Genomic DNA, 55,822 nt, shown 5'->3' on the forward strand with positions numbered 1-55,822 from the left:
AGCACCGCTGCCACCGCCACCACCGCCGGGATCCGCACGTCCATGGCCTCTCGCCACCGGCGCGCCCTTTCGGCTGCCCCGCTCACGCCACCGTCCACACCACCGCTCCCGTCGACTCGACTTCCGTACGCGACTGTTGGCGGCCCCTGCCGGCCGGGACCGCCTCCGACGTCGTACGAACCAATGGGCGACTCCGAAGCACTAGAGGTGGGGCGGCGGTTCAGCCTTGGGCCTGGTTCCTCCGGGTCAGCCACAGCACGCCCGCCGCACCCGCCAACAGCACGGTGCCGCCGAGCGTGCCGAGCGCGATCGCGGAGTCCTCGGGGCCCGTCTGCGGCAGTTCTTCGCCGCCCGCCGGGGCGTCCTGCGAGGAGGAGCCCGTGGTGCCGCCGCCGGCCGCCTTGACGTCCAGGGTCAGCGAGGGCTTCGGACTGTTGGAGGGCGTGCACGTGGTGGTCGTCCCGAGCGCCTTGATGGTCAGTACGCCCGCGGTGAAGGTGACCTTGCCGGTCCCCTTCGGGGTGTAGGTCCCGGTCAGGTCGGTGATCTTGATAGGCGTGTTGGCGGGGATCGCCTCCGGGTTGGCGGAACCCTTGACCGACACGGTGCCGCTGTCGGCGCCACCGAGCTTGATGACCGCACTCGGATTCATCGCGCCCTTGCCCAGTTCGACGGGGCTGGACGAGACACCCTTCTCGAAGGTCATCGTGAGCCGGTAGCCGCTGCCGCTCTCGACGCCCTTGATGTCGATGGGCGAGACGGCGGACTTGTCACCGATCGGGGTCTTGCACTGGTAGTTGACGTCCACCACGTCGGCCCTGGCTACGGGGGCGGCCATCAGCACCGCCGAGCCGGCCAGGGCCGCGGCGGACGCGAGCACGGCGGTTCGTTTCTGGTACGTCCGGTATGTCACGGTCCCCTCATTCCCGAAGGCGTTCCTGCTACCGTTCCTGACGGAACATCAGATCGGCCGTCAAGGTACGCCCGGGGCCTTGTCGAGGGAAGACAAAGTGCGCGCCGGATCCGTGGGGATCCAGCACGCATCGAGTGAGGAACAAGAAAGGGCCCGAACCGCGGGTAACCCCCAGAGGGGCCAAGAGGCGAGCCCTACGCGGGATCTCCGAGCACGCCCTTGAAGGGGCACGAGGAACCGCGCAGCCTTCCAGGGGCGCGGGGAACTGCGCGACCAGCCCCCACCGGACCCGCAGACAACCACGCGGCAGACAGTCACGCGACAGACGGCCACCCGGCAGCAGACAACCCACCGCGCAGACGACGCCGAACCACAACCGAACTACAGCGGAGCGTTCACGCGGGCACCCCGAGCTCCGCCCAGACCGTCTTTCCCGCGACCCCGGTCCTGCGGATCACGCCCCAGTCCAGGCACAGCCGCTGCACGATGAACATCCCGTGACCGCCGGGGCGGCCGGCCCGGTGCGGGGTCCGCGGGGCCGGCTGGCCCGCACCCCGGTCGGAGACCTCCAGCCGGAGCACCTTCTTGTCGCAGGCGATCCAGAGCTCGTCCGGGCCCTCGGCATGCAGACAGGCATTGGTGACGAGCTCGGAGACGACCAGCAGAACGTCCTCCGCCGCGGCGCGCTGGTCGGCCGTGGCCGCGGGCAGCCAGCCCCACTCGTACAGCGCCTGTCGGGCGAAGTCGCGGGCGAGGGGGACGACTCCGCTCGCGCCGTCGAAGTTCAGTCGGCGGGCCCGACGCCCGGTGGACGTACCGCTCGGAGACGTCCCGGAAGCGCCGCCGTCGCCCGGTACCAGGCCACCGTCGCCCGGTTCCGGGCCGCGGTCGCCCGGCGAGTAAGGCCGGGTGGTGCTCATCAGCGCTTCACCTCACCGATTCACCAGTTCACAGTTCAAGACTCAGTTCCCAGCGCATCCAGCACGCCGGGAAGCTCAGGACACTCGGGATCAGGAGAGTCGTCCGGGACTGCCGCGCGCTTGCCGTTCGGTCTGTTGACATATTCAGGATGTCTCCTGCCCGACCGAACCGTCAGAACACCCACTTTTTCGCTTCGAATGGCGTGACTCTGATAACGCGTTGATCACATAGAGGCAACCTAGGCATAACTCTGCCGCAGGACAGCATCTCGGGGCGACTATTCACCCCGATCGACTGCGGGCCGATCAGCCCCCGACGCGCCGTCCTCAGGCTCCACGGCTCCGGTCTCGCCCACCTCGGAGTCTCCTGCCCCGTCACTGCCGCTCAATGCCGCTTCGAGCGTGTCGTGCACGGTGAAAACGGCCTCAGCCCCGGTGATCTCGAAGACCCGGGCCACCACCGGCAGCATTCCCGCCAGATGGACCCCGCCACCCGCCGCCTCGGCCCTCAGCCGGGCACCGAGCAGAACGTTCAGCCCGGTGGAGTCACAGAATTCCAGCCGTGAGCAGTCCACGACCAGACGCGCGAACCCGCGGTCGAGGCATTCCTCGACCGGTTCGCGCAGAAGATCCGCCGTATGGTGATCCAACTCACCCGCCGGGGTGACGACGGCACTAGTGCCCTCTTCTCGCACCTCGACCAGAAGCCGGCCCGACTGTGCACTGCCGACCGTCCCGCGGTCCATGCCGTCTCTCTCTTCCGCCCGTTGTGGTTGCTGACTGACGCCCCCGAACCCTACGCCTTCCCTGCACACTCTGACACCCGAACAACCGCCAAGAATTGGACATTTCACCGCAAAACTCACTTGCGAGAGAGTCACGAAAGCGGGTAGGGCTAGTAGAGACAGTTTTCGACACCGCCGGCTTTGGAGGCGCCGCACACCGCAGTACACGTATTGGCATCGGCAGCCATATGCCGAGAACGATGGAGGACATCATGTCACCCCGGCTCGACGAATCGCAGCCCCAGAGGGCGACGTCGACACACCCTCTGGAACAACTGGAAGACGAGACCGCCGACAAAAACGCAGGCCTCGCCGGGCTTCCGGAGATACCCCCCTTCGCCGAGGTGGGGCCGGTGGACGCACGGGCCCTGTCCAAGACCCTCTTCGAGCGGCTGGAGTCGCTGGAGGAAGGGACCTCCGAATACTCGTACGTCCGCAACACCCTGGTCGAACTCAACCTCGCCCTGGTGAAGTTCGCCGCCTCCCGGTTCCGCTCCCGCAGCGAGCCGATGGAGGACATCATCCAGGTCGGCACCATCGGCCTGATCAAGGCGATCGACCGCTTCGAACTCAGCCGTGGCGTCGAGTTCCCGACCTTCGCGATGCCGACCATCGTCGGCGAGGTCAAGCGCTTCTTCCGTGACACGTCATGGTCCGTACGCGTGCCGCGCAGGCTGCAGGAACTCCGCCTCGACCTGGCCAAGGCGGGCGACGAACTCGCACAGCAACTGGACCGCGCTCCGACGGTGGGAGAGCTGGCGGAGCGTCTGGGGCTGTCGAACGACGAGGTCGTCGAGGGCATGGCGGCGTCCAACGCCTACACGGCCAGTTCACTGGACGCCCAGCCCGAGGAGGACGACTCGGAGGGCGCGCTGGCGGACCGTATCGGCTACGAGGACCACGGTCTCGAAGGCATCGAGTACATCGAGTCGCTGAAGCCGCTGATCGCCCAGCTTCCGCAGCGCGACCGGCAGATCCTGTCCCTGCGCTTCGTCGCCAACCTGACCCAGTCGGAGATCGGCGAAGAGCTGGGCATCTCGCAGATGCACGTGTCACGGCTGCTGTCGCGGACGCTGGTGCGGCTGCGGAGGGGACTGACCGTCGAGGAGTGACACCTTCGTCGCACGACGTGCGCGCTGTGTGCGCCGTATGCACTGTGTGCGCCGTGTGCGCACTGCGCGCGTGTATGCGCAGCAGGTGAGTACGGATGAACGTGTGGGGCCGAACCGGATTGTCCGGTTCGGCCCCACACGCGTACGTGCACCGGTCCGCCACCCGTCGGCCGCTCGACCCGCCCGACCTCGCGGCCCCTGATCCACTCACCTGACCCACTCACCCGACACCTCTCGGGCGCCTTGGGAGTCCCCCGAGTTACTCGCGGAAACCCCTTTCCCCACTGGGCGCCTTCCCTCACTATGGGCACCCGACAAACTGTCTGGTACGTCAGGAGTCCGGCGAGTGACGGCCCACAGGCCGCAGTGGAGGCGGAGGCATGGCTCGGGGCGAAGGCGGCGAGGGCGGCTGGGACGGCGATGAGGACGCGCCCGGGGACGGTGTACACGCGGGGGCGTCCGACGCGCGGCTCACGGAACTGCTGCGCGCCGACGCCTCGACCGGGGAGGCCGCGCTGCGCGAACTGCGCGCCCGCCACCGGCCTGCGGTCCTCGCGTACGCCCGGCTGTGCACCAGCGGCGAGACCGCGGCCCGGGAGCTGACGGCCCACGCGTTCACCCTCGCCGCCCAGGAGACCGGGCGCGGTGTCGACCCCCGCGGGCCCTGGCGGCATCAACTCCTGCTGCTGGCCTGGCGGGTGGCCGTCATGTGGGCCGCGGACCAGCGGTCCCGCCGGGTCGACCCCGGACTGCTCGCGCGGCTGCACGAGGCCGGACCCGACGGCCCGCACCCGCCGATGCTGGACGCGTTCCGCTCGCTCCCCGCCCGGGTCCAGGGCCTCGTCTGGTACGGGGTCGTCGAGCAGGAGCCCGAAGACGAGACGGCCGGCTTGCTCGGAGTCACCCGCGAGGACGTGACCTACGGGACCGAGTCGGCGGTCCAGGCGTTGCGCGCGGCCTTCCTGAAGTCCCACCTCACCACCTCCGGGAACCCGCGCTGCCAGGATTTCCGCCGACTGATCGAGGAGTCGGTACGCCCCGAGAACCCCCGCCACAGCACGGACCTGCGCACCCACATGGCCGAGTGCGGGCACTGCGCCAGCGCTTACGAGGAGCTCTCCGCGCTGCGGGACGACCCGCGTACGGCACTGGCCGAGGGCCTGCTGCCGTGGGGCGGCACGGCGTACGGCGCGGGCGGCGCACACCTCGCGGGCGGTACGGCCAGGTCGCACGACCGCACGCGTACCGAGCCGGGCTCTTGGGCGGCGCTGGGAACCTGGCCGCCCTCCCGCCGCTTCGTGCTGGGCTCAGCGGCCCTGGGGCTGGCTCTGGCACCTCTGCTCCTCTTCCTCATCTCCTCGGGCGACTCACACCCCCAGAAGGCGGGCGGCGCGGCGGCTCCGGTACGCCCGCCGGTCACGGTGACGGCCACCGCCCCGACGACGCCGTCCCCCTCCGCCCCGGGCACGACCGGACCCCCGACGCCGACGCCGACGAAGAGCCCGAGCCCTGACCCGTCGCGGTCGGCACCCCCGAGCCCGTCCCACAGGAAGCCCGCCCCACCCCCGCCGCCTCCCGGTGACAGCTACGCCCAGGTGGTCAATCTCGCCTCGGGCCGCTGCCTGGACATCGCCGACGGCGACCTGGAGAAGGGCACCGACGTCGTCACGGCCTCCTGCACCTCGTCCCGCACCCAGCGCTGGCGCGTCGACACCGAGCAGGGCGCACTGCGGTCCTACGCCGACCCGGACTTCTGCCTGGACAGCCGTGGGGCGACCGACGACGGCGTGGGCATCTGGGAGTGCGAGTCGCTGGACGGCCGCAACGGCCCGAACCTGCGGTTCGCGGTGACCTCCACCGGCGTACTGCGCCCGGCCATCGCACCGGACCACGCGTTGACGCCGTCCGGCGCCGACAAACTGGACCTGGCCCCGGACACGGGCGGGCGGGGCCAGCGGTGGCGGGCGGGGGCGAACTGAACCGCCCTAAGCACCCTCACCGGGTATAGCCGTACGGCTCAAGACCCCTCGGCGAACAGCTCCCCAGCGTCACTGACCCGGTAGGAGCGATCGAGCCAGGAGCCGAGTTCGTCCATGTCGGAGGAGGAGAGAACGCGCTCGCGGACGACATCCGATACGTCGATGCCACGCCACTGCAGATTACGCAGAACACTCTCCGCCCTCTCCTGGGCCCGGCCTTCCTCGCGGCCTGCTTCGCGGCCTGCTTCCCGGCCTTCCTCGCGCACCTGCTCGGCAAGCGGGTGCCGCCAGAAGTACTGGATCGCCGTCATCAGGTCCCTCCACATCTGCTGGGCCGCCCCGTCCGACTCGTTCAACGGGCTACACGGCGGCCAGGTCACACCACACGTACTTGCCCCGGTTGCCGAACCGGAACAGCGGTTGCCAGCCCCAGGCGTCGGAGCACGCACGGACCAGGGCGAGACCTCTGCCGCCCTCGGCATCCGTCAGGCTCTCCAGCTCTCCCGGAGGCTCGGGCGGTTCGGGATCCGCGTCCCACGCGCCGATCTGCAGGACCCCCATCGACCAGCGGACACGGAGGGTGGCGGGGCCCTTGGTGTGGAGGACGGCGTTGGCGACCAACTCCGCCGCGAGGAGTTCGGCGGTGTCGGCAAGGCGGATCAGACCGTGGATGGTGAGGATCAGTCGGAGAGTGCGGCGACAGACGGTGACGGCACGGGGGTCGTTGGGGATGGAGATGGAGTACTCCCATGATTCGGGCTCGGTTTCGGGCATGCGTCAGCTCCAGGGGTGAGGTACGGGATGGGTCGCACGGGCGGTGGCAGGGCCGCAGCCGTCCTGGCAGGGCGGAGCGGTGCGCTTCCGTAACGTGTGCGTTGCGTCACCGACGGTAGGGCATTAATTAATGCCGATGCAACTGGTTGCGTAACCTGACACCCGAACGTGGCGCGACAGCAGCGCTGTTGGATATGGGAGGGCGCATGCCACCTAGGAGTCATCCCACGGCGCGCCAGGTGCGTCTGGGAACCGAACTGCGCAGGCTGCGCGAGGCCTCCGGCATGAAGGCACGCGATGTCGCGGCGTTCCTCAACTCCACCTCGACCCAGATGAGCCAGATGGAGGCGGGCATCGCAGGCGTCAGCGCGGAGCGCATCCGGCGCCTCGCGGCCCATTACTCCTGCACGGATGAACCACTGATCGAGGCGCTCGCGGCCATGGCCGGCGACCGCACACGCGGGTGGTGGGACGAGTACCGGGGCGTTCTGCCTCAGGTGAACCTTGACGTGGCCGAGGCAGAGCACCATGCGACGTTCCTGCGCGAGGTCGTCATTACGCATGTTCCCGGGCTGCTCCAGACACCGGACTACGCACGGGCGATCTTTGGGTACATGCGTCCGGAACTGCCCGAGAGTGAGCTGGCACCTCGGGTGGAGCACCGGATGAAACGGCGTGCCGTCATCAAAGGCGACAACCCGCCCCCGTACGAGACGATCATTCATGAGTTCGCGCTACGGATCCGAGTGGCCGACCGCAAAGCGTCTGTCGCTCAACTCCGCCGCATCATGGCCGAGATCGAGCAGGGGCACGCCACCGTACGCGTCATCCCGACCGACCAGGACCACTTCGCTGGCGCCGGAGCCTCGATGATGTACATGGGTGGTCCGCTGACCCAACTGGATACCGGCCTCAGGGACACCCCTGGCGGGACCATGTTCATCGACGCCGAAGCACAGTTGGAGCGGCTGCGAACACTCTTCCGTAAGGTGGAGAACGCTTCAATGGAACCCACGGCGTCACGGAACTTCATCCACCAACTGACGAAGGAACTGTGAGCGAGCCATGAGCCAAGCCCTGCACTGGCAGAAGTCCACCTTCTCCGACGGCGGTGAGGGCAATACCTGCATCGAACTCGCAGCCTCCCCCGGGACCCTTCACCTCCGCGAAAGCGACACCCCAGACACCGAACTCACCACCAACACCGCCCCGTTGGCTCACCTCATACGAGGCATGAAGTCGGGCCTGTTCCACACGACCGGCTGATCACAACCCGCCGTCGGCCCCTCGGGATACGCGGACGCCCTTCCGCCACACCTCGCGCACCAGCGGCACCCCCGGCCGGTAGGCCAGGTGGACGTGGCTCGGGGCGTCGAGGAACGCGAGGTCGGCGTACGCGCCCGGGGTGAGGCGGCCGATGTCCGTGCGGCGCAGGGCCGCCGCCCCGCCCGCCGTGGCCGACCACACCGCCTCGTCCGGGCTCATCCCCATGTCCCGTACGGCCAACGCGATGCAGAACGGGACGGACGACGTGAAGGACGAGCCCGGATTGCAGTCCGTCGAGAGGGCGACCGTGGCGCCCGCGTCGAGGAGGCGGCGGGCGTCGGGCCACTCCGCCCGGGTGGAGAACTCGGCGCCGGGAAGCAGCGTCGCCACCGTGCCGCCGCTCGCGAGGGCGTCCACGTCGGCGTCGGTCAGGTGGGTGCAGTGGTCGGCGCTGGCCGCGTCCAGCTCCACCGCGAGCTGCACTCCAGGGCCGTAGGAGAGCTGGTTGGCGTGGATGCGAGGGTGCAGACCCTTCGCCTTGCCGGCCGTGAGGATCGCGCGGGCCTGATCCCCGTCGAAGGCACCCTTCTCGCAGAAGACGTCGATCCAACGGGCGTACGGGGCACAGGCGTCGAGCATCTCGCCGGTGACGAGCGCGACGTACGCGGCGGGGTCGTCCGCGTGGTCCGGGGAGACGATGTGCGCGCCGAGGTAGGTGACCTCGTCGGTGTGCGCCGCGGCGATACGCAGGGCCCGTGCCTCGTGCTCGACCGTCAGCCCGTAGCCGGACTTCGTCTCGAACGTGGTCGTGCCCTGGCGCAGGGCCTCGTCGAGGTAGCGGGTGAGGTTGCGCTCCAGCTCCTCGTCGCTCGCCGCCCGGGTCGCCGCGACGGTCGTGCGGATGCCGCCGGCGCTGTAGGCCCGGCCGGACATACGGGCGTTGAACTCCTGAGTGCGGTCGCCCCCGAAGACGAGGTGCGAGTGGGAGTCGACGAAGCCGGGGATCACCGCGCGGCCACCGGCGTCGACCCGATTGTCAGTGGCGGGTGCTTCTCTTGAGTCACCGGTCCACGCGATGCGGTCGCCGTCGATGACGACGGCCGCGTCCTGGATCAGACCGAGGGGGGACCTGTCACCGAGGGAGGGGTCATTGGTGACCAGACTGGCGATGTTGGTGATGAGAGTCGTGCTGCTGTTCGTGCCAGTGCTCGTGCTGCCGTTCGTGCTGGTCATGGCGTCCTTGTGGGCGATCGGGGCGACGGGGGCGGGTCCGGGGGCGGGTTCAGAGCCGGAGTTCAGGCGCGCAGGGCTTCGACGGCGTCCGCGAGGGCTTGCGGCGCGTTCGGGACGAGGGCGTGCGCCCCGTCGCGTACGACGTGACGGCCGCCCACGACCGTGTGGCGCACATCCGCCGCTGTCGCGGCGAATACGGCCGTCTCGGCGCCGAGCCGCGGCAGCGTCCCCGCTGTTCTGACCGAGTCGAGCGCGATCGTCGTGAAGTCGGCGAGCGCGCCCGCTTCGAGTGTGCCCGCGTCGGCCCAGCCGAGGGCCGCGTGGCCGTCCGCGGAGGCGGCGCGAAGGAGCGCCGCCGCCGTCCAGTGGCCCCGGGTGCGGGTGCGCAGGCGCTCGTTCAGCTCCATCGCGCGCGCCTCTTCGAGCAGGTCGACGACGGCGTGGCTGTCCGAGCCGAGGGACAGCGTGGAGCCCGCTCTCTGGAGCGCGACGGCCGGTCCGATGCCGTCGGCGAGGTCGCGCTCGGTGGTCGGGCACATGCAGGTGCCGGTCCCGGAGTGGCCGAGCAGCGCGATGTCCTCGTCCGTGAGGTGCGTGTTGTGCACGCCCGTGGTGCGGGGGCCGAGCACCCCGTGGTCGGCGAGCAGCCGGGTGGGAGTGCAGCCGTGGGCCGCCAGGCAGGCGTCGTTCTCCGCCGTCTGCTCGGACAGGTGCACATGGAGCGGGGCCCCCCGCTCCTCGGCCCACCGCGCCACCGTCGCCAGCTGCCCGGCGGGCACGGCCCGTACGGAGTGGATGGCGGCCCCGATCCGCGCGTGATCCCGGTCCTTGAGAACTGAACAGCGTGTTGCCCAGGCCACCGCGGTGCCGTCCGAGAAGCGGAGCTGGTGCCGGTTCGGAGGCTGCCCCCCGCGCGCGTCGAGCAGGCCGGCGGCGAGGTAGGCCGTGTCGAGGAGCGTGATGCGGATGCCCGCCTCCGCGGCGGCCTCGACGAGCGCCTCGCCCATGGCGTTCGGGTCGGCGTACGGGGTGCCGCCGGGTGCGTGGTGCACGTAGTGGAACTCGCCGACGGCCGTGACACCGGCGAGGGCCATCTCGGCGTACACCGCGCGGGCGAGCGCGTGGTAGGTGTCCGGGGTCAGCCGGTCCGCGACGGAGTACATGATCTCGCGCCAGGTCCAGAAGGTGCCGGAGCCGACCTGGACGGTGCCGCGCAGGGCCCGGTGGAAGGCGTGGCTGTGGGCGTTGGCGAGGCCCGGGAGGGTCAGGCCGCGCAGGATCTCCGCTCCGGGCGGTGGGCTGTCGACGCCCGTGCGGACGGCGGCGATCCGTCCGTCGGCGCCCATGTCGAGGGCCACGCCCGGCTCCACGTGGGAGTCGAGCCAGGCGTGCTCCAGCCAGTACGTCGTGCCTCGCGCGCTCACTTGCGGGTCGCTCACTTGCAGGCCAGCCCTTCCAGTACGTCGGCGAGTGCGGTCACCCCGGCCACGCAGTCGTCCTCGGCGGCGTACTCGGCCGGCGAGTGCGAGACGCCCGTGGGGTTGCGTACGAACAGCATGGCGGTCGGGATGGAGCCGGAGAGGATTCCCGCGTCGTGTCCCGCACCGGTCCCGAGGACGGGAACCCTCAGGTCCGCCGAGCCCTCGTCCTTCGCCTTGCCCTGCTCGCCCCGCTTGCGCTGCTTGCCCTCGCCGCCGTCCTTGCCCAGGACGCGGGCGATCTCGTCCCGCAGGGCGTGCTCGAACTCGACGACCGGGGTGAACGACTCCCGGACGACATCGAGGTGGATGCCGTGGGCGTCGGCGTACTCGCGGGCGGCCTTCTCGATGCCGTGGACGACCGTGTCGAGGGTCGCCTGGTCCGCGGCGCGGGAGTCGAGCCAGCCGCGTACGAGGGAGGGGATGGCGTTGACGCCGTTCGGCTCGACCGAGATCTTGCCGAAGGTGGCCACGGCGCCCGCGAGCTGCGCCTCGCGCCGGGCCGCGAGCACGGTCTCCGCGTACGACAGCATGGGGTCGCGGCGGTCCACGAGGCGGGTGGTGCCCGCGTGGTTGGCCTCGCCCCTGAAGTCGAACCGCCACCGCCCGTGCGGCCAGATGGCACTGGCGACGCCGACCTGGTCGCCCGTCAGGTCGAGGGCACGCCCCTGCTCGACGTGCAGCTCGACGAACGCGCCGATACGGGCCAGGCGCTCGGGGTCCGGTCCGATGGTGTCCGGGTCGTGGCCCGCGGCCTCCATGGCCTGCGGGAGGGTGATCCCGTCGGCGTCGGTGAGCCGGTGTGCCTGCTCGACGGTGAGTTCTCCGGCGGCGAGCCGCGAGCCCACACAGGCCAGTCCGAACCGGGCGCCCTCTTCGTCGCCGAAGTTCACGATGGCGAATGGTTTGGTGAACCGCGCGTCCCTGCCGCGCAGTTCGTCCAGCGCCGCGAAGGAGGACACCACGCCGAGAGGTCCGTCGAAGGCGCCTCCGTCGGGCACCGAGTCGAGGTGCGACCCGGTGACGACGGCGTCCCCGGCCGAGGGGTCGCCCAGCCACGCCCACTGGTTCCCGTTACGGTCCAGCTCGTGGACGAGTCCGCGCGCCTCGGCCTGCGCCTGGAACCAGGCCCGGCAGTCGGTGTCGGCCCCCGTCCAGGCGAACCGGCGGTAGCCGCCGGAGTCGGGGTGCCGGCCGATGGGCCGCAGGTCCCGCCACATCTCGTGGAAGGAGACGGCTGCGGTGGCGGTGCCGTCGTGGGTCACGCGGACTCGCCTTCCCGCATCGGGACGCGCACGCCGCGCTCGTCGGCGACGGACTCGGCGATGTCGTATCCGGCGTCCACATGGCGGATGACGCCCATCCCGGGGTCGTTCGTCAGTACACGGCGGATCTTCTCGCCGGCCAGCTTCGTGCCGTCGGCCACCGACACCTGGCCCGCGTGGATGGAGCGGCCCATGCCCACACCGCCGCCGTGGTGGATGGACACCCAGGACGCGCCGGAGGCCACGTTCACCATCGCGTTCAGCAAAGGCCAGTCGGCGATCGCGTCCGAGCCGTCCAGCATGGCCTCCGTCTCGCGGTACGGGGAGGCGACGGAACCGCAGTCGAGGTGGTCGCGGCCGATGGCCAGGGGAGCGGCCAGTTCGCCGGAGGCGACCATGTCGTTGAAGCGCTCGCCCGCCTTGTCGCGCTCGCCGTAGCCGAGCCAGCAGATCCGGGCGGGCAGTCCCTGGAAGTGGACGCGCTCGCCGGCCAGCTTGATCCAGCGGTGCAGGGACTCGTTCTCCGGGAAGAGGTCGAGGATCGCCTTGTCGGTCTTGTGGATGTCGGACGCCTCGCCGGACAGGGCGGCCCAACGGAAGGGGCCCTTGCCCTCGGAGAACAGCGGCCGGATGTAGGCGGGCACGAAGCCGGGGAAGGCGAACGACCGCTCGTATCCGGCGAGTTGGGCCTCGCCCCGGATGGAGTTGCCGTAGTCGAAGACCTCGGCGCCTGCGTCCATGAAGCCCACCATGGCCTCCACGTGCCGTGCCATGGACTCACGGGCCCTGGTGGTGAAGCCGGCCGGGTCCTTGGCGGCGTACGCGGCCATGTCGTCGAGGTCGACACCCACGGGCAGGTAGGCCAGCGGGTCGTGGGCCGAGGTCTGGTCGGTCACGATGTCGATCGGGGCGCTCTCGGCGAGCATCCGCGGCAGCAGTTCGGCGGCGTTGCCGAGCAGGCCGATGGAGAGCGGGCGGCGGGCGTCACGGGCCTCGACGGCGAGCTGGAGGGCGTGCTCCAGGGAGTCGGCCCGCACGTCCAGGTACCGGTGCTCGATGCGGCGCTCGATGGCACGCGGGTCGACGTCGATACAGATCGCGACGCCGTCGTTCATCGTCACGGCGAGCGGCTGGGCCCCGCCCATGCCGCCGAGACCGGCCGTCAGGGTGATGGTCCCGGCGAGCGTCCCGCCGAACTTCTTCGCGGCGACGGCGGAGAAGGTCTCGTAGGTGCCCTGGAGGATGCCCTGGGTGCCGATGTAGATCCACGACCCTGCGGTCATCTGCCCGTACATGGTGAGGCCGAGGGCTTCGAGGCGCCGGAACTCCTCCCAGTTCGCCCAGTCCCCCACCAGGTTGGAGTTGGCGATGAGGACACGCGGCGCCCACTCGTGCGTCTGCATGACACCGACCGGCCGGCCGGACTGGACGAGCATCGTCTCGTCCTGCTTCAGCGTCCGCAGCGTACGGACCATGGCGTCGAAGGAACGCCAGTCACGGGCGGCCTTGCCCGTGCCGCCGTAGACGACGAGCTTGTCGGGGTGCTCGGCGACCTCGGGGTCGAGGTTGTTCTGCAGCATCCGAAGAGCGGCTTCCTGCTGCCATCCCAGGGCACTCAGTTCCGTACCGCGCGGTGCTCGGACGGGGCGGGGTCCTGACATGGTCTGCCTCCTGGCGACTGGTACGTGCTCCGGGTGCTGTCATTCATCCAGCGGTACAGCGGATATTCACATCCTGGGGTCCTGAATAGAACTAGTCAATACCCTCGTGGGCCAGCACGGGCGCGCCGCGAATGTTTGGCTGGATGTATGGCTGCATACACAGGCGCAGGGGACACGGGCACGACGGGCGAACAGCCGGACGGGAAGCCGGACGAGAACTGGGATGGGAATCCGGGTGGGAATCCGGACGCGACCCCGAGCGGAGATCCGGGCGGGGAACCGGGTGGGGATCCGGGCCCGGAGGGGGCCGCGCGGCGCGACGAGGCTGTCCGCGCGGCCGTGGAGCAGGGGCTCGTGGGTCCCGCCACTCCCCTCGTCGGGCTCCTCGACATCACCGGCATCCAGGCCTCCGCGGCGGCCCTGCGGGCGGCCTTCGACGCGGTGACGGCACCGGGTACGCCCGTGCTGCACGCGTTCGCGGTGAAGGCGACCCCGCTCGTGCCGGTGCTGCGGCTGCTGCACCGGGAGGGCATCGGCATGGAGGTTGCGAGCCCGGGCGAGCTGGCCCTCGCCCGCGCGGCCGGGGTGCCGCCGGCCCGTACGGTCCTCGACTCCCCGGCGAAGACCCCCTCCGAGCTGCGGGAGGCACTCGCGCTGGGTATCGCCGTCAACGCGGACAACCCCCAGGAACTGGAGCGCCTCGACGCGCTGGTCCGGTCGGCGTCGCCCCGCTCACCCGTGGGGCTGCGGGTGAACCCGCAGGTCGGCGGAGGTTCGATCGGAGCACTGTCCACGGCGACGGCGACCTCGAAGTTCGGGGTCGCACTGCGGGACGAGGGCGCGCGCGAGTGGGTCGTGCGGGCGTATCTGGACCGGCCGTGGCTGACCCGGCTGCACACGCATTCCGGTTCGCAGGGGATGCCGCTGGAGCTGATGGCACGCGGGGTGGCCGCGGCGTACGAGCTCGCGGAGGACATCAACGAGCGTGCCGGGCAGCGGCAGATCGACACGCTCGACATCGGCGGCGGACTGCCGGTGAACTTCGGCTCGGATGCCCACACCCCCACGTACGCGGAGTACGCGCGGCTGCTGGCGTCGACCGTGCCGGGGCTCTTCGACGGGCGGTACGGGCTGGTCACGGAGTTCGGACGGTCGCTGCTGGCCAAGCACGGGATCGTGCTGGCGCGGGTCGAGTACGCCAAGTCGGCGGGCGGGCGGGCGATCGCGGTGACACACGCGGGAGTGCAGGTGGCGGCCCGCACGGTGTACGCGCCGGAGTCCTGGCCGCTGCGAGTCGCCGCGTACGACACCAAGGGGCGGCCGAAGGCGGGGCCCGACGTGGTGCAGGACGTGGCGGGACCCGCCTGCTTCGCTGGTGACCTGCTGGCGGAAGGCCGGTCGATGCCCCTGCTCGAACAGGGCGACTACGCGGCCGCACTGGACACGGGGGCGTACTACTTCGCGCACCACTACGGGTACAACTCGCTCGCGCGGCCCGGCATCCACGGCTTCGGTCCGGACGGAGCGGGCGGGGTGCGGTTCGCGGTGGTCCGTACGGCGCAGACGCTGGACGAGATCGTGGCGGAGTCGGGAGGGGCGCACACGAAGGCGCTGACCGACACGTTCTGAGGAAGGTCCGACTGATCGGCAGGCTCATCGGTAGGCCTACCGGTAGGACAATCGACCCACACTAGCCAGCCGCTGGCATGTTCCTCAGGAAAATGCCAGATCCCTCACCCGTCGCGCACACGTTGCGTAGCGTCGGCGTCACTCAGCTGAACCAACGGGCGGGAGGGGAGCACCGTGCCCGGAATCGACGAGTGCCTGCTGGAGGCCATGAGACTGCCCGGAGCCCGGGGAGCCTCGGTGGTCGACTGGACCAGCGGGCTGGCTCTGGGCACGGTCGGAGACTCACCCAACGGGGACCACGAGGCCACCGCGGCCGAGGCGGCGGAACTCGCCCGGCTCGCCGCGGAACACAAGGCCTTCGCCCCCGAGGACGGAGCCGACTGGTCCGGCGGGCAGCCGCCGGTGGAGGACCTCATCGTCAGCAACAGGGACAGCTACCACATCCTGCGTTTCGTCCGGACGACCTTCGACAGCAGTGTGTTCCTGCATCTGTGGCTGGGGCGTTCGGACGGCAATCTCGCACTGGCCCGTATCCGCCTGGGCGAGATGGCGGAACGGCTGGTGGTGGGGTGACCACGATGGAGGCACGCCCTCTGCCGGAGCTGGGCAGATCCGACGGCGACCCGACGGTCGGCGCGGGCAGCGCAGTCCGCGAGGACCGCGAGGACCTGCGGGCCGGGGCCCCGCCCGTGCTCAGTCCCATGCTCAGCCGTCTCGCGGAGGAGCGCGCCACCGGCGTCCTGACGCGGGAGCGCGGGGTGCTGTATCTGGTCGAGGGCCAGGTGGTGCACGCCGAGAGCCCCGCGACACCCGGGCTCGACGTACTGCTCACCAGCCGGGGGGCACTGGGTTCCGAGGGCTGGTGGGAGGCGGTCTCGGAGGCGGGGGCCGAGCGTCGCGTCGGGCGGTTCCTGGTGGACAGCGGGCGGCTGGCCGCGGGCGCCCTGGAGCTGTGTCATCTGGGCGCGCTGTACGACGCGGCGTTCTTCACCCTCGCCACGAGCAGCGGCCCGGCACGGTTCAGGTACGGGGTCGCGCACTGGATAGGCCCCGTACGGCCGGTGACCGTGGACGCGGTGGAGCGCGAGACGCTGCGGCGCCGCGCGCTGTTGCACCGCATCTGGCCGGACGCGGGCACGGACACCGCGAAACTCGTCCGGACCGGCCGTGCCGTCGACGCCGTCCTTCCCCCGCGTCAGCGCACGGTTCTCGACCAGGTGGACGGGGCCCGGACGGCCTCGGACATCTCGCTGGTCCTCGGCCGTCCGGGATTCCACACCCTGGTCGACGTCCGCCGGCTGGCGGCCGCCGGGATCGTGAGTCCGCTCGCGCGGACGGTCGAGTTCCTGGCACCGGAAGCCGCCGTGCCCGCTCCGTCCCCCGTACCCACTCCGTCCTCCGTCTCCACTGTGACCGCGCAGGCGGCGCAGGCCGCGCAGGCGTCGGCGGATCCCGACGTGGCCCTGCTGCGCCGGCTGAGAGACGCATTGGAGGACCTGTGATCCGCGCGCTCCGACAGCGTGCCGAGAGGAGACAACTGATGGCGGCCGAGGCCGAAGTCCGCGACGAACTGCACCGGTTACGGGCCCGGGTGCCCCAGCTGACGGGTGCACTCGCGGCCAGCGTCGACGGTCTGGTGCTGGCCCAGGACACTCCGGGCGTGGAACCGGAGGGGCTGGCCGCGCTCACCGCCGCCGCACTGGGGGTCGCCCTGCGCATGGCGGACGCGACCGGGCGGGGGGACTTCCGCGAATTGCTGGTGCGCGGCGAGCACGGCTACGTCGCGACCTACGCGGCCGGACCCTCCGCCGTACTGACGCTGCTGGCCGGCGACCGGGCGAACGTCGGCCGGCTGCACCTCGAAGGGCGCCGCGCGGGCACCCGGATCGGCGAACTCGTCGAGGCCGCCGCCGAAGCCCAGCCGACCCCGACCCCGGCGGCGCGGCCGACCCCGAAGCCCACCGCGCCCCGCACCAGAACCGCGCGCACCGCGCGCACCATCACCGGGCCGACCGGCGAAAGCCGTTGAGCACGGATTCACCGAACCGAAAGGACAGCACGACCATGGCCAACACCGAAACCGCGCTGAAAGAGGCCCTGGCCTCCATCGAAGGTGCGACCGGAGCCGCTCTCGTCGACTACACCAGCGGTATGGCGCTGGGCACGATCGGCGGCAGCAAGAGCTTCGACCTCACGGTCGCGGCGGCCGGCAACACCGACGTCGTCCGCGCGAAGATCCGCACCATGGAGCACCTGGGCCTGAAGGGCGAGATCGAGGACATCCTGATCACGCTGTCCGACCAGTACCACCTGATCCGGCTGATCAAGGGCCGCGGCGGCAACGGGCTCTTCCTCTACCTGGTGCTCGACGCCAAGCGCTCCAACCTGGCGATGGCACGCCACCAGTTGAAGAGGATCGAGAACGACCTGGACGTCTGAATCAGACCAGGACCCCGCTCCGACGCCGCGCCCCACCGGGCGCGGCGTCGCCCGCGCCGATACCGGTGGCGCGGTAGCCCTTGACGCGCTTGCCCGCCGGAACGCCCGCACCACGCCCGAGCCAGTCGACACGGACCCACAGGAGCGACTCGGCCGCCCGTTCGAGCCGGCCGATCCAGGCCGCCTTCAGACGAAGCCCCGCCCCGGCACCGGCGAGCAGCATCCCGCCGGCGGCCGGCATGGCGAAGGCGGAGCCCAGCGCCACGGCGAAGGCGAGCAGCATCCACCACCGGTGTCCCCGGCGCCAGTTCCGTACGGAAACGGCCCGGTCCTGCAGCACGTCGTGCTTGCTCGCGCGGGCGGCGCCCCGGGCGAGCGCCATGTACCGTTCGCGCCGCGTCAGCAGGACGACCGCCGCCGCGATCAGGAAGAGCGCGGCTCCCGCCGGCACTCCGATCCGCCGCCCCGTGACTCCGGGCACCAGTACACCCACACCCGCCGCGACGACCCCGAGCCATCCCAGCGGTGCCGCTCCGGCCCGTACGACGACGGCCACCCGAGCCAGTCCCTGTCCTCCGCGCGCCACGATCCGTCTCCTCACCAGACGCCTGTAATGGCGGGCAGGTTAGCGGCCGAAGGTGAGACGCAGCTGAGAGAGCCCGCCGTCAGTGCCCGTCGTTGTCGGACTGCTGATCGTTGCCGGACTGCTGCTCGCGCAGGACCGTGCTCAGGGCGATGGGTTCGCGGCCGAGCAGGGTGGCCAGTGCCGGGTCGACGGCGGCGAATTCGCCGGCGCGGCCGGCCGCGAAGAGGCCGAGCAACTGGTCCGCCGCCTCGGCGGGCACGCCGCGGCCCACCAGCTGCTGCCGGAACTGGTCGTCGGGCACGGTGGTCCTCGTGATGGCGCGGCCGGTGACGTCGGTGGCGATGCCGGCGATGTCGTCGAAGGTCAACGCCCGCGCGGCGGTGAGCGGGGGCGTGGGGCCGTCGATGCGGCCCTCGTCGGCCAGGATGGCGGCGGCCGCGTCGGCGAGGTCCGCGTGGGCGGTCCAGCTGACCGGTCCGTCCGCGGGGAGCACCACCTCGCCGGACTGCGTGGCGTGACCGAGAAACCGCATCGCGCTGGCGGCGTAGAAGCCGTTGCGCAGCGAGGTGAACGGCACGCCGGAGGCGCGCAGGGCTTCCTCGGTGGCGGCGTGGTCGCGGCAGGGCTGGAAACGCGACAAGGCGCCGGCGCCCATGTGGCTGGTGTAGAGGATGCGGCGGGCGCCCGCCGCGACGGCCCCGTCGATCGCGGCCCGGTGCTGCCGCACGGCCTCCTCACCGAACTTGTCGACGGAAACGATCAGCACCTGGGAGGCGCCCTCGAAGGCGTGGGCGAGGCTGTCGGCGTCGGTGAAGCTGCCTTGCCGGACCCGGGCCCCCTGGTCGGCGAACGCCTGGGCCTTCTGCGGGTCGCGGACGCTGACGCCGACCTGGTCCGCCGGCACGCGAGTGAGCAGGCATTCGACGACCTGGCGTCCGAGCTGCCCGGTGGCTCCGGTCACGATGATCATGTTGCGCTCCAGAGTTCGATTTCCAACGGAAACACAATCACCGTATCACTGATAATAACGACGGAAACGAATGTGATGTATCGTTGATACATGCCATCACGTCCACGCGTCAGGGGCGGCGCTCCCGCCCTCGGCCCCGACACAGAGGTCGCCGACTCCGCCACAGCGGTCGCCGACTCCGACACGGCGGTCATGGACCGTGAGCGGACCCGACAACGCGTCATCGAGGCCGCCGCCGACCTGCTGGCGCGCGAGGGCCGCGACGCCGTCACCACCCGCGCGGTCGCGGTCGCGGCAGGCATGCAGGCACCAGCCATCTACCGGCTGTTCGGCGACAAGGACGGGCTGCTCGAAGCGGTGGCCGAGCATGGCTACGCCACGTTTTTCGCGGCCAAGCACGTCGACCCCGATCCTCAGGACCCCATCGAGGACCTGAGGGCGGGCTGGGATCTGGCAGTCGAGTTCGGTCTGACCCATCCCGCCCTGTACGTCTTGATGTACAGCGAGCCCAAGAGGGCCACCTCGGCCGCGTTCAGGGCCGGCATGGAGATCCTGCTGGGCCGTGTCCGCCGCCTCGCCGCCGGCGGCTGGCTCCGCGTCGACGAGGAGCTCGCGGTCACGCTCATCCATGCCACGGCACGGGGCGCGGTACTCACCTGGCTGTCCCTGCCCGAGGACCGGCGCAACCCGGCCCTGCTGACCGCTCTGCGGGAGTCCATGGTCGCCGCCGTCACCAACGAGGAGCCGGCCGTGCGGGACGCGGGCCCGGCCGGCGCCGCCCGGGCCCTGCGTGCCTCACTGCCCGAACAGACAACCCTCAGCGGCGCGGAGCAGCACCTGCTGAGGGAGTGGCTGGACCGCCTCGCCTCCGACGGCTGAGGCGCCACGGCTCACCCGCACCGTCGCGTTCAGGGACAAGGCGCCGCTGCTTCACCACCCCTGCTCCACGATCGCTACTCCACGACCGCTGGTCCACAGCCGCTACTCCACGAACAGCCCCCGTGCGGCGGCCCCTGCGTCGAACTCCTCAAGACGCGCCTGGGCATCCGGCAAGCCGTCGCACATCGCCTCCAGGAGCACCCGGCCCAGCAGCATCGGCGCACAGACCGTGTCGAAGGCGAGCCCCGTTCCGACGGCGGCGGGCAGCAGCAGGTCGGACACCTTGGCGACCGGCGCGAACGCGGAGTCCGCGACCGTGACGACGGTCAGCCCCGCCTCCTTCGCGTACGCCAGGGTGTCCACGACCTCCCGCGGATGGCGGGGCAGCGCGAAGCACAACAGCGTGCTCGCCCCGGCCCGTACCGCCGCGTCGATCCGGTCGTGCACCATCGTCCCGCCCTCGTGCAGGAGCCGTACGTCCGGATGGACCTTGGCCGCGAAGTACGCGAAGCCGTAGGCCTGGGACGCGGCCGCCCGCAGTCCGAGCACCGGCAGGGGGCGTGAAGCGGCGAGGAGCCGGCCCGCCCGTTCGACGGGACGCGGGTCCGCCAGCACGGAGGCGAGATGGCGGAGGTTCTCGATCTCGGCCTCGACGGCCTGCTGGTACTCGTTGTACGAGCCGCTGTCCGCCGCGGGTTCGGCGGGTGCGACCTCGCGCAGGTGCTTGCGCAGCGCCGGGTAGCCGTCGAAGCCGAGGGCGACGGCGAACCGGGTGACGGAGGGCTGGCTGACCCCGGCGAGTTCGGCGAGCTCCACGCTCGAAAGGAACGGCACGTCGGCGGCCCGGCGCACCATGCTGTGGGCGATGCGCCGCTGGGTGGGCGTCAGCCGGTGCCCCTCGAAGAGCGACTGCAGACGCCCGGCGGGACCGTCGGTCACACCCGCACTCCTGGCCGCGCCCCTGCTCCCGCCGTCCCCGCCCGCGCTCCCGCCGTCCCCGCCCGCCTTGCCGTCCGGGTCCACATCCGCGTCCACGTCCATGCCCCTGTCCATGCCCATATTCACGCTCGTGTTCCCGTCCACGCTCATGCCGTGCTCCCACTCCAGATGTCCGTGAACCGGTCGAGCAGAGCGGCCGCCGCCGTCACGTCGTCCGTGAGCGGCCGGTCGGTCGGATCCGCGTCGAGCACCGACTCGGCGATCTCCAGCGCCCTGGCCACCGGAAGCTCCGGGTCGGGACGCAGGCCGCGCTGACGCAACGCCCGTACGGCGGCGACGAGTTCGCAGCCGACCACGAGACGGTACGCGTCGCACGCACGCAGGGCCTGGCGAGCGGCGAGCGAGGCGAAACTCGCCTGCTCCTCGACGCCCCGGGAGAGTACAGCGTGGCCGAGCGATGCGGGCGCGGAGAAGGCCCGCAGATCACCGAGGGCGGCCCCGGCGGCGTACTCCAGGATCATCACGCCGGAGGAGGCGGCCTCGTGATCGGCGAGGAAGGGGCGCAACCGGGTGTAGGCGGGTTCGTTGAGGGTCGAAAGGCGCGAGGTCGAAAGGCGGGCCACCTGGGTGAGGGAGAGCCTGAAGTGGTCGAGTGCGAGGGCGAGTTGGGCCTGGTAGAAGCCGCCGTGGTGGTAGGCGGCCATGTCCTCGGCGCAGATCAGCGGGTTCTCGGCGGCCGCGTTGATCTCGACGGCGAGGACCTCCTCCAGGGCGTCGGCCGCGTCGTGGGCGGGGCCGTGGATCTGGGGCAGACACCGGAAGCCGTACGGGTCCTGGAGCCGTCCGAGCGGCGGCGTCGGGCGGTCGGGCGCGCCGATCAGCTCCCGCATCCGCCGGGCCACTTCGGTCGATCCGCGGTGCGGCCGGGCGGCATGGACGGGCGCCGCGTACGCCTCGTACGAGCCGTCCACCGCGACCAGCGACAGCGCGCCGACGACCTGGGTGGCCCCGATGAGCCCCCGCAGCTCGTGGAGCGCGAGCGCCGACTGGCCGAGGGTGAGGGCGTTGCTGCTGATGAGCGCGAGGGCGTCGTTGTTGTCGAGCGGCTGGGGCTCGGGCGCCAGGAACCCTGTCGCGCCCTCGCCGCGCCAGGGATGCTCCCCCGCCAGGGCGAGCCCGACCTGTGCCAGTGCCGCGATGTCGCCGGTTCCCACCGAGCCGAACTCGTTCACGACGGGGTACGCCCCCGTCTCCAGCGCCTCGCACAGCGCCGTGACGACGGTGGGGCGCAGGCCCGCGCCACCCGCGAGGAGCTGGTTCGCCCGCACGGCGAGCATCGCCCGGACCTCCCGTGCGGGCAGTTCCGCCCCGATGGCTCCGGCATGGCTGCGCAGCAGGCGCAGACCGTGCTCGGCGGCTGCCTCGGTGGGCACGTCCTCGTTCCGGTTGGCGCCGACGCCGGTGGAGCGGCCGTACACACGACCGGTCGCGGCGATGCGTCGGGCGGCGTCCCAGGATTCCTCGACACGCTTCATGGCGTCGGTGCCGGGGACGGGCCGCACGGACCCGTCAGCGAGGCGTACGACGTCGGTGACACTCGTGCTGTATCCGTCCAGCACCACGAGGCCGGTCGGCACCCCACTCGGCGTGTCCACATCCCGAGACGACATAGAGTGCAAACTCCCCTCAATTCGGGCATCTGATCTTGACTGACGGCCATAAGTAACCAGCGATTAACGCCGCACCGTTGACAAGCTATTCAAGTACAGAGAACTCTGCATGACTATATGCAGCCGGGCAAGGGACACCTCATGATCCAGTTCGACGCGGTGCACAAGCGTTTCCCGAATGGCACCACCGCGGTCCACGACCTCTCCCTGGAGATGCCGGAAGGGGGCGTGACCGTCCTCGTGGGATCTTCCGGTTGCGGCAAGACGACCACCCTGCGGATGATCAACCGGATGGTGGACCCCACCTCGGGCACCATCCGGGTCGGCGGCCGCGACGTGCTGGAACAGGACGCCGCCGACCTGCGCCGCTCCATCGGATACGTCATCCAGCAGTCGGGCCTCTTCCCGCACCGTACGGTCCTCGACAACATCGCGACCGTGCCGCTGCTCCTTGGCTGGGGCCGCCGCAAGGCGCGGAGCCGGGCCTCGGAGCTGCTGGAGACGGTCGGCCTGACCGCCGAGGCAGGGAAGCGCTATCCGCACCAGCTCTCCGGCGGCCAGCAACAGCGCGTCGGCGTGGCCCGCGCGCTCGCCGCCGACCCGCCGGTGCTCCTGATGGACGAGCCCTTCGGCGCCGTCGACCCGGTCGTCCGCACCCAGCTCCAGGACGAACTGCTCAGACTGCAGAAGGAGCTGAACAAGACGATCGTCTTCGTCACGCACGACATCGACGAGGCGGTACGGCTCGGCGACCGGATCGCCGTCTTCCGCACCGGCGGCCACCTCGTCCAGTGCGCCACCCCGGCGGAGCTGCTGGCGCGCCCGGCGGACGACTTCGTCGCGGACTTCCTGGGCGCGGAGCGCGGCCTGAAGCTCCTGTCCCTGACGTCGCTCAAGGGCATACCGCAGGCCCCGGCCCCCGAGGGCGGCACCTGGGAACTGGTCCTGGACAGCGCCCGCAAACCCCTGCACTGGCGCACCAAGGACGCGGGGGACACCGAACTCCCCGTACGCCCGCTGCGCGACACCGACTCCCTGCTGGCCGCCCTCAACGAGTCCATCGCCTCCCCGGCCGGACTCGTGGCCCGGGTCGACGCCGACGGCGCCCTCACCGGCGTGACCTCGCGCGACGAGATCCACCAGCACGCCGGCGAGGCCCACGCGGAAGCCCGGGTGGCCTGATGACCATCGACTGGTCGTGGATAGGCGACCACACCGACGACCTCACCGACCTCACCCTGTCGCACCTGCAGGCGGCCCTGTCCGCCGTCCTCTTCGGCCTGCTGATCTCCCTCCCGCTGGCCGTGGTGGCACACCGGGTCCGGGCCCTGCGCGGCATCCTCCTGGGCCTGTCGAACGTCCTCTTCACGATTCCGTCGATCGCGGTCTTCGTACTGCTCCTCCCGGTCTCGGGCCTGACCCGCACCACCACGGTCGTCGGGCTGACGATCTACACCCTCGTCGTCCTCCTCCGGAACACCGTCGAGGGTCTCGACTCGGTGCCCGCGAAGACGAAGGAGGCCGCGAAGGCCATGGGCACGCGCCCCCTGCGCGCCCTTCTCACCGTCGAGCTCCCCCTCGCGCTCCCGGTGATCATGGCGGGTGTCCGGATCGCCACGGTCATGTCGATCTCACTGGTCTCCGTGGCCACGTACATCGGCGACGGCGGTCTCGGCCAGCTCTTCACGGACGGCTTCCAGCGCAACTTCCCGACCCCGGTCATCGTCGGCGTCGTCCTGACGCTCCTGCTGGCCCTGGTCGCGGACGCCCTGCTGGTCGCCGTCCAGTACGTACTCACCCCGTGGAAGAGGCGGCGAGCCTGACATGTACGAACTCTTCAAGAACCTCGGCGACTGGCTGGTCGCCGGCGAGCAGTGGACCGGCCCCGACGGCATCGGCCACCGCCTCGCCGAGCACCTCCAGTACTCGCTGCTCGCCACCCTCGTGGCAACCGCGATCGCCCTTCCGCTGGGCCTGCTGATCGGCCACACCGGCCGCGGCGCGTTCGTCGCCATCAACCTCTCGTCCTTCGGCCGCGCCCTGCCGACCGTCGGCCTGGTCGTGCTCGTCTTCCTCGCCAGCGGCCTGTCCATGTGGCCGGTGTACGTGGCGCTGGTCGCCCTCGCGGTCCCGTCGATCGTGACGAACACGTACGCGGGGATGACCGCGGTCGACCCGGACGTGAAGGACGCGGCGCGGGGCCAGGGCATGCGCTGGCACCAGGTTCTCCTCCAGGTCGAGCTGCCGCTCGCGCTGCCCCTGATCATGACGGGCCTGCGGCTGGCGCTGATCCAGGTGGTGGCGACGGCCACGATCGCGGCGTACGTCTCTTTCGGCGGGCTGGGCCGGTACGTGTTCGACGGGCTCGCCCAACGGGACCTTGTGCAGGTGCTGGGGGGTGCGGTTCTTGTCGCTCTGGTGGCCGTGGTGCTCGACCTGGCGTTGAGCGGGCTGCAGCGGGTGCTGTTCCGTCACCGGCCGGCGTAGGCGTGCCCTTGGCCGCCCCCGGGCCGTCCTGAATCCGCGGGCCGTGTGCGGCCGGTCGCGCCCACGCGGCGGAGCCGTACGTGTCACAGTCCCGCGCCTCTGACGGGGCGCCCCCGATCTTCGTAACTTCCTCTCAGGAGCTTCCCGTATGACCCCCATGAACCGACGCACCCTCCTCGGCGGGCTCTTCGCCGCCGCCTCCGTGCCCGCCCTCGCCGCGTGCGGCGGTGGGATCACCTCGCTCAACGGTGACGGTGGTGGCGGCGGGGGCGGCGGGTCCAGCAAGGACGGCGTCACCATCGGCACCGCCAACTTCACCGAGAACCAGGTCCTCGGCTTCCTCTACGCGGCCGTGTTGGAGGCCGCGGGGGTGGAGACGAAGGTCCGCCCGAACCTCGGCACCCGCGAGATCCTCATCCCCGCGCTCAAGGGCGGCGACATCGACCTGCTTCCCGAGTACCAGGGCGCCCTCCTGCACTACCTCTCCCCCAAGGCGAGGGCGACGGAGGAGGGCGAGATGCAGAACGCCCTCGCGATGGCGCTGCCCGCCGGGCTCCAGGTGCTGCCGTACGGCATGGCCGAGGACTCCGACGCGTTCGTCGTCACCCGGGAGACGGCCGACAGGTACGGTCTGGCCTCCCTCGCCGACCTGAAGAAGCAGAACGGCAAACTCGTCATCGGCGCCGCGCCCGAGGTGAAGAAGCGCGAGGTCGGCGTGGTGGGCCTGAAGTCCCGTTACGGGGTCGAGTTCAAGGAGTTCAAGTCCCTCGACTCCTCGGGGCCGCTGGTGAAGGGCGCCCTGAAGAAGGGCGACGTGGACGTGGCGAACCTCTTCACCACCGACACCGACATCGCGGACAACGACTGGGTCGTCCTGACCGACCCCAAGAACCTCGTACCCGGCCAGCACGTCGTCCCCCTCGTCGCGGACCGCAGGGCCGACTCGACGGTCCGCAAGGCCCTCGCCCGGCTCGGCAACGTCCTCACCACGGCGGATCTGACCGAGCTGAACCGCCAGGTCGACAAGGACAAGAAGGACCCGGAGGACGTGGCGAACACGTACGCGAAGGAGAAGGGTCTGACCAAGTAGAGCCGAGCAGGGATCGCGGCCCGGCCCGGCCCGGTGGGGAACGGCCCAGCGCGGACAGGGGGGCTAACCCCCGTGCCTCGCGGGCTCCGGCTCCCTACCGTGGACTCCATGACCGGTATGGAAGCGCCCGACGCCGAACTCAAGAAGGAACTCAACGCCACCTTGCACATACGCAAGGAACTGGGCGAAGAGTACGAGCCCGCGCTGGTCGAATCGTTCCTGGAAAAGGTCGAACAGCGCCTGGACGGCGCCGTCGACCGCCGGGTGCGCCGCCAGCTCGCGGAGCAGCAGATGGTGGTGGCCCGCGACGCGCGCTCCCCGCAGGGATCCTCGGACTCCTGGGGCGAACGCTTCGGATTCGGGATCGTCTCCCTCGTCCTCGCGATCCCCCTGTCCGCCATCGGCGGCAGTGTCGCCGACCTGCCCGGCCTCCTGGTCGCCTGGGCGGGCATCGTGGGGGTCAACGTGGTCCAGGCCGCGCGCCTCTCGCCGAGCTTCTTCAGCCGGCGCACGGGCAAGTCGGCCTCGGACTCGAACTCGGACTGGGAAGGCTGACGGGGGCACGAACAACGGGGAGCACGGCGCACGGGGGAACACCGAAGGGCCCGGTATCTGACAGCTGTCAGGTACCGGGCCCTTCGTCAGCTTGCGCGGGGACCGCCGCACCCCCGTTGCCGGGGGGCGGGACGACGGCGGTCCCCGCGAGGGACGCGGGCCGGGTCAGGGCCTGGCTTACGCGTCCGTGGCGCCCATGGAGGTCCGGGAGCCGCTCCGGAGGTCCTTGGCGCCGTTCTGGTGCCGGCCGGGGCGGGGAGCCTCCCCCCGTGCTGAACGCCTGGGAGGTGCCCGTCGCCCTTGCCGACATCCACCAATGTGCCGGACGTGTGTTAAGCGTGTGCTGCGCGGACGTGACGCGCTCGTACCACTTCCACGAAGTTCCGCCGTGACCGCTCGCGCCACAAGTCCCCCGCCGGCACCCGCGGTTCACCGGACGTCCTACTGCCGTCCACCCTTGGCCAGGAAGGACAGCAGGTCCTGCCGGCTGACGACTCCGGTGGGCTTGCCCTCGACGAGGACGATCGCCGCGTCGGCGGCGCCGAGCACGGTCATCAGGTCGCCCACCGGCTCACCGGAGCCGACCTGGGGCAGCGGCGCCGACATGTGCTTCTCCAACGGGTCGGTGAGCGAGGCCCGCTGGGTGAACAGCGCGTCGAGCAGTTCCCGCTCGACCACCGAGCCCACCACCTCGGCGGCCATCACGTCCGGGTGCCCGGCCCCCGGCTTCACGATGGGCATCTGCGAGACGCCGTACTCGCGCAGTACCTCGATGGCCTCGCCGACCGTCTCGTCCGGGTGCATGTGGACGAGCGACGGCATGGCCCCGTGCACCTTGTCGCTCAGGACGTCGGCGACGCGGGCGCTGGGGCCGTCGTCCTCCAGGAAGCCGTAGTCGGCCATCCACTCGTCGTTGAAGATCTTGCTCAGGTAGCCGCGACCGCTGTCCGGCAGCAGCACGACCACCACGTCGTCCGGGCCGAGCCGCTCGGCGACCCGCAGAGCGGCCACGACAGCCATGCCGCAGGAGCCGCCGACGAGCAGGCCCTCCTCCTTGGCGAGGCGCCGGGTCATCTGGAAGGAGTCCTTGTCGGAGACCGCGACGATCTCGTCCGCGACCGTCCGGTCGTACGCGGTCGGCCAGAAGTCCTCGCCGACCCCCTCGACGAGATACGGGCGCCCGGAGCCGCCGGAGTAGACGGACCCCTCGGGGTCGGCGCCCACGACCTGGACCCTGCCGTCACTGGCGTCCTTCAGGTACCGGCCGGTCCCGGAGATGGTGCCGCCGGTCCCCACCCCCGTGACGAAGTGGGTGATCCGCCCGTCCGTCTGCGCCCACAGCTCAGGGCCGGTGGAGTGATAGTGCGAGGCGGGATTGTCGGGGTTGGAGTACTGGTCGGGCTTCCAGGCTCCGGGCGTCTCCCGCACCAGCCGGTCGGAGACGTTGTAGTACGAGTCGGGGTGGTCGGGGTCGACCGCGGTCGGGCAGACGACGACCTCGGCCCCGTACGCGCGCAGCACGTTGATCTTGTCGGTGCTCACCTTGTCTGGGCACACGAAGATGCACTTGTAGCCCTTCGTCTGGGCCACGATGGCAAGGCCCACGCCCGTGTTGCCGCTGGTCGGCTCGACGATCGTGCCGCCCGGCTGGAGCGCGCCGCTCTTCTCGGCGGCCTCGATCATGCGCAGGGCGATGCGGTCCTTCACGGAGCCGCCGGGGTTGAAGTACTCGACCTTCGCGAGGACGGTCGCCTGGATGTGGGCGGTCACGCTGTTGAGCCTCACCAGCGGGGTGTTGCCGACGAGGCTGATCATCGAGTCGTGGAATTGCACCGTTGTCTCCGGAGCTGAAAAAGAAGTGGTCGGGGTGGTTCCGTCAGCCTAAGCCCCTCCTGGGCGTTCACACCGCGTTGAGATTGACCGACGGTCTGTACGGGGCAAGGAGTGGGTGTACGGCTAGAAGGAGGTGGCGGCTTCGCATGTCGAGCTTGTCGAGGGCGAGGGTGGCACGGCGGATCGCCGCGGGCGCGGCGTACGGCGGTGGCGGGATCGGGCTGCTGGGCGCGGCGACGGTCGGAGTGGTACTGGCCGAGGTGCGTCTGGCGAAGCGGCAGGTGGGTCATGGGCACAGTCCCCGTCCGCCGAGCGCGGACGGGCTGTACGGGTACGCGTACGCCGGTCCGGAGGAACCGTTGCGCCTGACGATGCTCGGTGACTCGACAGCGGCTGGGCAGGGAGTGCACCGGGCCCGGCAGACACCGGGGGCGCTGCTCGCGTCCGGACTCGCGGCGGTGGCGGAGCGGCCGGTGCGGTTGCGGAACGTGGCACTGCCCGGCGCCCAGTCGGACGACCTGGACCGCCAGGTCGTGCTGGCGCTGGGGGACCCGGACGGGTTGCCCGAGGTGTGCGTGATCATGGTCGGCGCGAACGACGTGACGCATCGGATGCCGGCGACAAGGTCGGTCCGGCATCTCTCGGCCGCGGTACGCCGGCTGCGTACGGCGGGCGCCGAGGTGGTCGTCGGCACCTGTCCCGACCTGGGCACCATCGAGCCGGTCCAGCAGCCGTTGCGGTGGATCGCGAAGCGGACCTCCCGTCAGCTCGCGGCCGCGCAGACGATCGGTACGGTCGAGCAGGGCGGGCGGACGGTGTCGCTGGGCGACCTGCTGGGGCCCGAGTTCGCGGCGAACCCGCGGGAGCTGTTCGGCCCCGACAACTACCACCCCTCGGCGGAGGGATACGCGACGGCGGCGATGGCCGTGCTGCCCACGGTCTGTGCCGCGCTGGGGCTGTGGCCGACGGAGGAGGAGCGGCCGGACGTCTCCCGCCGGGAGGGGTTCCTTCCCGTGGCGCGGGCGGCGGCGGAGGCCGCGGCGGAGCCCGGTACGGAGGTCGCGGCCGCCATGCCGACGGGGCCGCGGGGTCCATGGGCCCTCATCAAGCGCCGCCGGCGCCGGCGGGTCCCGGCCACGGACCCGGCCCCTACGACCGCCTGACCGGACTGTCTTCGCCCCCGCCCCCGCCGCCCCTGCCCGTCCCGTACCTGGGGGCTGGAATTCCAGCCCGTCCGGCGTTTGAGGACGAGCGCGTTCAGCGCGATTGCGGGGGTCTGGGGGCGCAGCCCCCAGGTACGGGAACGGGTAGGGGCGGCGGGGGCGGAGAAAAGCAAGCGCTTGGAAAGTGCGGCCCGAGTCACACACCCATACCCGTGACCTCGCCCATACCTACGGGTAGCTTCCCAACCAGGTCCGCCCACCCCTCGTATGCCAATGGAGCCGTACATGCCCGAAGCAGTGATCGTCTCGACCGCCCGCTCCCCCATCGGCCGCGCGTTCAAGGGCTCCCTCAAGGACCTGCGCCCGGACGACCTCACCGCCACCATCATCCAGGCGGCCCTCGCCAAGGTCCCGGAGCTGGACCCCAGGGACATCGAAGACCTGATGCTCGGCTGCGGCCTCCCCGGCGGCGAGCAGGGCAACAACCTCGGCCGTATCGTCGCCGTGCAGATGGGGATGGACCACCTCCCCGGCTGCACGATCACCCGCTACTGTTCCTCCTCGCTCCAGACGACCCGCATGGCCCTGCACGCCATCAAGGCCGGCGAGGGCGACGTCTTCATCTCGGCGGGCGTCGAGCTGGTCTCCCGTTTCACCAAGGGCAACTCCGACAGCCTCCCGGACACGCACAACCCGTTCTTCGCGGACGCCGAGGCCCGCACCGTCGAGGTCGCCGCGAGCGAGGGCGCCTCCTGGCACGACCCGCGCGAGGACGGCCTCGTCCCGGACGCGTACATCTCGATGGGCCAGACCGCGGAGAACCTCGCCCGGATCAAGGGCGTCACCCGCCAGGACATGGACGAGTTCGGCGTCCGCTCGCAGAACCTCGCCGAGGAAGCCATCAAGAACGGCTTCTGGGAGCGCGAGATCACCCCGGTGACCACCCCGGACGGCACCGTCGTCAGCAAGGACGACGGCCCGCGCGCCGGCGTCACCCTGGACGGCGTCCAGGGGCTCAAGCCCGTCTTCCGCCCCGACGGCATGGTCACGGCGGGCAACTGCTGCCCGCTCAACGACGGCGCCGCCGCCCTGGTGATCATGTCCGACATGAAGGCCCGCGAGCTGGGCCTGACCCCGCTGGCCCGGATCGTCTCGACCGGTGTCACCGGCCTCTCCCCCGAGATCATGGGCCTCGGCCCGGTGGAGGCGTCGAAGCAGGCTCTCTCCCGCGCCGGTCTGGGCGTCTCCGACATCGACCTGTTCGAGATCAACGAGGCGTTCGCCGCCCAGGTGATCCCCTCCTACCGCGACCTGGACATCCCGCTGGAGAAGCTGAACGTGAACGGCGGCGCCATCGCGGTCGGCCACCCCTTCGGCATGACCGGCGCCCGCATCACCGGCACGCTCATCAATTCCCTCCAGTTCCACGACAAGCAGTTCGGCCTGGAGACGATGTGCGTGGGCGGCGGCCAGGGCATGGCGATGGTCATCGAGCGACTGAGCTAGAGCGGGCACTCGACGAGAAGGCGCCCGAGGCGCCCGACCCGAAGCACAGTTCCCGTAACCGCGGTTGAACGCAGCGTGAACGAAACGACCCCGAGCCCCCTGCCCACCGGGGCTCTGGGTCGTTTTGTGATCGAATCTCCCCCAGGATGTGACCTAAGTCCCTCCGGGAAGGGATTTGCCCAGGTCAGAGCAACCGTGCAGGTAAACGCCAGGGCCAAAGTCCTGTCCCTTTCGTGACGTTACGCACTGACAGCTGGTTAGTCCGCCCTTCAAGCTGATGTAGGAAGTCGGGGGTCGACTTTGAACCGGGAGTACGTCAGTGAGCACCACGTTTCTCGCTCTGCTGCTCGCCACAGCCACCACCACGGCCGTGGGCGTCGCCGTTCTGCGCGCCTTGCTGGCACTGCGCCGACAGGTGGCGGCCCTGCACGCCGAGCTGACCGAAAGCCGCGCCACGGCCGTACGCGGCCTCGTACCGGCCGCCCGCAGATCCGCGGACACCGACGAGATACGCACCGCCGTGGCCGAGGCCCTCGCGGAGGAGCGGGAGCGCGAACTCGCCGAGGCCCGCGCGTTCTGGGCCGCCCAGGAGGCGCGTGACGCCGGTGACGGGCCGACGCTGCTCGGGCTGCCCGACAGCGAGCTGTTCCTGCCCCGCCAGTCGGACTTCGCGGGCCTCGAACACCTGCCGGTGACCGAGCCGCCCGCCGACGCCGACGAGTTCGCCGCCGACTCCCCCGAACTGGCCGCGGCCCGCCGGCGCCACCCCTCGCACCCCGACTTCGTCCCGGTCCAGTCGCCGATGGTGAACGACCACGAACGTACGGTGGCCTGCCTGGAGGAACTGGCCGACTCCCGCACGGAGTTGACGGACGTCCGCCCCGGGCCCCTCGGCACCCTCGACGTCTACGTCTTCGCCGACGGCACCACACTCTGCATGACCCCGGGTCACCGCGAGACCGCCGAACGCCTCTCCGAGTCCCTGCGCACCGGCCACCCACCGGTCCTGCTCGGCGGCTCGGGAGTCTCGGGCGCCTACGCCCTCACCTTCGAGTGCGGCCAGGAGAGCGTCTACGTTCTGGCGGACAGGGTCATAGCGTCACTGTAGACACCGGTTCGCGTCTGTCCGCGCACGGTCAGACGCCCGCCCTCTTCTGCGCCTCCTCCACAAGCACCAGCGCCTCCGCCAGTTCACCCTCGGTCCTCAGTACGAGTGCCAGGTCGTGCACGGCCACCGTGATCTGGTCCGCCGACGCGAACATGCCCGCGTCCGGCATCTCCCGGGGGGCCCGCTCGGGGTCCTCCAACCGCTGGGCACGCAGTGCCAACTCCCTGGCCAGACCCAATGCCTCGGCGGCGGCCCCCCGCTGCAGCCGGCTCTGCGGCGCGGCCCGCAGCCGGTCGGCGAAGTGGTCCACGGCTCGGGTCAGCGGCGTCGTATCAAGCACGCCGCGAGACTACGCGTCGCACCTGGACTGTTGCCAACGCCCGAACGCTCAGGCACGGTGGCCTGAAGGACCGGCTTACATCCCCTTTGCGTCCGGAGGCGCCGATGTCCCAAGTCTTCTCCGCGGAGACCCATCGCAATCTGCTCGCCCGCATCCCCCACTGCACCGGTCGTGAGATCTCCGACTGGCTGCGCACCGTCGACGAAGGCCCCGCTCTCCACCGCTTCGAGGAGAAGGTCAGCTGGCTCCGTGCCGAGCATGACCTCGCCTACGGCCACGCCAAAGCGATCATCCACGAGTACGACCTGAGGAGGGCAGCGCGCAACCTGCGCTGAACGCGCCTGCGCTCCGCTCCGGCACCGGAAGGACGAAGGGCCCGCGAACCGTGGTTCGCGGGCCCTTCGTCTCGAACTGTTGATCCCGAACGGTCGATGCCGAACGGTTGTCCTGCGCTAGTCGTTGCCGCTGAAGATGGCAACCAGACGCAGCATCTCCAGGTAGATCCACACGAGGCTCATGGTCAGGCCGAACGCGGCCAGCCAGGCTTCCTCGCGTGGCGCGCCATAGGCGATACCGTCCTCGATCTGCTTGAAGTCGAGCGTCAGGAAGAACGCGCCCAGGACGATCGCCAGGATGCCGACGATCGCGCCGAGCGGGCCCATGCTGCGCAGCCCGCCGTCGTCGGCGACACCGAAGACGACCAGCAGCAGGTTGACCGCCATGACGAGCACGAAGGCGATCGCGATGGCCATACCGATGCGCGCGTACCGGGCGGTGACGCGGATCCAGCCCGCCTTGTAGATCAGCAGGGTGGCGCCGGAGACGGCCATCGTGCCGAGTACGGCCTGGAAGGGCGCGCCGGACCACCTGCTGTTGTACATCTCACTGATCACGCCGAGGAAAACGCCCTCGAAGGCGGCGTACGCCAGGATCAGTGCCGGCGAGGCCTTGCGCTTGAAGGCCTGGATCAGCGCGAAGACCATCGCGATGAGCGCCGAGCCGATGGCCAGGCCGAAGCTGGTCGACGAGACCGGCAGCAGGACCCAGGCGAGAACGGCACCGACGGTGACGGTGCCGAGAGTCATGGCCGTTCGCGCGACGACGTCGTCCATCGTCATGCGGCCGGCGGCGGGCGGGGCCTGCGGCGGTGCGCCGTGCTGCAGGTCCTGCTGGGCGTACGGGTTCTGCGCGTACGGGTTGCCGCTGTGCGGGGCGCCCGGGGTGCCCTGCGCGTACGGGTTCCCCTGCGTTCCGACAGCGGGGCCCCCGGCCTGAGGCGCCGCGTTGAAGCCCGCGTAGCCGTTGTCGCGGCTGAACCCCCGTCGCGAGAAGACCGGGTTGCTGCTCCTCATTTCACTCCTCCATGGCCACCCTGCGCGGCCTTGGCTCAAGAGTAATGGGTAGGCAAAAGAATGCATCTAGTGCCTGGGGAGGATCTTTCCCCTCTTGTGACCGGGAACACCAGGTCTCACCCCGGCATTCCCGCACCGTTACAACGCCGGTGCCTACCCGTCCGGTTCCCCCGCCCGTGGTCCGTTACTCCAGGGAGAAGCCCGTGTACGCCTCGGCGAGGTCCTGCTCGGCGGCGCGCGAGGAGACGAGCCGTTCAAGACCGGCCAGCTGGATCCGGTCCTCGAAGGGCGTCGCGTCGGGCGAGCGGTGCAGCATCGTCGTCATCTCGTACGAGAACCGCTCGGCCTGCCACACCCGCCGCAGGCAGGTCTCGGAGTAGGAGTCGAGCAGGTCGCCGGACCCGGTCCTCTTCCGGTGCGCCAGCGCCCGCGCGAAGGTCACGACGTCCCCCACCGCGAGGTTCAGCCCCTTGGCGCCCGTCGGCGGCACGATATGGGCGGCGTCCCCGGCCAGGAAGAGCCGCCCGTGCCGCATCGGCTCGTGCACGTGGCTGCGCATGGGTGTGACGGACTTCGAGGTGATGGGCCCCCTCTCCAGACGCCAGCCGTCGGCCGTCTCGAAGCGGCGCTCCAGTTCGTCCCAGATCTCCACGTCGCTCCACGTCCCGGCGTCCGTGCCCTCCGGCACCTGGAGGTAGAGCCGCGAGACGACCGGCGACCGCATGGACAGCAGGGCGAAGCCGCGGTCGTGACGGGCGTAGACCAGCTCGTCGTGCGAGGGCGGCACGTCGGCGAGGATCCCCAGCCAGCCGAAGGGGTACGTCCGCTCGAAGACCCGCGTGAGCTCCTCGGGGATCGCCCGACGGGCCACCCCCCAGGAGCCGTCGCACCCGACGACGTACTCACACTCCAGGACGTCCTCCTCGCCCCCCGCGCGCCCCTCACGGCGGAACCGCACCCGGGGGCTGTCCGTGCCGGCCCCCTCGACGGCCAGGGCCTCGGCCCCGAAGAGCAGCGGCCCGCCCTCCTTGAGCTGCAGAGCGATGAGGTCCTTGCACACCTCGGTCTGGGCGTAGACCATCACGGACCGCCCGCCGGTGAGGGCGGGGAAGTCGACCCGGTGGCGCCTGCGCGCGAACCGCAGCTCGATACCGTCGTGGCGCAGCCCCTCACGGTCCATGCGCTCACCGGCGCCGGCGGCCCGCAGCACGTCCACGGTCCCCTGCTCCAGGACTCCGGCGCGCTGCCGCTGCTCCACGTACGCCCGGTCCCGGCTCTCCAGCACGACGGAGTCGATCCCCGCCCTGTGCAGCAGCCTCGCCAGCAACAGGCCGGCCGGTCCGGCCCCGATGATCCCGACGGTGGTACGCATCGACACGCCCCTTCGCGCTCCGACGACTCCCGCGAGCGCCGCCGGACGCTGTTCGGGCGCCGCCGGACACTGTTCGAGCGTTGTTCGCTGAGTGAAGTTTTATTCACCAAAATGGTCATGCGAGTCTCCGCCGGACGGAACCCGCTGTCAACGGTCATGTGGTGAAGTCTTCAATGAAGGATGCACCCTTCATCGGGATATGCCGGGAAGAGTGCAAGTGTCGGAGGTGCCCGGAACCGGACTTGAACCGGTACGCCCTGTGAGGGGCAGCGAGGTTTAAGCTCGCCGTGTCTGCATTCCACCATCCGGGCAGGCCATGGACTCCGCTTCGAGTGCCCCGAGCCTATCGGGGCAGATCCCCCGAACAGCGGTGGGGGCGCCCGATGTTGTCTTATTTTATTGGCGTCTGAGGGTGCATCAGTCCACTGAATGCGCCATCAGCACATGCCAACTGCCCTTCGGCGGACGCTGGACGGCACATGGGGAATGACGTGATTTCACCGCCCGAACGATCGGAACCTGACGAACCGTCGCCGATTTTCTCTCTCAGGGGCGGGGTCATCCCCAGGTATGACACAAAGTCGCGTGGTCCGACTCGAGTCCCCCCTCGGAACCAGAACAGGGGTTGACTACACGGCGCGGATCGGCGCCGACGATGGAACCAGTCGTCCACTCGTCGTCGTACCGACAAGGAGCACCCTTCCGTGACCACCACTCCCCTCGCCGAACGGACCACCGCGGTGGCCGCCCGCGCCACGGAACTGTCGAAGGTCTACGGACAGGGGGAGACCCAGGTGGTCGCTCTGGACCAGGTCTCCGTCGACTTCCGCCAGGCCGAGTTCACCGCCATCATGGGCCCCTCCGGCTCCGGCAAGTCCACGCTGATGCACTGCGTCGCGGGACTGGACAGCTTCTCCTCCGGTTCGGTCCGCATCGGTGACACCGAGCTGGGCTCCCTCAAGGACAAGCAGCTCACCAAGTTGCGCCGGGACAAGATCGGCTTCATCTTCCAGGCGTTCAACCTGCTGCCGACCCTCAACGCCCTGGAGAACATCACGCTCCCGATGGACATCGCGGGCCGCAAGCCGGACAAGCAGTGGCTGGACACGGTGATCCAGATGGTGGGTCTGTCCGACCGGCTCTCGCACCGCCCCTCCGAGCTCTCCGGCGGCCAGCAGCAGCGCGTCGCCGTGGCGCGTGCGCTGGCGTCCCGCCCGGACATCATGTTCGGCGACGAGCCCACCGGAAACCTGGACTCACGTGCGGGTGCCGAGGTGCTGGGCTTCCTCCGCAACTCCGTACGGGAGCTGGGGCAGACCGTCGTCATGGTCACCCACGACCCGGTGGCCGCGGCGTACGCGGACCGCGTGATCTTCCTGGCCGACGGCCGCGTGGTGGATGAGGTGCACTCCCCCACCGCCGATGCGGTCCTGGACCGCATGAAGCAGTTCGACTCCAAGGGCCGCACGAGCTAGTCGCGCGTACCCCCGCCCCTCCCGTGCCTCCGTGCCTCCGTGCAAGGGGCCGCACGAGCCGGCGGGGCGCGCCCCGTGAAGTGCCCTGCTTGAGCGCCGTACGTGACCTTCGGGCCGTCCCTGGCTGATCGCGCAGTTCCCCGCGCCCCTGAAAGGCCGCGCACAAGCCCCCTCCGGCCGGCAGCCGGCGTCACACCCGCACCCACCACCTGGACTGAGAAGACAATGCTCCGTACCGCCCTGCGCAACGTGCTAGCGCACAAGGCCAGGCTGCTGATGACCGTGCTCGCCGTGATGCTGGGCGTGGCGTTCGTTTCCGGCACCCTGGTCTTCACCAACACCATCTCGGACGCGTACCAGAAGAGCTCGTCGAAGGGCTTCGACCAGGTCGACGTGGCCGTCGAGCCGACGTTCTCGGACAACGAGGACAACGAGGACAACGAGCTCGGCAAGGACCCCCAGCTGACGCAGGCGCTGCTGGAGAAGGCCGCGAAGGCCCCCGGCGCAGAGTCCGCCATCGGCGTGGTCAGCGGCTTCACCGCGATAGCCGACCAGGACGGCAAGCTGGTCGGCGGTGGCTTCCAGTCGCAGGGCGGGAACTACTGGGGAGACAAGGACCCCCGGTACCCGCTGAAGAGCGGCAAGGCCCCGGCCGGCAAGAACGAGGTCGCCATCGACGCCGAGACGGCCAAGCGCGCCGGCTACAAGGTCGGCGACACCGTGCGGCTCTCGATCGACGGCCCGGTCCTCAGTCCGACCATCTCCGCGATCTTCAACACGGACGACGGCAACGTCGCCGCCGGCGGCAGCCTGGCCCTCTTCGACACGGCCACCGCACAGCAGCTCTTCCACCGGACCGGCACGTACGACGAGGTCGACGTGAAGGCGGCCCCCGGCACCAGCCAGACCGCCCTCCAGGCGAACCTCGAAAAAGTCCTCCCGGAGGACACCACCTTCACCACGACCGGCCAGAAGCTCGCCGACGACCAGGCCACCATGATCGAGGCGGAGATGACCGGCCTCAAGACCGGCCTGCTGGTCTTCGCCGGTATCGCCCTGTTCGTCGGCACGTTCATCATCGCCAACACCTTCACCATGCTGGTCGCCCAGCGCACCAAGGAACTGGCGCTGATGCGCGCGGTGGGCGCCTCCCGCAAGCAGATCACCCGCTCGGTGCTCCTCGAAGCCTTCCTGGTCGGCACGGTCGCCGCCGTCACGGGCCTGCTCGCCGGTATCGGCATCGGCGCGGGCCTGCGCTCCCTCATGGGCATGCTGGACGCCGTGGTCCCGGCCGGACCGCTGGTCATCACGCCGGGCACGGTCGGCACGGCCTTCGCCGTCGGCATCCTGATCACAATGCTGGCCGCCTGGCTCCCGGGCCGCCGCGCCGCGAGGATCCCCCCGGTCGCGGCGATGAGCAGTGTGCACGCCCCGGCCACCACCAAGTCGCTGGTGCTGCGCAACACCCTCGGTGCCCTGTTCTCGGGGGCGGGCGTCGCCACCGTCCTCTACGCCACGACGATGAACGGCACGGACGGCCAGGCCCCGATGGGCTTCGGCGCGGCCCTGCTGATCGTCGGCGTCTTCATCCTGACGCCCCTCCTCTCCCGCCCGCTGATCGCGAGCGCCGCCCCGGTCCTGCGCGTCTTCGGTGTCTCGGGCAAGCTCGCCCGCCTGAACTCCGTACGCAACCCGCGCCGCACCGCCGCCACGGCCTCCGCCCTGATGATCGGTCTGTCCCTCATCACCGGTATGACGGTGATGGCGGGCAGCTTCCAGAAGGGCATCGACAAGATGGCCACGTCCGCGCTGAAGGCGGACTACGTGGTCTCCATGGCGAACTTCAACTCGCTCTCGCCGGACGTCGAGAAGAAGCTCGCCAAGACCGACGGCGTCACCGCCATCAGCGCCATGCGCAACGCATCCGGGCGCATCGACGGCGAGACCGACTACGTGACCGGCGTGAAGGGCTCCGCGATCGGCGAGCTGACCGATCTGAAGGTCGACGACGGTTCCTTCAAGGTCAGCAGCACCCAGGCGGTCGTGGACGAGGACACCGCCGAGAACTACGGCTGGAAGGCCGGTTCGACGTTCTCGGTCTCGTACGAGGACGGCAAGAAGCACGAGATGACGGTCGCCGGTGTCTACGAGGGCAACGAGATGGTCAGGGGCATCCTGGTCGACACCGCGACCCTCGCCCCGAACCAGACGGACCCGGGCGACGAGCAGGTCATGCTGAAGACCTCCGACGGACCGTCCGACGCCACCAAGGACAGCCTGGAGAAGGCCCTCGGCAACAACCCGGCCATCAAGGTCCAGGACAAGCAGGACGTCTCCAACGAGATCGCGCAGATGTTCACACTGATGCTGAACATGCTGTACGGCCTGCTGGCGATGGCCGTCATCGTCGCCGTCATCGGCGTCATCAACACCCTCGCCATGTCCGTCTTCGAGCGTTCGCAGGAGATCGGCATGCTCCGCGCGATCGGCCTCGACCGCAAGGGGATCAAGAGGATGGTCCGCCTGGAGTCCCTGCTCATCTCCCTCTTCGGCGGGGTGCTCGGCGTGGGCCTGGGCGTGTTCTTCGGCTGGGCCGCCGGTGAACTCGCGGCCGGCAGTATGCCGACGTACGAGCTGGTGCTGCCGTGGGGCCGGATGGGTGTCTTCATGGTGCTGGCGGCGGTGGTCGGCATCATGGCGGCCCTGTGGCCGGCCCGGCGGGCGGCCCGCCTGAACATGCTGACGGCGATCAAGGCCGAGTAGCCGAGCAGCGGCCACCGGCCGCCCGACGGATGGGGCCCCGTTCCTGATGGAAAGGGGCCCCATCCGCGTACCCGGGCCCGCTCGACCAACCGCGTACCGGGCCGGCCCGGTCACAGGTACCGGACCGGCCGATTCCACGTACCGGACCGCTCAGTTCCAGGTACGGGCCCGCAGCGGCACGCCCGACGCCCCGGAGTCCGGTGTCCGTACGGCCAGTACCTGGTTGACGCCGATCTGGTTGCGTTCGAAGGCGACCGCCGAGGCAGCCATGTAGAGGCGCCAGACACGGGCCCGGCCGGGGCTGGTGAGACGGACGGCGTTCGGCCAGTCGGCCTCCAGGTTGGCCACCCACCGGCGCAGGGTGAGCGCGTAGTGCTCGCGGATCGACTCGACGTCACGGACCTCGAAGCCGGCACTCTCCAACTGGGTCACGGTCACGCCGATCGGCGCGAGCTCCCCGTCCGGGAAGACGTACGCGTCGATGAACCCGTCGAGCTCGTACGCCGATTCGTCGTGCCACGGCCGACGCCCGATCTGGTGGTTCAGGAGCCGTCCGCCCGGCTTCAGGAGGGCGTACAGATTCCGGGTGTACTCCAGATAGCGCTCGCTGCCGACGTGTTCGGCCATGCCGATGGAGGAAATCGCGTCGTACGGGCCGTCGGTGACGTCGCGGTAGTCCTGGACGCGGATCTCGACCCGGTCGGTGAGGCCCTCCTCCGCGACGCGCTTACGGGCGTACGCGGCCTGCTCCTGCGACAGCGTCACGCCGACGACGCTCACGCCGTGCTCACGGGCCGCGTGGATGGCCATCGAGCCCCAGCCGCAGCCCACGTCGAGCAGCCGCATGCCCGGCCTCAGATCCAGCTTGCGGGCGACGAGTGAGAGCTTGTCGCGCTGGGCGTCCTCCAGGGTGCCGTCCGGGGACTCCCAGTAGGCGCACGAGTAGACCATGGACGGCCCGAGCACGATCTCGTAGAAATCGTTCCCGACGTCGTAGTGGTGGCTGATCGCCCGTCGGTCACTGTGTTTGGTGTGCAGATGGGAGAGACGCGAGCGTCTGCGTACCTCCTCGCGGGGCGGGGCGGGCGGCAGCGGCGACCCCGCCATCCGTACGAGCCCGCGCACGGCGGCCCGTACTTCGGGGTCGCGCAGGGCCTGCCCGAGGCTTCTGGCGTCCTCGTCCCGCTCCCATACCGTCTCGGCCACCGCGTTCAGAACGGCGTACAGATCGCCGTCCACGGTCAGATCTCCGGCGACCCAGGCCCTCGCCATGCCCAACTCCCCAGGTTTCCAGAGAAGTCGGCGCAGAGCCCGCCGGTTCCGTACGACGAGCACCGGGGCACCCGGCGGCCCCGCCTGCGAACCGTCCCAGGCACGAATCCGTACCGGTAGCGGGGCCCCCAGCAGCTGTTCCATCAGCGACTTGAGCCGAAGCGCCGCGTCCTGCATGACGCACACCTCCGTGACGATGGATCCCACAAACTCCAACACCACGTAAACACCAACGAGCCCGGAGCGCAGTCCCGCCAAAGTGTTATGTCTGAGCAAAATAAGTGCAGGTGCCATGCATTTCGCGGCGGCGACCGCCTTTTCAGGCCGAAGGGGCCTCCCGCACCACGGATGGCGGAAGGCCCCTTCAGGAAAAACAGGTGAAGCAGGAAAAGCAGGTGGAACAGATGAAGCACGTGGAGCAGGTGAGGCACGTGGCGCAGGTCGAGCGGACGGAGCGGGCGGAGCAGGCTGGCCGCTGACCCGAGGTCAGGAGGCCTTGGCCTTCTCCTCCGTCTTGGCGACGGCCGGAGCGGGCGCGGGCTTCGCCGCCTCGTAGAACTCCTCACGAGGAGTCTCCATGGCACCGAGAGAAACGACCTCGCGCTTGAGGAACACGGCCAGTGTCCAGTCGGCGAAGACCCGGATCTTCCGGTTCCAGGTCGGCATGGCCAGACCGTGGTAGCCACGGTGCATGTACCAGGCCAGCCGCCCCTTGAGCTTGATCTGCACCTTGCCCATGACGATCATCGCGACGCCCTTGTGCAGGCCGAGACCGGCCACAGCACCCTTGTTGGCGTGGCTGTACTCCTTCTGCGGGAAGCCCCGCATACCGGAGATCACGTTGTCACCGAGGACCCGCGCCTGACGCAGCGCGTGCTGGGCGTTCGGCGGGCACCAAGCGTTCTCGTTGCCGGCCTTGCGGCCGACGAGGTCCGGCACCTGGGCGTTGTCGCCGGCGGCCCAGACGTAGTCCGTGCCCTGCACCTGGAGGGTGACCCCGGTGTCCACGTGACCACGGGGACCGAGCGGCAGGCCGAAGCGGGAGAGCACCGGGTTGGGCTTGACGCCGGCCGTCCACACGACCGTGCTGGAGTCGACCTCAAGGCCGTTCTTCAGGACCACGTGACCGTCGACGCAGGAGTTCATGGAAGTGGAGAGGTAGACCTCGACCCCACGTCCTTCGAGGTGCTCCTTGCCGTACTGGCCGAGCTTGGGGCCGACCTCGGGCAGGATCTTGTCCGCGGCGTCGACGAGGATGAAGCGCATGTCCTCGCGGGACACGCTGCTGTAGTACTTCGACGCGTCCCGGGCCATGTCCTCGACCTCGCCGATGGTCTCCGCACCCGCGAAGCCACCGCCGACGAAGACGAAGGTCAGCGCCTTGCGGCGGACATCCTCGTCGGTCGTGGAGTCTGCCTTGTCCAGCTGCTCCAGCACGTGGTTGCGCAGGCCGATGGCCTCCTCGATGCCCTTCATGCCGATGCCCTGCTCGGCGAGGCCGGGGATCGGGAAGGTACGGGAGACCGCGCCCATCGCGACGACCAGGTAGTCGAAAGGCAGCTCGTACGCCTCACCCACGAGGGGGGCGATCGTGGCGACCTTGCGGTCCTGGTCGATGGTGGTGACCCGGCCGGTGAGGACTTCCGCCTTGGGCAGCACGCGTCGCAGCGGGACGACGACGTGCCGAGGCGAAATGCTGCCGGCGGCGGCTTCGGGCAGGAAGGGTTGGTAGGTCATGTACGACCGGGGGTCGACGACCGTGACGGTCGCCTCGCCGTAGCGCATCTTCTTGAGAATGCGCCGAGCTGCGTACAGGCCTACGTACCCACCGCCTACTACGAGGATCCTGGGACGCTCCGTGGTGCTCATGCCATCGAGTATCCACCCGCCCCAGGGGGGTCGCTCGTGCGCCCCTTCACAAGCTCCTACGCCCCCTCTGTTACACTGCGCGGCTCACGTGATCCAGGTCATGGTCGAACAGGGGAACCAGTGGGCACCGCGGCCCGTTGTCAATGCCGCGTGAGCTGCTACTCCATCCCCTGAGCCCGGTAGACCAGTCCGTCTCACCGCACGATCGCGACGCCATCACGGCACCCGCGGTACGGCCTGTTGATCATGCCTTGACCCCATCCGAAGCCCCGAATGGATCCGGAGTCGGGAAAACCTCCCCTGGCAGGGCCCAATCTCTTGTGAAGAACTTCACGAAGTTTTCCGGCGGGCCGGCGCCAAGGCCGTTTCCACCGCCCCACACAGCCCGCCAACAGCGCTCATACGTCATCCGACCTGCTCAGTCGAGGTGGAACTTTGGTGCCCCCGTATCAGCCGGCCGGATGGTCATGACAGTCATGCTGATGAGGCATGCGACATGCTCCAGGTGGAAGGTGTTGTTCACGAGGCAGGAGAGGAGGCCAGTGATGGACTGGACGCTTGGTGAGGAATTCGAGACGCCTGAAGGGGTGGTGCGGTGGGGGACCCTGGGTCGCGGAGACCCGGTCGTACTGGTGCACGGCACGCCGTATTCCTCCTTTCTTTGGCGGGACATCGCTCCGGCCCTCGCCCGCACCCGCAAGGTCTTCTTCTTCGACCATCTCGGCTTCGGCCAGTCCGACCAGCGCGAGGGCCAGGACCTCAGCCTGGCGGCTCACGCGAAGAACTTCGCCCGGCTCCTCGACCACTGGGAGCTGTCCGGCCCCAGCGTGGTCGCCCACGACATCGGCGGGGCAGTGGCGCTTCGGACCTTGCTGCTGGAGAAGAGGAGCTACCAGGATCTGACCCTCTTCGACGCGGTCAGCGGTGGCGAGTGGGAGCGAGGGCTCTTCCAGCTCTTCCTGGAGCACGAGGAGGTCTTCCAGAAGCTTCCGGGTTACGCGCACGAAGCGCTCGTCGCCAGTCACCTGCGGCACGCCACGCACGTCGGCTTCCGGCCGGGGGTTCTCGATGCGTTCCTCGCACCGTGGCGGGGGGACTCGGGGCAAGCGGCGTTCTACCGTCAGTACAGCCAGATCAGGCAGGCGGACACGGTCGCGTACGAGCACTTGCTGGGCGGTATGTCGCTTCCGGTGCGGCTCGTCTGGGGCCGCGAGGACCGCATTCTTCCTCCGCGGTACGCCGAGTGGTTGCACGAACGCGTTCCACACGCGGAGCTGCACTGGATCGAGGGCGCCGGCCACCTTCTCCAGGAAGACGCGCCGGGCCAGCTGTTGGCCTGTCTGACAGCCGGTTTCCCCTCGGCCTGAGCCGCGGTGCGCGCGGCGGTCTTCGGCTGGGCGGCGGTCTCCGGCTGGGCGGCGGTCCGGCCCGAAAGCACACGCGAGTCCGGTGCACTGCTGGAGCACTGCCGGAGCGCGAGTCCGGTGCACTGCCGGCTCTGTCGACGCGGTGCAGGTTCTGGCGCCGAATCCTGTTGCCCTTGCGCGGCCGGCTGCGCACCCTGTGGGGATGCGCTTCTCCGTCAACATCCCCAACTTCGGTGACTTCGCCAACCCCCGTAACGTCGCGACCGTGGCGGCTGCCGCCGAACAGGCCGGCTGGGACGGACTCTTCGTCTGGGACCACGTACTGCACCGGCAGCACCAGGGGCGTCCCTTCGGAGACCCCTGGATGCTGCTGACCGCGGCCGCGCTGGCGACCTCCCGGATCCGGCTGGGCACCCTGTTGACGCCGGTCCCCCGTTACCGCCCGCAGCAACTCGCCCGCCAGGTGGCCACCCTGGACCACCTCAGCGGCGGCCGGGTGACCTTCGCCGTCGGCCTGGGCGGTCCGATCGAGGACGAGTACCGCAGCTTCGGCGACACCGCCGAGCCACGCGTCCTCGCCGAGCGGCTGGACGAGGGACTGGAGGTGTTGAGGCGCTTCTGGTCGGGCGAGCCGGTGAACCACCACGGCCGGCACTACGAGGTTCGGGACGTGACACTGCTGCCCGCCACCGTGCAGCAGCCCGGTCCGCCGGTGTGGATCGGCGGGTTCTGGCCGCGGCGTCCGCCCATGCGGCGGGCAGCACGGTGGGACGGCGTGGTGCCACTGTTCGAGACGGCCCGGCATGGGCATGCGCCGGACGTGACAGAGGTACGGGAACTTGTCGCCTACGTACGCGAGCACCGTACGGCCGGGTCCGAGCGCCCCTTCGAGTTCGTGCTCGGCGGTGCCACGCCCCCGGACGCGGCCAAGGCCAAGGACGTGATCGGTCCGCTGCACGACGCCGGCGCCACCTGGTGGGACGAGCGACAGATCCAGACCGGCCCCGACCTGGACCGCCTGTCCTCAGTACTGCGCCGCGTCGAGGCGGGGCCGCCTGTGCTCTGACCAGCCGTTCGAGGGTGCGCCGGTGCCGGCTCTACGCGGCGCACCACCGCGGATCAGTCCCTCTTCTCATCCGCTTCGGCCTCTTCGGCCACCTTGAAGGCGATGCCGTCGAGGATGTCGTGCTCGCTCACGACGACCTCCTGGGCCCCGGTCCTCTCCATGATCGAGAGGAGCACGAGGGCGCCGGCACCGATGACGTCCACGCGGCCCGGGTGCATCGAGGGGATCGCCGCACGCTCGGCGTGAGTGGAGGTGAGCAGCCGCTCGGTGATCTCGCGGACGCGGTCCCGGGAGAGCCGGGAGTGGTGAATGGCCTCGGGGTCGTACTCCGCAAGCTCCTGGGCGATCGCCGAGACCGTGGTGACGGACCCGGCGAGTCCGACGAGCGTACGGGCCTCACGCAGAGGCACGGACTCCTCGGCGAGGTCGAGGGCCGCCTCGATGTCGGCGCGGATCGCCCGGATCTGCTCCTCGGACGGCGGGTCGGTGACCACGCCGTCCCGGACGAGGTGCCGTTCCGTCATCCGTACGCAGCCGATGTCCACCGAGCGGGCGCCCCGCACGTGGTCGTCGCCCACGACGAACTCGGTGGAGCCGCCGCCGATGTCCACCACGAGGTAGGGCTTGGCAAGGTCGTCACGGCCCGTCAGCTCCTTGGTGGCCCCCGTGAACGAGAACTCCGCCTCCTGGTCGCCGGAGATGACCTCGGGCTCCACACCCAGGATGTCGAGAACCCCGCGGACGAACTCGTCCCGGTTCTCGGCGTCGCGGGAGGCCGAGGTCGCCACGAAGCGCAGTCGCTCGGCGCCGTGCTCCTTGATGACCGCGGCGTACTCGCGGCAGGCCGCGAAGGTGCGCTCCAGGGCCTCGGGCGCGAGCCGTCCCGTCCGGTCCACGTCCTGTCCGAGCCGGACGATCGTCATCCGGCGGTCCAGATCGACGAGTTCACCGGTCCGGGGATCCACGTCCGCGACGAGCAGCCGGATGGAGTTGGTACCGCAGTCGACGGCAGCGACGCGAGTCATGACAGTGCTCTCCTGTTGCGATCGTTCGTCCCTTTCGGGGGTCTCTCTTACGCCTCGGTGGACGCCGGCACCACACACGCCCCCTTGCGCCACCACTCCGGCAGCATCTCGATGGCCTCGTCACCAAGGGGGTTCACCCCCGGCCCCGCGGCCAGCGAGTGCCCGACCAGGACATGCAGGCACTTCACCCGGTCCGGCATCCCACCCGCGCTCGGAAACCCTTCGAGCACCTCGATGGAGTCGCGACGGGCGATGTAGTCCTCATGAGCGGCCCGGTACGCCGCGGCCAGCTCGGGGTCCGTGGCGAGACGGTCCGTCATCTCCCTCATGACACCGTTCGCCTCCAGCGTGCCGATGGCGGAGGCCGCACGCGGGCACGTCAGGTAGTACGTCGTCGGGAACGGCGTCCCGTCGGGAAGACGGGGGGCCGTCTCCACGACGTCCGGCTGCCCGCACGGGCAGCGGTGCGCGATCGCGCGCAGCCCGCGCGGCGGCCGCCCGAGCTGCTGCTTGAAGGCCTCGACGTCCGCGTCGGTGGGCTCGGTGCGGGGAGTGGGCGGCGGGGGCGTTTGCATGCCTTGGGTCTGTGTCTTTCTCATCAGCCGATGGTCAGTCGCCAGTCGGTCACTGATCAGTCGGTGGTCGGTCGGTTCACTGGTGGGAGGCGTCGGCCTTGTCGACGCCCTCCCAGACGTTGACGTACCAGGCCCGGTCGGCCGCCGTCCGGTCCGTACGCGTCTTCTTCGCCGCGTCGGGGTCGATCACGACGTAGCCGGTCTCGCCCGGCATCACATAGTGCAGCCGCTCCCGGATGCGCTGCTCGGCGTACGCGTCGTCCTGCCACCGAGCCTTCAGGTCACGCAGCTGTTCGACCCGCTCGCGGGCCTGCTCGCGCTCCCGCTGCAGATCGGCGACCTCGGCGCGCTGGGAGACGTACTGCCTTATGGGATAGGCGAGGGCCACGACGAGCGAGCAGAGGACCAGGGCGAGCAGTGCCGCCCGGCCGGTCAGCCGCGAGCGGCGCGCCTGGCGTTTGGTCTGGGAGCGGTAGACACGGGCGGCGGTCTGCTCACCGAGCACCCGCAGCCTGGTCGCGGTGGAGAACCGGTCACGGTCCTTCACGGCCATCTGTCCCGCCTCCCCTATACGTGCGTACGTCCCCGCACACGGTACGGGACCGGATACGGGGACGTACGTACGACGGGGCTGTCACCCCTCATCACAAGGCCGGAGCTCAGCCCTTGACCGGAACTCAGCCCTTGAAGCGGGGGAAGGCCGAGCGGCCCGCGTACACCGCGGCGTCGTCGAGGATCTCCTCGATGCGCAGCAGCTGGTTGTACTTGGCGACGCGGTCCGAGCGGGCCGGGGCGCCGGTCTTGATCTGGCCGCAGTTCACGGCGACCGCGAGGTCGGCGATGGTGACGTCCTCGGTCTCGCCGGAGCGGTGGGACATCATGCACTTGAAGCCGTTGCGCTGGGCCATCTCGACGGCGTCCAGGGTCTCGGTCAGCGAGCCGATCTGGTTGACCTTGACGAGCAGGGCGTTGGCGGAGCCCTCCTCGATGCCGCGGGCGAGGCGCTCGGGGTTGGTGACGAAGAGGTCGTCGCCGACGATCTGGACCTTGTCGCCCAGCTTCTCGGTGATGACCTTCCAGCCGGCCCAGTCGTCCTCGTACAGCGGGTCCTCGATGGAGACCAGCGGATACGCGGCGACGAGCTCCTCGTAGTACTCGGTCATCTCCGCGGCCGAGCGGGACTTGCCCTCGAACTCGTACTTGCCGTCCTTGTAGAACTCGGACGCGGCGACGTCCAGCGCGAGGGCGACCTGCTCACCGGGGATGTAGCCGGCCTGCTTGATGGCCTCAAGAATGAGGTCGAGGGCCTCGCGGTTGGAGCCGAGGTTCGGGGCGAAGCCGCCCTCGTCGCCGAGGCCGGTGGACAGACCGCGGGTCTTCAGGACCTTCTTGAGGGTGTGGTAGACCTCCGCGCCCCAGCGCACGGCCTCGGAGAAGGACTCCGCGCCGATCGGGGCGATCATGAACTCCTGGATGTCGACGTTGGAGTCGGCGTGCGACCCACCGTTCAGGATGTTCATCATCGGGACGGGCAGCAGGTGCGCGTTCGGTCCGCCCAGGTAGCGGAAGAGCGGCAGGTCGCTGGTCTCGGAGGCGGCGTGGGCGACGGCGAGGGAGACGCCGAGGATGGCGTTGGCGCCGAGCGATGCCTTGTTGTCGGTGGCGTCCAGGTCGATCATCGCCTGGTCGATGAGGCGCTGCTCGGTGGCGTCGTAGCCGACGAGCTCCGGGCCGATCTGCTCGATGACGGCGAGGACGGCCTTCTCGACACCCTTGCCGAGGTAGCGGTTGGGGTCTCCGTCACGGAGTTCAACAGCCTCGAAGGCACCGGTGGAGGCGCCGGACGGAACGGCGGCACGACCCGTGCTGCCGTCGTCGAGGCCGACCTCGACCTCGACCGTGGGGTTGCCTCGGGAGTCCAGGATTTCCCGGGCTACGACGACGTCGATGGACGGCACGAGCATCTCCTTCTGGGATGTGACGCGAGTACGCCGGGTGTGGGCCCGGCACAACGCGGAACTGTGATGGCTCCGCGACATGAGCCTAACCGCCCGGGAGAGATCGGCCAGCCTCTCGACCACCCCATGGACAGAACCGAGGGTAAACATTGTTCCCCTATGAAACAAAAAAGTCCCGCCCCGGTGCGTACGGGGGAACACGCACCGGAGCGGGGGGCCCGTGGGGGACGGGGGCGGCCCTCACGAGACCTCCACTATGGAGGACACGGATGTGAGAGCACCGTGGTTCAGCCGCGATTCGGTTGTGGGCCGGAATTCCGGCCGAGGCTGAGCGGCCAGGGCCTCGACCGGAACGTGAGCGGGATGTGACGCCCGCACAACCGAAGTGGGGAACGCGACCGGCGGGGGTCAGCTGAGGTGCAGCTGCTGACCCGGGAAGATGAAGTCGGCGTCGTCGACGATGTCGCCGTTCAGCTTGTACAGCTTCGCCCAGCCGCCCTTGACCTTCTCCTTCGCGGCGATCTCGCTGAGGGTGTCACCCTTGACGACCTTGTACTCGCCGTCACCCTTCTTGACCTTCTTGCCGGTCGGGGTCTCGACGGTCTTCTTCGCGGCCGGACGGTCCTGGGAACGCGAGGCGCGCTCCTCGGAGGACTGCGAGTTCTGCTGCTGCGACTGCGAGGTGCTCTGGCCGGAACCGTTCGAGTCCGAGGAGCCGGAGCCCGAGGGCGCCGTGCCGCCACCGGTCGAGGCACCGGACAGGCCCACGCCACAGCTCGGCCAGGCGCCCTTGCCCTGGCTCGCGAGAACCTTCTCGGCGACGGCTATCTGCTGGGACTTGGAGGCCTGGTCGGCGCTGGAGGCGTACGAGTTGCCGCCGTACGCGGCCCAGGTCGAGGGCGAGAACTGCAGGCCGCCGAAGTAGCCGTTGCCGGTGTTGATCGACCAGTTGCCACCGGACTCGCACTGGGCGACGGTGTCCCACTCGGAGGTGGAGGCGGCGGAGGCTCCCGAGGCGCCCATCAGCGGGACGGCGATGGCCGCGGTGGTGACACCGGCGAGCGTGGCGATACGAGTGGTCTTGGACGGGCGGCGGTGCTTGCCCTTGCTCGAAAGCAGCATGAAGTGATCCCCTCACCGACGCCTGCGAGGTGAGCTGTCGGGTTCGGGCCGAGTGAGTTGCCCGGCCGCGTGACACTGCCGTCACGCGGCTTAACCCCAAGCCGTGCCCGGCCTCAACGACCGGGTCCGGCACTTACCTTGGGTCCCCCGCTCCTGCCTACGGCGCATTACGCGACGACTGTTCCCGTACGGCCGTTGGCAGGATTCGGCGTGCGACCGTCGGGGCTCACCAATGGCGAGCGGTCACGACCGTAGACACGGGCCGCCCCGAAATTCAAAGACGATCAGGGGTGTTGAGATCCATCTCTCATTTTCACCAATCCGGACATTAACCGCGAACTGCCGCTGGTTTTCGCCCGATTCGGCAGCTTGGTCACTACTTGCTCGCGGTGGCTTCCTCGGCGAGGTCGACGCTCTGACCGGGGATGATGAAGTCCGGGTCGGCGCCGATGGCGTCCTTGTTGGCGGCGTAGAGCGACTCCCATCCGCCCTCGACCTCAAAGGAGTCGGCGATGCCCGAGAGGCTGTCCCCGGTGCGGATCACGTACGACCCCTCGGCGACGACGACACGCGAGTCGCTGTCCCCGCGCGAGGCGTGCCGGCCGGCGTAGTCGTCCGCGCGGGGAGCGGTGTCGGCGTCTTCGGCGCTGCCGCCGCGGTGACGGCCGGCGCTGTCCGCGTCGGTCGAAGCGTCGCCGTCCTGGGAGGACTCGTCGCTCTTCTCCGCGCCACCCTTGGAACTGCCGTCCAATCCCCGTGCGCCCGAGCCGGAGTCGTCCGCGGAATCCGAATCACTGTCCGCGGACGAGTCGGACTTCGTACCGTTGCTCGCCTCTGTCTCGTCCGGCTCGGCCGAAGGACTGGCGGAGTCCCCGGCGAGGCCCGTGTCGACGTCGGCGGAGTCGGAGTTCTGCGTCAGACCGGCGAGGAGACCACAGGTCGCCCAGGCACTCGTCCCCTGGTCCGCGAGGATCTTCTCGGCGACGGATATCTGCTGCGAGCGGCTGGCCTGGTCGGCGCTCGGCGCGTAGTCGAGGCCACCGTGCTCCTCCCAGGTCTCCTGGCTCATCTGGAGTCCGCCGTAGGACCCGTTGCCGGTGTCGGCGCTCCAGGAGCCGCCACTCTCGCACTCGGCGACCGCGTCCCAGGTCGTGCCGCTGGCGGCACTCGCACCGGTCGCGCCGAGCAGAGGGATCGCGATGGCCGATCCGGCCACACCCGCGGCGACAAGAAGCGCCGGGGCCTGGCGGGGGCGACGATGACGGCCGTTCCCGGTGAGCATGCGATTGCCTTTCACGTGACAGCAAGGAATGCGCACAGGGCGCAGCGGAGAGCTGCGCTCGTGCACTACTGCGACGGGTGAGACGTGCCGCATTGATGGGTGAACGTAGCGGCACTCGAACTCTTGTCACAAGTCGATGCAGGGCAGATAACGTGAAGATCACAAAGTTGACGAAGTCTCACGTGTCGTCGACTTCGATGCCAAGCACTCCCCGCGTCCTTTATGGACGCTTACGGCCTACCGCCCGGGGTGAACTCCACCGGAAGCGTGCGCAATCCACGCATGATGAGCCCCCCACGCCACCGCAAATCAGCTGAATCGCCCGCGAGTTGCAGGTCGGGCAGGCGAGTCAGCAACGTGGTCAGTGCGGTCCGGCCCTCCAGACGGGCGAGGGGCGCGCCGAGGCAGTAGTGGAGGCCGTGGCCGTAACCGAGGTGCTGGTTGTCACGGCGGGAGAGGTCGAGGGTGTCGGGGTCCTTGAACCGGTCAGGATCGCGGTCGGCCGCCGCGAGCACGACGAGCACGGGGTCACCGGAGGCGATGTCCTGCCCGCCGATACTGAGCGGTTCGGTGGCGAACCGCCAGGTGGCCAGCTCCACGGGCCCGTCGTAGCGGAGCAGTTCCTCCAGGCCGGTTTCGAGGAGGTCCGTCCGGCCGGCCGCCAGGGAGCTCTGCAGCCGCTGCCGTTGCCCGGGGTGGAGGAGCAGGGCGTGGACGCCGTTCCCGATCAAGTTCACGGTTGTCTCAAAACCAGCGAAGAGGAGGATGAAGGCCATCGCCGCGGCCTCGTTCTCGGTGAGGTGCTCGCCGTGGTCGGAGGCCCGGATGAGACCGGAGATGAGGTCCTCGCCCGGGGCGGGCTGGTCCGTGAGCTCCTCGCGCTTGCGGTGGATGAGCTCGGCGAGATAGCCGCGCATCTTCTTGACCGACCGGGCGACGCCGCCCCTCGGCCCTCCCCCGTGCCGGATCATCATCCCGGCCCAGTCCCGGAAGTCGTCCTGGTCCTCGCGCGGAACGCCGAGGAGGTCGCAGATGGCGTAGATGGGCAGTGGAAAGGCGAACTCGTGGATGAGGTCGGCCTCCCCCTTCTCCAGGAACCCGTCGATCAGTTGGTCCGTCAACTCCTGGACACGGGGTGCGAATTCGGCTACCCGCCGCGGCGTGAACGCCTTGCTGACGAGCCGCCGCAGACGGGTGTGGTCCGGCGGGTCGATGTTGAGCAGATGCGTCATCAGCTCGGCCTTCCGCTCCCCCGGAATGCCGGTCTTGCCCTTCGCGTGCGCGGGCTCGTCGTGATGGGCGGAGTTCTTGCTGAGCCGGGCGTCGGCGAGGGCCTGCTTCGCGTCCGCGTAACGGGTGACCAGCCATGCCTCCACCCCGCTGGGCAGCTTCGTTCGATGCACGGGGGCGTGCTCGCGGAGCCAGGCGTACGCCGGGTAGGGATTGGTTGCGAACTCCCAGGTGAAGAGTTCGGGGGCGGGGTGCCCCGCGGGCGGCTGTGCAGGCGTTTCGGTCACTCCTCGACGGTATCGGGAGGAGTGAGGAGAGCCTGCCGGGCGTCCTGCCTCAGCACCCGGGCTGGGAGCTCTTCCCGGCAGCCCTCGACGGAGCCCTCGGTGGAGGAGCGCGGCGGCGCCTCGCGGGTGGGTGTCACCCGTCGGGGGCCGGTCGGTCAGGCCTCCCCGGAACTCGTCAGGCCTCGCTCGCCCTTATTGCGTCCCGGTAGGCCCGGGCGGCCGCCCGCAGTGCCGCCTCCGGGTCCACGCCGTCCACCTCGGCCCGTACGGCCAGCGCCAGCAGTTCGTAGCCGACGCCCTCGCCCCGGGGCAGGGGCGCTTCCAGTCCCGCCGCACGCGCGCGGGACGCCAGTTTGGCGGCGAGCGCGAGGCCGGGCTGACCGAGCGGGACGCCCTCCGTGACGGACGTCCGCTGCTTCTCCTCGGCCTTGGTGCGCAGCCAGTGCTCCTTGACCTCCTCGGGTGTGGAGGCGGTCTCGTCGCCGAACACATGCGGATGCCGGTGGATCAGCTTGGTGACGATGCCAGCCGCCACGTCGTCGATGGAGAAGGGCTCCGACTGGTCCTCCGGGCTGCCCTCCTCGGCGATCCGGGAGTGGAAGACGACCTGGAGCAGTACGTCGCCGAGTTCCTCGCGCAGCTCGTGCCGGTCGCCCTCCTCGATGGCCTCGACGAGTTCGTACGCCTCCTCCAGGCCGTACTTGGCGAGTCCCTTGTGGGTCTGCTGGGACGACCAGGGGCACTCGACGCGGATGCGGTCCATGACCTGGACGAGGTCGAGGAGGCGGGCGCCCGGGAGGTCGTACGAGGCGGGGAGCAGTTCGAGGTCGGGCATCGGGACGCGCCCGGTGCCGGCCAGCCGGGACAGGCCGTCGGTCAGGCGCGGTTCGCCCTCGCCGGTGGCGACGACGATGACCGTGTGCCCGCCGGCACAGGCGTCGACCAGCTCCTGGGCGCCGGGCGCGGCCTCGTCGACCTGGAGGCCGGCCTCGCGCAGGTACGGCAGCTGGGGGTGGGCGCCGTCCGCGCACAGGACGCGGTCGGCGCCGTGCAGCGCCTGCCAGGCGGGCCAGGACAGGAGTCCGGGCGCGACGCGGTGGCTGGTGGTGAGCAGGACGATGCGCCCCGGGCTGGATGCGTTCACACCCCGAACGTAACCCACGCCACCGACATCAAGGTCACGTGCTGTGGACGGGAGGGGGCGGGAAAGGACGGGAGGGGACGGGACGGGTGGCCGGGTCATGGTGCCCGGGCCGGGGCCCGGGCTTCTGTCCTGGCTCGGGTGCCCGACGGCTATGCCGTCTCCTGGCTTCCGGCCGACGTGACCTCGCGCACCCATGGCAGCTTGGCGTCGACGCGGCTGCTCTTCTCGACGTCCCAGGTGCCGTAACGGGGGTTCAGGTCGACGTCCAGTTTCCTGGACGCCGCGGACAGTGCCTTCCAGAAGGCCGGCTGGCTGGTGTCCGTGCCGAGGCCGGTGGCGAGCTTCTGGGCCTCGATCTGGATACGGAGATTGTCGTCGAGCCGCTCGGGCGGGACTCCGTACTGCTGGAGCCAGGTCGTTTCCAGGGCCTTCGCGTTCCCCGCCTGCTGTTCCAGCCCGGTGCGGGCCTGCTGGACCTCCTTGCGGGTGACGGTCACGCCCGCGTCCTGGGAGGCCCGGTGCAGTACGCGGTCGAGCACCATGCTGTGCAGGGTGTCACGGCTGAGGCCGCCGGACTTGGCGATGGCCTGCTCGTACTGCGCCTCACCCGTGGTGGCGGCCCGCTGTGCGGTCCGTACCTCGTTCACCCGGTTCTCCAGCTGGGAGACGGTGATGCGCTCATCGCCGACGACGGCCGCGGCACCGGGGTGCGCGTCGTTGCCGCAGGCGGCGAGGAGAGGAGCCGCGGTGACGAGTGCGGCGGAGAGGAGGAGCGCGGTGCGACGGCGGCGGTGCAAGGAGAACCTCCTGTAGGAGATTGTGCGGCGGTGCACAAAGTCTTGCGGTGATCGATGGTAGGCAGGGGAGCGGCTCCCGGCCACCCATTCGACCCAACGATTCGCCTCGACTTCGGGCACCCCCGCGGAGTTTCCCTCATCCTCACGCGGCACGGCGGCCCAGCTGCGCAGCGGCACGGCTGAACCGGGGCACGGCAGAACGGCTGCACGGCGGCACAGCGGAACGGCGGCGCGAGCGCGCGAGGTCAGCCGCGGACCTGTCCCAGCCACTGGAGGGTCCGGCCGATCTCCGCGACCAGCGGATGGCCGGGGCCCCGCAGCCGTTCGACGTCGTACTGGAGCCGGACCAGTGTGTCGTGGGCGGCGGCCCGGTCGCCGAGGGCCAGGAGCAGATGCCCGATGCGGCGGCGTACTTCGAAGGAGAGTTCGGCGTCCTGGGCGACGTACTGGTTCTCGTAGTACGGCAGCAGCGCGCGGTACTCGGCGAGTGCGGCGGCGGGCTCGCCGAGCTGTTCGAGGCACTGGGCGGCCTCGTAGCGGAAGCGCAGGGACTGCGGGTCGGCCTGGCCGGCCTCGGTGGCCCGTTCGTCGGCGAGGCGGCGCAGTTCGGGCAGGGCGCGGCGGTACTGGCCGTCGTCCATCAGCGTGGCCGCGTACTGCTTGCGCAGGGTGCGCACGACCGGTGAGTGCTCGCCGTGCTGGGCGGCGGCGGCCGGGAGTATCTGACCGAGGATGTCGACGGCCTGGGTGATGCGGCCCTCGCCGAGGAGCCGCTTGACCTCGTCGACCGCTCCCGCGACGTCCGGCTTTTCGACGGTGGGCGCGGCCTGCGGTTGTGCCGCGGGAGTGCGGGCGCGGTCCGGCCAGGGGGCGTGCGGGCGCAGGAAGGGGCGTGTGGGGTCGAGCGGTCCGCCGGACGGGATGCCGCGCGCGGGGAGCAGCGGCAGCAGTTGCTCGTACGTCTCCTGGGCGGAGTCCGGGCGGTGCTGCGGGTCCTTGGAGAGCAGCCGCAGCACGAGGGCTTCGAGCGCCTCGGGAACCTCGGGGCGCAGCCGTCGGACCGGCAGGGGCGGCTCGTAGAGGTGGCGGTGCAGCACACCGAGTGCGGTGGAGCCCGAGAACGGCACGTCTCCGCTGAGGAGTTCGTGCATCAGCACCCCGAGCGCGTACAGGTCCGTGTACGGGCCGACCGCGCCGCCCATCGCCTGCTCGGGGGCCATGTAGGCGGGTGATCCGATGGGGGAGCCGGTGTGCGTCAGACGGGTCGTGTCCGTGTCCATCACCGA

General features: G+C 70.2%; 53 protein-coding genes, 1 tRNA gene and 1 riboswitch (2 of these 55 running past the window's edge). Of the genes, 23 read left to right on the plus strand and 31 right to left on the minus strand.

Annotation, left to right across the window (positions count from 1 at the left end):
• The 4 genes from AB0D14_RS11840 to AB0D14_RS11855 form a co-directional block, all read right to left on the minus strand.
• Positions 1–44, minus strand: the 5' end (the start) of a protein-coding gene (locus AB0D14_RS11840) for a neocarzinostatin apoprotein domain-containing protein (RefSeq protein WP_362777425.1). It extends 1,255 nt beyond the left edge of the window; 44 of the gene's 1,299 nt are visible here — the first part of the coding sequence; the start codon lies at positions 42–44; its stop codon lies beyond the left edge, outside the window.
• A gap of 176 nt (positions 45–220) precedes the next feature.
• The gene (locus tag AB0D14_RS11845) at positions 221–913 is read right to left on the minus strand and encodes an LPXTG cell wall anchor domain-containing protein (protein WP_362777301.1); all 693 of its coding nucleotides are present in this window, start codon (positions 911–913) and stop codon (positions 221–223) included.
• A 395-nt stretch (positions 914–1,308) separates the two neighbouring features.
• Positions 1,309–1,833, minus strand: a complete 525-nt coding sequence (locus tag AB0D14_RS11850; RefSeq protein WP_362777303.1) for an ATP-binding protein — start codon at positions 1,831–1,833, stop codon at positions 1,309–1,311.
• 278 nt (positions 1,834–2,111) lie between these two features.
• Complete coding sequence (locus AB0D14_RS11855; protein ID WP_362777304.1) at positions 2,112–2,579, minus strand: STAS domain-containing protein; 468 nt, start codon at positions 2,577–2,579, stop codon at positions 2,112–2,114.
• A gap of 239 nt (positions 2,580–2,818) precedes the next feature.
• On the opposite strand from AB0D14_RS11855, the gene AB0D14_RS11860 reads away from it, so the two are divergent.
• Positions 2,819–3,730, plus strand: coding sequence for an RNA polymerase sigma factor SigF (locus AB0D14_RS11860; protein ID WP_362777305.1), 912 nt, complete (start codon positions 2,819–2,821; stop codon positions 3,728–3,730).
• Positions 3,731–4,110: 380 nt separating this feature from the next.
• On the plus strand, positions 4,111–5,709 hold the full coding sequence (locus AB0D14_RS11865) for a ricin-type beta-trefoil lectin domain protein (RefSeq protein ID WP_362777307.1): 1,599 nt from the start codon (positions 4,111–4,113) through the stop codon (positions 5,707–5,709).
• Between the two features lie 38 nt (positions 5,710–5,747).
• Here the strand turns inward: AB0D14_RS11865 and AB0D14_RS11870 are convergent, their stop codons facing one another.
• Positions 5,748–6,020 (minus strand): hypothetical protein, encoded by a 273-nt coding sequence (locus AB0D14_RS11870; RefSeq protein WP_362777309.1) that lies wholly within the window; start codon positions 6,018–6,020, stop codon positions 5,748–5,750.
• A gap of 49 nt (positions 6,021–6,069) precedes the next feature.
• Complete coding sequence (locus AB0D14_RS11875; protein ID WP_362777311.1) at positions 6,070–6,483, minus strand: ATP-binding protein; 414 nt, start codon at positions 6,481–6,483, stop codon at positions 6,070–6,072.
• A 206-nt stretch (positions 6,484–6,689) separates the two neighbouring features.
• On the opposite strand from AB0D14_RS11875, the gene AB0D14_RS11880 reads away from it, so the two are divergent.
• Positions 6,690–7,541: a helix-turn-helix transcriptional regulator gene (locus AB0D14_RS11880; RefSeq protein ID WP_362777314.1), complete on the plus strand. Its 852-nt coding sequence runs from the start codon at positions 6,690–6,692 to the stop codon at positions 7,539–7,541.
• Between the two features lie 7 nt (positions 7,542–7,548).
• Positions 7,549–7,749 carry a DUF397 domain-containing protein gene (locus AB0D14_RS11885; RefSeq protein WP_362777316.1) on the plus strand — a complete coding sequence of 67 codons (201 nt, stop codon included), beginning with the start codon at positions 7,549–7,551 and terminating at the stop codon, positions 7,747–7,749.
• Here AB0D14_RS11885 and hutI read toward each other — a convergent pair whose 3' ends face one another.
• From hutI to hutU, 4 genes are all read right to left on the minus strand, one after another.
• On the minus strand, positions 7,750–8,982 hold the full coding sequence (gene hutI, locus AB0D14_RS11890; RefSeq protein WP_362777318.1) for an imidazolonepropionase: 1,233 nt from the start codon (positions 8,980–8,982) through the stop codon (positions 7,750–7,752).
• Between the two features lie 62 nt (positions 8,983–9,044).
• The gene (locus AB0D14_RS11895) at positions 9,045–10,421 is read right to left on the minus strand and encodes a formimidoylglutamate deiminase (RefSeq protein ID WP_362777321.1); all 1,377 of its coding nucleotides are present in this window, start codon (positions 10,419–10,421) and stop codon (positions 9,045–9,047) included.
• Positions 10,418–11,725 (minus strand): allantoate amidohydrolase, encoded by a 1,308-nt coding sequence (locus AB0D14_RS11900; protein ID WP_362777324.1) that lies wholly within the window; start codon positions 11,723–11,725, stop codon positions 10,418–10,420. Before AB0D14_RS11900 ends, AB0D14_RS11895 begins: the two co-directional genes overlap by 4 nt.
• A complete protein-coding gene (gene hutU / locus AB0D14_RS11905) occupies positions 11,722–13,386 on the minus strand; it encodes a urocanate hydratase (RefSeq protein ID WP_362777326.1) in 1,665 nt (554 codons plus the stop codon). The genes AB0D14_RS11900 and hutU overlap by 4 nt, the downstream gene beginning before the upstream one ends.
• A gap of 147 nt (positions 13,387–13,533) precedes the next feature.
• Here hutU and AB0D14_RS11910 point away from each other — a divergent pair, with 147 nt between their 5' ends.
• The 5 genes from AB0D14_RS11910 to AB0D14_RS11930 all read left to right on the plus strand — a co-directional run bounded on the left by AB0D14_RS11910 (position 13,534) and on the right by AB0D14_RS11930 (position 17,454).
• A complete protein-coding gene (locus AB0D14_RS11910) occupies positions 13,534–15,015 on the plus strand; it encodes a diaminopimelate decarboxylase (RefSeq protein WP_362777327.1) in 1,482 nt (493 codons plus the stop codon).
• A gap of 174 nt (positions 15,016–15,189) precedes the next feature.
• Positions 15,190–15,588, plus strand: coding sequence for a hypothetical protein (locus AB0D14_RS11915; RefSeq protein WP_362777329.1), 399 nt, complete (start codon positions 15,190–15,192; stop codon positions 15,586–15,588).
• 128 nt (positions 15,589–15,716) lie between these two features.
• Entirely contained in the window at positions 15,717–16,517 is an 801-nt protein-coding gene (locus tag AB0D14_RS11920) for a transcriptional regulator (protein ID WP_362777427.1), read from the plus strand.
• 38 nt (positions 16,518–16,555) lie between these two features.
• Entirely contained in the window at positions 16,556–17,044 is a 489-nt protein-coding gene (locus AB0D14_RS11925) for a roadblock/LC7 domain-containing protein (RefSeq protein WP_362777331.1), read from the plus strand.
• Positions 17,045–17,079: 35 nt separating this feature from the next.
• Entirely contained in the window at positions 17,080–17,454 is a 375-nt protein-coding gene (locus tag AB0D14_RS11930) for a hypothetical protein (protein WP_362777333.1), read from the plus strand.
• Position 17,455: 1 nt separating this feature from the next.
• Here the strand turns inward: AB0D14_RS11930 and AB0D14_RS11935 are convergent, their stop codons facing one another.
• Together AB0D14_RS11935 and AB0D14_RS11940 are read right to left on the minus strand one after the other, a co-directional pair.
• Entirely contained in the window at positions 17,456–18,040 is a 585-nt protein-coding gene (locus AB0D14_RS11935; protein WP_362777336.1) for a hypothetical protein, read from the minus strand.
• Between the two features lie 79 nt (positions 18,041–18,119).
• Positions 18,120–19,010, minus strand: a complete 891-nt coding sequence (locus AB0D14_RS11940) for an NAD(P)H-binding protein (RefSeq protein WP_362777339.1) — start codon at positions 19,008–19,010, stop codon at positions 18,120–18,122.
• Positions 19,011–19,202: 192 nt separating this feature from the next.
• On the opposite strand from AB0D14_RS11940, the gene AB0D14_RS11945 reads away from it, so the two are divergent.
• Positions 19,203–19,889: a helix-turn-helix domain-containing protein gene (locus AB0D14_RS11945; protein WP_362777429.1), complete on the plus strand. Its 687-nt coding sequence runs from the start codon at positions 19,203–19,205 to the stop codon at positions 19,887–19,889.
• A 102-nt stretch (positions 19,890–19,991) separates the two neighbouring features.
• Here the strand turns inward: AB0D14_RS11945 and AB0D14_RS11950 are convergent, their stop codons facing one another.
• The gene (locus AB0D14_RS11950) at positions 19,992–20,978 is read right to left on the minus strand and encodes a MurR/RpiR family transcriptional regulator (protein ID WP_362777342.1); all 987 of its coding nucleotides are present in this window, start codon (positions 20,976–20,978) and stop codon (positions 19,992–19,994) included.
• A complete protein-coding gene (locus tag AB0D14_RS11955; RefSeq protein WP_362777344.1) occupies positions 20,975–22,498 on the minus strand; it encodes an aromatic amino acid ammonia-lyase in 1,524 nt (507 codons plus the stop codon). Before AB0D14_RS11955 ends, AB0D14_RS11950 begins: the two co-directional genes overlap by 4 nt.
• A gap of 141 nt (positions 22,499–22,639) precedes the next feature.
• On the opposite strand from AB0D14_RS11955, the gene AB0D14_RS11960 reads away from it, so the two are divergent.
• The 5 genes from AB0D14_RS11960 to AB0D14_RS11980 all read left to right on the plus strand — a co-directional run bounded on the left by AB0D14_RS11960 (position 22,640) and on the right by AB0D14_RS11980 (position 26,630).
• Positions 22,640–23,680 (plus strand): ATP-binding cassette domain-containing protein, encoded by a 1,041-nt coding sequence (locus AB0D14_RS11960; protein WP_362777346.1) that lies wholly within the window; start codon positions 22,640–22,642, stop codon positions 23,678–23,680.
• Positions 23,680–24,321: an ABC transporter permease gene (locus AB0D14_RS11965; RefSeq protein ID WP_362777348.1), complete on the plus strand. Its 642-nt coding sequence runs from the start codon at positions 23,680–23,682 to the stop codon at positions 24,319–24,321. Before AB0D14_RS11960 ends, AB0D14_RS11965 begins: the two co-directional genes overlap by 1 nt.
• Position 24,322: 1 nt before the next feature.
• Entirely contained in the window at positions 24,323–24,985 is a 663-nt protein-coding gene (locus tag AB0D14_RS11970; protein WP_362777350.1) for an ABC transporter permease, read from the plus strand.
• A gap of 157 nt (positions 24,986–25,142) precedes the next feature.
• Entirely contained in the window at positions 25,143–26,075 is a 933-nt protein-coding gene (locus tag AB0D14_RS11975) for an ABC transporter substrate-binding protein (protein ID WP_362777432.1), read from the plus strand.
• A gap of 108 nt (positions 26,076–26,183) precedes the next feature.
• The gene (locus AB0D14_RS11980; protein ID WP_362777353.1) at positions 26,184–26,630 is read left to right on the plus strand and encodes a hypothetical protein; all 447 of its coding nucleotides are present in this window, start codon (positions 26,184–26,186) and stop codon (positions 26,628–26,630) included.
• A gap of 441 nt (positions 26,631–27,071) precedes the next feature.
• Here AB0D14_RS11980 and AB0D14_RS11985 read toward each other — a convergent pair whose 3' ends face one another.
• A complete protein-coding gene (locus tag AB0D14_RS11985; RefSeq protein ID WP_362777355.1) occupies positions 27,072–28,463 on the minus strand; it encodes a cystathionine beta-synthase in 1,392 nt (463 codons plus the stop codon).
• Positions 28,464–28,609: 146 nt separating this feature from the next.
• Here AB0D14_RS11985 and AB0D14_RS11990 point away from each other — a divergent pair, with 146 nt between their 5' ends.
• From AB0D14_RS11990 to AB0D14_RS12000, 3 genes are all read left to right on the plus strand, one after another.
• Positions 28,610–29,626 (plus strand): SGNH/GDSL hydrolase family protein, encoded by a 1,017-nt coding sequence (locus AB0D14_RS11990; RefSeq protein WP_362777358.1) that lies wholly within the window; start codon positions 28,610–28,612, stop codon positions 29,624–29,626.
• A 285-nt stretch (positions 29,627–29,911) separates the two neighbouring features.
• Entirely contained in the window at positions 29,912–31,132 is a 1,221-nt protein-coding gene (locus AB0D14_RS11995; protein ID WP_362777360.1) for an acetyl-CoA C-acetyltransferase, read from the plus strand.
• A 319-nt stretch (positions 31,133–31,451) separates the two neighbouring features.
• The gene (locus AB0D14_RS12000) at positions 31,452–32,240 is read left to right on the plus strand and encodes a hypothetical protein (RefSeq protein WP_362777361.1); all 789 of its coding nucleotides are present in this window, start codon (positions 31,452–31,454) and stop codon (positions 32,238–32,240) included.
• Between the two features lie 28 nt (positions 32,241–32,268).
• Here the strand turns inward: AB0D14_RS12000 and AB0D14_RS12005 are convergent, their stop codons facing one another.
• Positions 32,269–32,580, minus strand: coding sequence for a hypothetical protein (locus tag AB0D14_RS12005; RefSeq protein WP_362777363.1), 312 nt, complete (start codon positions 32,578–32,580; stop codon positions 32,269–32,271).
• 104 nt (positions 32,581–32,684) lie between these two features.
• On the opposite strand from AB0D14_RS12005, the gene AB0D14_RS12010 reads away from it, so the two are divergent.
• Positions 32,685–32,915: a DUF4287 domain-containing protein gene (locus AB0D14_RS12010; protein WP_107015651.1), complete on the plus strand. Its 231-nt coding sequence runs from the start codon at positions 32,685–32,687 to the stop codon at positions 32,913–32,915.
• A gap of 117 nt (positions 32,916–33,032) precedes the next feature.
• On the opposite strand, the gene AB0D14_RS12015 is transcribed toward AB0D14_RS12010, so the two are convergent.
• From AB0D14_RS12015 to AB0D14_RS12025, 3 genes are all read right to left on the minus strand, one after another.
• Positions 33,033–33,932, minus strand: coding sequence for a Bax inhibitor-1/YccA family protein (locus AB0D14_RS12015; protein WP_362777365.1), 900 nt, complete (start codon positions 33,930–33,932; stop codon positions 33,033–33,035).
• A gap of 184 nt (positions 33,933–34,116) precedes the next feature.
• Complete coding sequence (locus AB0D14_RS12020) at positions 34,117–35,304, minus strand: 4-hydroxybenzoate 3-monooxygenase (protein ID WP_362777366.1); 1,188 nt, start codon at positions 35,302–35,304, stop codon at positions 34,117–34,119.
• A gap of 227 nt (positions 35,305–35,531) precedes the next feature.
• Positions 35,532–35,615 (minus strand) — tRNA-Leu (locus tag AB0D14_RS12025).
• Between the two features lie 393 nt (positions 35,616–36,008).
• Here AB0D14_RS12025 and AB0D14_RS12030 point away from each other — a divergent pair.
• Together AB0D14_RS12030 and AB0D14_RS12035 are read left to right on the plus strand one after the other, a co-directional pair.
• Entirely contained in the window at positions 36,009–36,779 is a 771-nt protein-coding gene (locus AB0D14_RS12030; protein WP_362777368.1) for an ABC transporter ATP-binding protein, read from the plus strand.
• A 225-nt stretch (positions 36,780–37,004) separates the two neighbouring features.
• Positions 37,005–39,542 carry an ABC transporter permease gene (locus tag AB0D14_RS12035; RefSeq protein ID WP_362777371.1) on the plus strand — a complete coding sequence of 846 codons (2,538 nt, stop codon included), beginning with the start codon at positions 37,005–37,007 and terminating at the stop codon, positions 39,540–39,542.
• 150 nt (positions 39,543–39,692) lie between these two features.
• On the opposite strand, the gene AB0D14_RS12040 is transcribed toward AB0D14_RS12035, so the two are convergent.
• Positions 39,693–40,991, minus strand: a complete 1,299-nt coding sequence (locus tag AB0D14_RS12040) for a cyclopropane-fatty-acyl-phospholipid synthase family protein (protein WP_362777373.1) — start codon at positions 40,989–40,991, stop codon at positions 39,693–39,695.
• Positions 40,992–41,300: 309 nt separating this feature from the next.
• Positions 41,301–42,683, minus strand: a complete 1,383-nt coding sequence (locus AB0D14_RS12045) for an NAD(P)/FAD-dependent oxidoreductase (protein WP_362777375.1) — start codon at positions 42,681–42,683, stop codon at positions 41,301–41,303.
• A 545-nt stretch (positions 42,684–43,228) separates the two neighbouring features.
• Between AB0D14_RS12045 and AB0D14_RS12050 the strand changes: the two genes are divergently transcribed.
• Together AB0D14_RS12050 and AB0D14_RS12055 are read left to right on the plus strand one after the other, a co-directional pair.
• Positions 43,229–44,050: an alpha/beta hydrolase gene (locus AB0D14_RS12050; protein WP_362777378.1), complete on the plus strand. Its 822-nt coding sequence runs from the start codon at positions 43,229–43,231 to the stop codon at positions 44,048–44,050.
• 202 nt (positions 44,051–44,252) lie between these two features.
• Positions 44,253–45,116: an LLM class flavin-dependent oxidoreductase gene (locus AB0D14_RS12055; protein WP_362777379.1), complete on the plus strand. Its 864-nt coding sequence runs from the start codon at positions 44,253–44,255 to the stop codon at positions 45,114–45,116.
• Between the two features lie 53 nt (positions 45,117–45,169).
• Here AB0D14_RS12055 and AB0D14_RS12060 read toward each other — a convergent pair whose 3' ends face one another.
• The 10 genes from AB0D14_RS12060 to AB0D14_RS12105 all read right to left on the minus strand — a co-directional run.
• Positions 45,170–46,141: a Ppx/GppA phosphatase family protein gene (locus AB0D14_RS12060; protein ID WP_362777380.1), complete on the minus strand. Its 972-nt coding sequence runs from the start codon at positions 46,139–46,141 to the stop codon at positions 45,170–45,172.
• Between the two features lie 47 nt (positions 46,142–46,188).
• On the minus strand, positions 46,189–46,716 hold the full coding sequence (locus tag AB0D14_RS12065) for a DUF501 domain-containing protein (protein WP_362777434.1): 528 nt from the start codon (positions 46,714–46,716) through the stop codon (positions 46,189–46,191).
• 76 nt (positions 46,717–46,792) lie between these two features.
• Complete coding sequence (locus tag AB0D14_RS12070) at positions 46,793–47,269, minus strand: septum formation initiator family protein (protein WP_362777382.1); 477 nt, start codon at positions 47,267–47,269, stop codon at positions 46,793–46,795.
• Between the two features lie 124 nt (positions 47,270–47,393).
• Positions 47,394–48,680 (minus strand): phosphopyruvate hydratase, encoded by a 1,287-nt coding sequence (gene eno / locus AB0D14_RS12075; RefSeq protein WP_362777384.1) that lies wholly within the window; start codon positions 48,678–48,680, stop codon positions 47,394–47,396.
• A 402-nt stretch (positions 48,681–49,082) separates the two neighbouring features.
• The gene (locus AB0D14_RS12080) at positions 49,083–49,796 is read right to left on the minus strand and encodes a transglycosylase family protein (protein ID WP_362777386.1); all 714 of its coding nucleotides are present in this window, start codon (positions 49,794–49,796) and stop codon (positions 49,083–49,085) included.
• A gap of 4 nt (positions 49,797–49,800) precedes the next feature.
• Positions 49,801–49,971: riboswitch (cyclic di-AMP (ydaO/yuaA leader) on the minus strand.
• Between the two features lie 201 nt (positions 49,972–50,172).
• Positions 50,173–51,078 (minus strand): transglycosylase family protein, encoded by a 906-nt coding sequence (locus AB0D14_RS12085; protein WP_362777389.1) that lies wholly within the window; start codon positions 51,076–51,078, stop codon positions 50,173–50,175.
• A gap of 230 nt (positions 51,079–51,308) precedes the next feature.
• On the minus strand, positions 51,309–52,595 hold the full coding sequence (locus tag AB0D14_RS12090) for a cytochrome P450 (protein ID WP_362777391.1): 1,287 nt from the start codon (positions 52,593–52,595) through the stop codon (positions 51,309–51,311).
• Between the two features lie 175 nt (positions 52,596–52,770).
• A complete protein-coding gene (locus AB0D14_RS12095; protein ID WP_362777393.1) occupies positions 52,771–53,739 on the minus strand; it encodes a nucleoside triphosphate pyrophosphohydrolase in 969 nt (322 codons plus the stop codon).
• A gap of 149 nt (positions 53,740–53,888) precedes the next feature.
• A complete protein-coding gene (locus AB0D14_RS12100) occupies positions 53,889–54,536 on the minus strand; it encodes a SurA N-terminal domain-containing protein (protein WP_362777395.1) in 648 nt (215 codons plus the stop codon).
• 245 nt (positions 54,537–54,781) lie between these two features.
• Positions 54,782–55,822, minus strand: the 3' portion of a protein-coding gene (locus AB0D14_RS12105; RefSeq protein ID WP_362777437.1) for a protein kinase. Its footprint extends 441 nt past the window's final position; the window shows 1,041 of its 1,482 coding nt (coding positions 442–1,482); the start codon falls outside the window, past its right edge; the stop codon is at positions 54,782–54,784.

The organism is Streptomyces sp. NPDC048484 (assembly GCF_040651415.1).
Lineage (GTDB): Bacteria > Actinomycetota > Actinomycetes > Streptomycetales > Streptomycetaceae > Streptomyces.

Excerpts from the sequence above, each read along its gene's own strand:
- AB0D14_RS11865 (WP_362777307.1), top strand. The coding sequence starts at position 4,111 with ATGGCTCGGGGCGAAGGCGGCGAGGGCGGCTGGGACGGCGATGAGGAC.
- AB0D14_RS12040 (WP_362777373.1), bottom strand. The coding sequence starts at position 40,991 with ATGCAGGACGCGGCGCTTCGGCTCAAGTCGCTGATGGAACAGCTGCTG.
- AB0D14_RS12045 (WP_362777375.1), bottom strand. The coding sequence starts at position 42,683 with ATGAGCACCACGGAGCGTCCCAGGATCCTCGTAGTAGGCGGTGGGTAC.
- AB0D14_RS11965 (WP_362777348.1), top strand. The coding sequence starts at position 23,680 with ATGACCATCGACTGGTCGTGGATAGGCGACCACACCGACGACCTCACC.
- AB0D14_RS11910 (WP_362777327.1), top strand. The coding sequence starts at position 13,534 with ATGGCTGCATACACAGGCGCAGGGGACACGGGCACGACGGGCGAACAG.
- AB0D14_RS11940 (WP_362777339.1), bottom strand. The coding sequence starts at position 19,010 with ATGATCATCGTGACCGGAGCCACCGGGCAGCTCGGACGCCAGGTCGTC.
- AB0D14_RS11945 (WP_362777429.1), top strand. The coding sequence starts at position 19,203 with ATGGACCGTGAGCGGACCCGACAACGCGTCATCGAGGCCGCCGCCGAC.
- AB0D14_RS11950 (WP_362777342.1), bottom strand. The coding sequence starts at position 20,978 with ATGAGCGTGGACGGGAACACGAGCGTGAATATGGGCATGGACAGGGGC.
- AB0D14_RS11955 (WP_362777344.1), bottom strand. The coding sequence starts at position 22,498 with ATGTCGTCTCGGGATGTGGACACGCCGAGTGGGGTGCCGACCGGCCTC.
- AB0D14_RS12080 (WP_362777386.1), bottom strand. The coding sequence starts at position 49,796 with ATGCTGCTTTCGAGCAAGGGCAAGCACCGCCGCCCGTCCAAGACCACT.
- AB0D14_RS11875 (WP_362777311.1), bottom strand. The coding sequence starts at position 6,483 with ATGCCCGAAACCGAGCCCGAATCATGGGAGTACTCCATCTCCATCCCC.
- AB0D14_RS11980 (WP_362777353.1), top strand. The coding sequence starts at position 26,184 with ATGACCGGTATGGAAGCGCCCGACGCCGAACTCAAGAAGGAACTCAAC.
- eno (WP_362777384.1), bottom strand. The coding sequence starts at position 48,680 with ATGCTCGTGCCGTCCATCGACGTCGTCGTAGCCCGGGAAATCCTGGAC.
- AB0D14_RS11930 (WP_362777333.1), top strand. The coding sequence starts at position 17,080 with ATGGCCAACACCGAAACCGCGCTGAAAGAGGCCCTGGCCTCCATCGAA.
- AB0D14_RS11920 (WP_362777427.1), top strand. The coding sequence starts at position 15,717 with ATGCTCAGCCGTCTCGCGGAGGAGCGCGCCACCGGCGTCCTGACGCGG.
- AB0D14_RS12015 (WP_362777365.1), bottom strand. The coding sequence starts at position 33,932 with ATGAGGAGCAGCAACCCGGTCTTCTCGCGACGGGGGTTCAGCCGCGAC.
- AB0D14_RS11880 (WP_362777314.1), top strand. The coding sequence starts at position 6,690 with ATGCCACCTAGGAGTCATCCCACGGCGCGCCAGGTGCGTCTGGGAACC.
- AB0D14_RS11870 (WP_362777309.1), bottom strand. The coding sequence starts at position 6,020 with ATGACGGCGATCCAGTACTTCTGGCGGCACCCGCTTGCCGAGCAGGTG.
- AB0D14_RS11925 (WP_362777331.1), top strand. The coding sequence starts at position 16,556 with ATGGCGGCCGAGGCCGAAGTCCGCGACGAACTGCACCGGTTACGGGCC.
- AB0D14_RS12065 (WP_362777434.1), bottom strand. The coding sequence starts at position 46,716 with ATGCAAACGCCCCCGCCGCCCACTCCCCGCACCGAGCCCACCGACGCG.
- AB0D14_RS11885 (WP_362777316.1), top strand. The coding sequence starts at position 7,549 with ATGAGCCAAGCCCTGCACTGGCAGAAGTCCACCTTCTCCGACGGCGGT.
- AB0D14_RS12010 (WP_107015651.1), top strand. The coding sequence starts at position 32,685 with ATGTCCCAAGTCTTCTCCGCGGAGACCCATCGCAATCTGCTCGCCCGC.
- AB0D14_RS11855 (WP_362777304.1), bottom strand. The coding sequence starts at position 2,579 with ATGGACCGCGGGACGGTCGGCAGTGCACAGTCGGGCCGGCTTCTGGTC.
- hutU (WP_362777326.1), bottom strand. The coding sequence starts at position 13,386 with ATGTCAGGACCCCGCCCCGTCCGAGCACCGCGCGGTACGGAACTGAGT.
- AB0D14_RS12070 (WP_362777382.1), bottom strand. The coding sequence starts at position 47,269 with ATGGCCGTGAAGGACCGTGACCGGTTCTCCACCGCGACCAGGCTGCGG.
- AB0D14_RS11850 (WP_362777303.1), bottom strand. The coding sequence starts at position 1,833 with ATGAGCACCACCCGGCCTTACTCGCCGGGCGACCGCGGCCCGGAACCG.
- AB0D14_RS12050 (WP_362777378.1), top strand. The coding sequence starts at position 43,229 with ATGGACTGGACGCTTGGTGAGGAATTCGAGACGCCTGAAGGGGTGGTG.
- AB0D14_RS11995 (WP_362777360.1), top strand. The coding sequence starts at position 29,912 with ATGCCCGAAGCAGTGATCGTCTCGACCGCCCGCTCCCCCATCGGCCGC.
- hutI (WP_362777318.1), bottom strand. The coding sequence starts at position 8,982 with ATGACCAGCACGAACGGCAGCACGAGCACTGGCACGAACAGCAGCACG.
- AB0D14_RS11960 (WP_362777346.1), top strand. The coding sequence starts at position 22,640 with ATGATCCAGTTCGACGCGGTGCACAAGCGTTTCCCGAATGGCACCACC.
- AB0D14_RS11975 (WP_362777432.1), top strand. The coding sequence starts at position 25,143 with ATGAACCGACGCACCCTCCTCGGCGGGCTCTTCGCCGCCGCCTCCGTG.
- AB0D14_RS11860 (WP_362777305.1), top strand. The coding sequence starts at position 2,819 with ATGGAGGACATCATGTCACCCCGGCTCGACGAATCGCAGCCCCAGAGG.
- AB0D14_RS12060 (WP_362777380.1), bottom strand. The coding sequence starts at position 46,141 with ATGACTCGCGTCGCTGCCGTCGACTGCGGTACCAACTCCATCCGGCTG.
- AB0D14_RS11970 (WP_362777350.1), top strand. The coding sequence starts at position 24,323 with ATGTACGAACTCTTCAAGAACCTCGGCGACTGGCTGGTCGCCGGCGAG.
- AB0D14_RS12085 (WP_362777389.1), bottom strand. The coding sequence starts at position 51,078 with ATGCTCACCGGGAACGGCCGTCATCGTCGCCCCCGCCAGGCCCCGGCG.
- AB0D14_RS11990 (WP_362777358.1), top strand. The coding sequence starts at position 28,610 with ATGTCGAGCTTGTCGAGGGCGAGGGTGGCACGGCGGATCGCCGCGGGC.
- AB0D14_RS12055 (WP_362777379.1), top strand. The coding sequence starts at position 44,253 with ATGCGCTTCTCCGTCAACATCCCCAACTTCGGTGACTTCGCCAACCCC.
- AB0D14_RS12020 (WP_362777366.1), bottom strand. The coding sequence starts at position 35,304 with ATGCGTACCACCGTCGGGATCATCGGGGCCGGACCGGCCGGCCTGTTG.
- AB0D14_RS12035 (WP_362777371.1), top strand. The coding sequence starts at position 37,005 with ATGCTCCGTACCGCCCTGCGCAACGTGCTAGCGCACAAGGCCAGGCTG.